The 50,131-nt window shown below is 73.7% G+C and carries 42 protein-coding genes and 1 pseudogene; 9 read left to right on the top strand and 34 right to left on the bottom strand.

Features of this window, described 5'->3' with window-relative positions; translation table 11 throughout:
- Positions 1-310: 310 nt before the first annotated feature.
- Entirely contained in the window at positions 311-508 is a 198-nt protein-coding gene (locus tag AB0R04_RS19940; protein ID WP_363372835.1) for a hypothetical protein, read from the bottom strand.
- A gap of 408 nt (positions 509-916) precedes the next feature.
- Here AB0R04_RS19940 and AB0R04_RS19945 point away from each other — a divergent pair.
- A pseudogene (locus AB0R04_RS19945) lies at positions 917-2,194 on the top strand (serine/threonine-protein kinase); the annotation flags it as partial.
- Positions 2,195-2,965: 771 nt separating this feature from the next.
- Here the strand turns inward: AB0R04_RS19945 and AB0R04_RS19950 are convergent.
- Entirely contained in the window at positions 2,966-3,778 is an 813-nt protein-coding gene (locus AB0R04_RS19950) for an RNA methyltransferase (RefSeq protein ID WP_363372838.1), read from the bottom strand.
- A gap of 100 nt (positions 3,779-3,878) precedes the next feature.
- On the opposite strand from AB0R04_RS19950, the gene AB0R04_RS19955 reads away from it, so the two are divergent.
- Positions 3,879-6,620, top strand: coding sequence for a SpoIIE family protein phosphatase (locus AB0R04_RS19955; RefSeq protein ID WP_363372840.1), 2,742 nt, complete (start codon positions 3,879-3,881; stop codon positions 6,618-6,620).
- Between the two features lie 81 nt (positions 6,621-6,701).
- On the opposite strand, the gene cobA is transcribed toward AB0R04_RS19955, so the two are convergent.
- The 17 genes from cobA to AB0R04_RS20040 all read right to left on the bottom strand — a co-directional run bounded on the left by cobA (position 6,702) and on the right by AB0R04_RS20040 (position 28,620).
- Positions 6,702-7,979: a uroporphyrinogen-III C-methyltransferase gene (gene cobA / locus AB0R04_RS19960; protein WP_363372843.1), complete on the bottom strand. Its 1,278-nt coding sequence runs from the start codon at positions 7,977-7,979 to the stop codon at positions 6,702-6,704.
- Positions 7,980-8,088: 109 nt separating this feature from the next.
- Positions 8,089-11,970 carry a nicotinate-nucleotide--dimethylbenzimidazole phosphoribosyltransferase gene (gene cobT, locus AB0R04_RS19965; RefSeq protein WP_363372845.1) on the bottom strand — a complete coding sequence of 1,294 codons (3,882 nt, stop codon included), beginning with the start codon at positions 11,968-11,970 and terminating at the stop codon, positions 8,089-8,091.
- Between the two features lie 536 nt (positions 11,971-12,506).
- Positions 12,507-13,772, bottom strand: a complete 1,266-nt coding sequence (gene cbiE / locus AB0R04_RS19970; protein WP_063346833.1) for a precorrin-6y C5,15-methyltransferase (decarboxylating) subunit CbiE — start codon at positions 13,770-13,772, stop codon at positions 12,507-12,509.
- Positions 13,773-14,025: 253 nt separating this feature from the next.
- On the bottom strand, positions 14,026-14,676 hold the full coding sequence (locus AB0R04_RS19975) for a GNAT family N-acetyltransferase (RefSeq protein WP_363372849.1): 651 nt from the start codon (positions 14,674-14,676) through the stop codon (positions 14,026-14,028).
- A 198-nt stretch (positions 14,677-14,874) separates the two neighbouring features.
- The gene (locus AB0R04_RS19980) at positions 14,875-15,699 is read right to left on the bottom strand and encodes a MetQ/NlpA family ABC transporter substrate-binding protein (RefSeq protein ID WP_063346836.1); all 825 of its coding nucleotides are present in this window, start codon (positions 15,697-15,699) and stop codon (positions 14,875-14,877) included.
- Positions 15,700-15,757: 58 nt separating this feature from the next.
- The gene (locus tag AB0R04_RS19985) at positions 15,758-16,495 is read right to left on the bottom strand and encodes a methionine ABC transporter permease (protein WP_363372851.1); all 738 of its coding nucleotides are present in this window, start codon (positions 16,493-16,495) and stop codon (positions 15,758-15,760) included.
- Positions 16,492-17,517 carry an ATP-binding cassette domain-containing protein gene (locus tag AB0R04_RS19990; RefSeq protein ID WP_063346838.1) on the bottom strand — a complete coding sequence of 342 codons (1,026 nt, stop codon included), beginning with the start codon at positions 17,515-17,517 and terminating at the stop codon, positions 16,492-16,494. The genes AB0R04_RS19985 and AB0R04_RS19990 overlap by 4 nt, the downstream gene beginning before the upstream one ends.
- A gap of 566 nt (positions 17,518-18,083) precedes the next feature.
- Entirely contained in the window at positions 18,084-18,587 is a 504-nt protein-coding gene (locus AB0R04_RS19995) for a GNAT family N-acetyltransferase (protein WP_063346839.1), read from the bottom strand.
- A gap of 455 nt (positions 18,588-19,042) precedes the next feature.
- On the bottom strand, positions 19,043-19,300 hold the full coding sequence (locus tag AB0R04_RS20000) for a hypothetical protein (RefSeq protein ID WP_159398377.1): 258 nt from the start codon (positions 19,298-19,300) through the stop codon (positions 19,043-19,045).
- A gap of 107 nt (positions 19,301-19,407) precedes the next feature.
- Positions 19,408-20,844 carry an argininosuccinate lyase gene (gene argH, locus AB0R04_RS20005; RefSeq protein ID WP_363372855.1) on the bottom strand — a complete coding sequence of 479 codons (1,437 nt, stop codon included), beginning with the start codon at positions 20,842-20,844 and terminating at the stop codon, positions 19,408-19,410.
- Positions 20,845-20,888: 44 nt separating this feature from the next.
- Positions 20,889-22,082, bottom strand: coding sequence for an argininosuccinate synthase (locus AB0R04_RS20010; RefSeq protein WP_063346842.1), 1,194 nt, complete (start codon positions 22,080-22,082; stop codon positions 20,889-20,891).
- Positions 22,083-22,264: 182 nt separating this feature from the next.
- Positions 22,265-22,813, bottom strand: coding sequence for an arginine repressor (locus tag AB0R04_RS20015; RefSeq protein ID WP_063346843.1), 549 nt, complete (start codon positions 22,811-22,813; stop codon positions 22,265-22,267).
- 23 nt (positions 22,814-22,836) lie between these two features.
- Positions 22,837-24,042 (bottom strand): acetylornithine transaminase, encoded by a 1,206-nt coding sequence (locus AB0R04_RS20020; protein ID WP_063346844.1) that lies wholly within the window; start codon positions 24,040-24,042, stop codon positions 22,837-22,839.
- Positions 24,039-24,914, bottom strand: a complete 876-nt coding sequence (gene argB / locus AB0R04_RS20025; protein WP_063350977.1) for an acetylglutamate kinase — start codon at positions 24,912-24,914, stop codon at positions 24,039-24,041. The genes AB0R04_RS20020 and argB overlap by 4 nt, the downstream gene beginning before the upstream one ends.
- A gap of 143 nt (positions 24,915-25,057) precedes the next feature.
- On the bottom strand, positions 25,058-26,212 hold the full coding sequence (gene argJ, locus AB0R04_RS20030) for a bifunctional glutamate N-acetyltransferase/amino-acid acetyltransferase ArgJ (RefSeq protein ID WP_363372899.1): 1,155 nt from the start codon (positions 26,210-26,212) through the stop codon (positions 25,058-25,060).
- A 14-nt stretch (positions 26,213-26,226) separates the two neighbouring features.
- Entirely contained in the window at positions 26,227-27,255 is a 1,029-nt protein-coding gene (argC, locus tag AB0R04_RS20035; RefSeq protein ID WP_363372860.1) for an N-acetyl-gamma-glutamyl-phosphate reductase, read from the bottom strand.
- A gap of 162 nt (positions 27,256-27,417) precedes the next feature.
- On the bottom strand, positions 27,418-28,620 hold the full coding sequence (locus tag AB0R04_RS20040; protein WP_363372862.1) for a methyltransferase: 1,203 nt from the start codon (positions 28,618-28,620) through the stop codon (positions 27,418-27,420).
- An 82-nt stretch (positions 28,621-28,702) separates the two neighbouring features.
- Between AB0R04_RS20040 and AB0R04_RS20045 the strand changes: the two genes are divergently transcribed.
- Positions 28,703-29,128 (top strand): VOC family protein, encoded by a 426-nt coding sequence (locus AB0R04_RS20045; protein WP_063346847.1) that lies wholly within the window; start codon positions 28,703-28,705, stop codon positions 29,126-29,128.
- A 90-nt stretch (positions 29,129-29,218) separates the two neighbouring features.
- Entirely contained in the window at positions 29,219-29,593 is a 375-nt protein-coding gene (locus AB0R04_RS20050) for a S4 domain-containing protein (RefSeq protein ID WP_063346848.1), read from the top strand.
- Between the two features lie 31 nt (positions 29,594-29,624).
- Here AB0R04_RS20050 and AB0R04_RS20055 read toward each other — a convergent pair whose 3' ends face one another.
- Positions 29,625-30,131 carry an FBP domain-containing protein gene (locus AB0R04_RS20055; protein ID WP_363372866.1) on the bottom strand — a complete coding sequence of 169 codons (507 nt, stop codon included), beginning with the start codon at positions 30,129-30,131 and terminating at the stop codon, positions 29,625-29,627.
- Positions 30,132-30,336: 205 nt separating this feature from the next.
- Entirely contained in the window at positions 30,337-31,221 is an 885-nt protein-coding gene (locus AB0R04_RS20060) for an SAM-dependent methyltransferase (RefSeq protein WP_363372868.1), read from the bottom strand.
- A gap of 275 nt (positions 31,222-31,496) precedes the next feature.
- Here AB0R04_RS20060 and AB0R04_RS20065 point away from each other — a divergent pair, with 275 nt between their 5' ends.
- A complete protein-coding gene (locus AB0R04_RS20065; RefSeq protein WP_079135471.1) occupies positions 31,497-32,456 on the top strand; it encodes a polysaccharide deacetylase family protein in 960 nt (319 codons plus the stop codon).
- 34 nt (positions 32,457-32,490) lie between these two features.
- On the opposite strand, the gene AB0R04_RS20070 is transcribed toward AB0R04_RS20065, so the two are convergent.
- The gene (locus tag AB0R04_RS20070; RefSeq protein ID WP_363372870.1) at positions 32,491-33,309 is read right to left on the bottom strand and encodes an SDR family oxidoreductase; all 819 of its coding nucleotides are present in this window, start codon (positions 33,307-33,309) and stop codon (positions 32,491-32,493) included.
- A gap of 282 nt (positions 33,310-33,591) precedes the next feature.
- Here AB0R04_RS20070 and AB0R04_RS20075 point away from each other — a divergent pair, with 282 nt between their 5' ends.
- Positions 33,592-34,461 carry a 3-hydroxybutyryl-CoA dehydrogenase gene (locus AB0R04_RS20075; RefSeq protein ID WP_063346851.1) on the top strand — a complete coding sequence of 290 codons (870 nt, stop codon included), beginning with the start codon at positions 33,592-33,594 and terminating at the stop codon, positions 34,459-34,461.
- Between the two features lie 69 nt (positions 34,462-34,530).
- On the opposite strand, the gene AB0R04_RS20080 is transcribed toward AB0R04_RS20075, so the two are convergent.
- From AB0R04_RS20080 to infC, 11 genes are all read right to left on the bottom strand, one after another.
- Entirely contained in the window at positions 34,531-35,373 is an 843-nt protein-coding gene (locus AB0R04_RS20080) for a chitosanase (RefSeq protein WP_363372871.1), read from the bottom strand.
- Positions 35,374-35,491: 118 nt separating this feature from the next.
- Entirely contained in the window at positions 35,492-36,466 is a 975-nt protein-coding gene (locus AB0R04_RS20085; RefSeq protein ID WP_063346853.1) for an ABC transporter permease subunit, read from the bottom strand.
- The gene (locus AB0R04_RS20090) at positions 36,463-37,401 is read right to left on the bottom strand and encodes an ABC transporter ATP-binding protein (protein ID WP_363372874.1); all 939 of its coding nucleotides are present in this window, start codon (positions 37,399-37,401) and stop codon (positions 36,463-36,465) included. The genes AB0R04_RS20085 and AB0R04_RS20090 overlap by 4 nt, the downstream gene beginning before the upstream one ends.
- Positions 37,398-37,829 (bottom strand): GntR family transcriptional regulator, encoded by a 432-nt coding sequence (locus AB0R04_RS20095; protein ID WP_363372876.1) that lies wholly within the window; start codon positions 37,827-37,829, stop codon positions 37,398-37,400. The genes AB0R04_RS20090 and AB0R04_RS20095 overlap by 4 nt, the downstream gene beginning before the upstream one ends.
- Before the next feature lie 143 nt (positions 37,830-37,972).
- A complete protein-coding gene (gene pheT, locus AB0R04_RS20100) occupies positions 37,973-40,474 on the bottom strand; it encodes a phenylalanine--tRNA ligase subunit beta (RefSeq protein ID WP_363372878.1) in 2,502 nt (833 codons plus the stop codon).
- Entirely contained in the window at positions 40,474-41,595 is a 1,122-nt protein-coding gene (gene pheS, locus AB0R04_RS20105) for a phenylalanine--tRNA ligase subunit alpha (RefSeq protein ID WP_363372880.1), read from the bottom strand. The genes pheT and pheS overlap by 1 nt, the downstream gene beginning before the upstream one ends.
- Positions 41,596-41,875: 280 nt before the next feature.
- Positions 41,876-42,979: an ATP-binding protein gene (locus tag AB0R04_RS20110; RefSeq protein ID WP_063346858.1), complete on the bottom strand. Its 1,104-nt coding sequence runs from the start codon at positions 42,977-42,979 to the stop codon at positions 41,876-41,878.
- Between the two features lie 110 nt (positions 42,980-43,089).
- A complete protein-coding gene (locus AB0R04_RS20115) occupies positions 43,090-43,956 on the bottom strand; it encodes an RNA methyltransferase (RefSeq protein WP_363372882.1) in 867 nt (288 codons plus the stop codon).
- Between the two features lie 104 nt (positions 43,957-44,060).
- Positions 44,061-44,456 (bottom strand): 50S ribosomal protein L20, encoded by a 396-nt coding sequence (gene rplT / locus AB0R04_RS20120; protein WP_030055649.1) that lies wholly within the window; start codon positions 44,454-44,456, stop codon positions 44,061-44,063.
- A 109-nt stretch (positions 44,457-44,565) separates the two neighbouring features.
- Positions 44,566-44,760 carry a 50S ribosomal protein L35 gene (gene rpmI, locus AB0R04_RS20125; RefSeq protein ID WP_030055648.1) on the bottom strand — a complete coding sequence of 65 codons (195 nt, stop codon included), beginning with the start codon at positions 44,758-44,760 and terminating at the stop codon, positions 44,566-44,568.
- A gap of 141 nt (positions 44,761-44,901) precedes the next feature.
- The gene (gene infC / locus AB0R04_RS20130; protein WP_363372901.1) at positions 44,902-45,687 is read right to left on the bottom strand and encodes a translation initiation factor IF-3; all 786 of its coding nucleotides are present in this window, start codon (positions 45,685-45,687) and stop codon (positions 44,902-44,904) included.
- 482 nt (positions 45,688-46,169) lie between these two features.
- Between infC and AB0R04_RS20135 the strand changes: the two genes are divergently transcribed.
- A complete protein-coding gene (locus AB0R04_RS20135) occupies positions 46,170-46,547 on the top strand; it encodes a DUF1844 domain-containing protein (protein WP_063346861.1) in 378 nt (125 codons plus the stop codon).
- Positions 46,548-46,623: 76 nt separating this feature from the next.
- Here the strand turns inward: AB0R04_RS20135 and AB0R04_RS20140 are convergent, their stop codons facing one another.
- On the bottom strand, positions 46,624-47,397 hold the full coding sequence (locus AB0R04_RS20140) for an SseB family protein (protein ID WP_363372883.1): 774 nt from the start codon (positions 47,395-47,397) through the stop codon (positions 46,624-46,626).
- A 91-nt stretch (positions 47,398-47,488) separates the two neighbouring features.
- Here AB0R04_RS20140 and AB0R04_RS20145 point away from each other — a divergent pair, with 91 nt between their 5' ends.
- On the top strand, positions 47,489-48,712 hold the full coding sequence (locus AB0R04_RS20145) for an alanine racemase (RefSeq protein WP_363372885.1): 1,224 nt from the start codon (positions 47,489-47,491) through the stop codon (positions 48,710-48,712).
- A 292-nt stretch (positions 48,713-49,004) separates the two neighbouring features.
- Positions 49,005-49,928 (top strand): lytic polysaccharide monooxygenase, encoded by a 924-nt coding sequence (locus AB0R04_RS20150; RefSeq protein ID WP_363372888.1) that lies wholly within the window; start codon positions 49,005-49,007, stop codon positions 49,926-49,928.
- Positions 49,929-50,131 lie beyond the last annotated feature (203 nt).

Below are 50,131 nucleotides of genomic sequence, written 5' to 3' on the forward strand. Positions count from 1 at the left end.
GTATCGCGCACAGTAACGGCCGGGGCCGCGATCCGTCAGGATCGCGGCCCCGGCTGTTTGGCGTTGACGACGGCTTCGGGGCAGCCGACGCCTTCGAGACAGACGACGGCTTCGGGAAAAGATGAAGAGCCGCGTACGGTCGCCCTCACCGACGTCCGTACGCGGCGTCTCCGCCTGCCGGGGCGCTCTGCGCACCACACACGCCCGTCCGCGTGTCATCGCGGCCGCGGCCTCCCCGGCGGCACTGCTCCCCGTCCCCAGGGGACCAGTGCCCGTTTCTGTGGCCGACCCCGTCGGGGCCGGCGTGATCTCAGCGGCCGATCAGATCGGCGACGGCCTGGGCCTGGTTCGCCATCTGATCCCAACCGCCGAACAGCAGCACCAGCAGCACCGCGCACGGCAGGGCCATGGCCAGCGCCACGGCCGGGTGCCTGGTGGGCTGCTCGGCCGACCGGGACTGGATGACGGCCGACCGACGGCGGGGGTTTCCCGTGAGCTGCGGTGCCATGCCCTTACTCCTGTGGTCCGGTCGAGTTGGCGCGGTGAACGGCTTACCTCGGGGGACGAGCTCCCCGTCCACCGCTGAACACAACGCTATTGCTCAGGGGGCCGTCCGGGCGTCATGCCGTCGTACTGTTCCTCGGGCATCCCGGAGGATGACGCTCAGACTTCAGGCGTACTACCGCAGGGGGAGGGAGCCTTGGCCGCGACCCCGGGGGAACCCTGAGGGGCAACCCCGAGAAACGCTTCGGCACCCCTATGACCTGCGGGTCAGCGCACGATCCGACAATCACACGGCTGCTTGAGGTGTTGCGTATCAGCACACCGCAGGGGGCAGTCCGTAAGCTGTGCCAGACAGGAACTGACGATGCCCCAACCGACGGGGCCTCACCCACAGGCTGACGGGGAACGGAACATGGCGATGATGCGGCTGAGGCGTGAGGACCCCCGCATCGTCGGGCCGTACCGCCTGCACCGGCGACTGGGCGCCGGCGGCATGGGCGTGGTCTACCTCGGCTCCGACCGCCGCGGACAGCGCGTCGCCCTCAAGCTGATCCGCGCCGAACTCGCCGAGGACCAGGAGTTCCGCACCCGCTTCGCCCGCGAGATCGCCGCCGCCTCCCGCATCCGGGGCGGCTGCACCGCCCGCGTCGTCGGCTCCGACATCGAGGCCGACCGCCCCTGGCTCGCCACCGCCTACGTGCCCGGGCCCTCCCTCTACAAGCAGGTCGGCGACGAAGGGCCGCTGAGCTGGCCCGAGGCCGCCCGGATCGGCGCCGCACTCGCCGACGGGCTGGTCAAGGTGCACGAGGCCGGGGTCGTCCACCGCGACCTCAAGCCCTCCAACATCCTGCTCTCGCCGCGGGGCCCGCGCATCATCGACTTCGGCATCGCCTGGTCGCGCGGCGCCAGCACCCTCACCCACGTCGGCACCGCCGTCGGCTCCCCCGGCTTCCTCGCGCCCGAACAGGTCCGCGGCGCCGCCGTCACCCCCGCCACCGACGTGTTCGCGTTCGGGGCCACCCTCGCCTACGCGCTCACCGGGGACACCCCGTTCGGATCCGGGGCGTCCTCCGAAGTCATGCTCTACCGGGTCGTCCACGAGGAACCCGACCTGTCCGCCGTACCGACGCCGCTGGCACCGCTCATCCGTGCCTGCCTCGCCAAGGAACCCGCCGAGCGGCCCGGCGCGGCCGCACTGCACGAGCGCCTCAGCGAACTCGCGGCGCGCGGGGCGGCAGCCGGAACCGCCACCCGGACCGCGCGGCCCGGCCACGGGCGGGCCACGGCACCCGCCCCGGCGGGCCCGGCGGCCCAGCCCGCCCCCGACGGCGCCCGGCACGGCGTGCCCGCGCCCGGACGCTCCCCCGAACCCGCCGCCCCGGCACGGTCCCGGGCCGCCGCCGCAGCCGCGGCCCGACGCTCGCAGGCGGCCACCGCCCCGCTCCCCCGGCCCGAGGCCACACCGGTGACCCGCCCGCTGCGGGAGCGGCCGCACACCCCGCCCCCCGGCCGGCCCGGCACCCGCGACCGCGGGCACCCCCGGGACCGCCAGCACACCCCCGCCCCCGGCGGGCGGCCCGGCAACGCGCGGCAGCGGCTGCTGCGGCAGCGGCTCGTGGTCTTCGTCACCGTGACGCTCGGCGTCGCACTGGCCATCGCGGCCGCCCAGGGGTGCGAGAACCGCAGCAAGCAGGGCCTGCGGCCGTCCGGCGGGTCCAGCGCCAGTGCGCCCGCCGCGGGCGGCGCGCAGGCCGTGACGGGGACCTCGGTGGACGGGGCCACCGCCGCAGCCCCCGGCACCCAACCCCCCGCCGCCCAGCCTCCGGCCACCCCGCCCGCCGCGGCCGCGGCCGCACACGGCGGCGCGGGCGACAGCCCGTTGGCGCCCCCGTACGGATCGGGGCCGGTGGTGGACTGGCCCAACCGCAGCTACCCCGACGGGACCGGCGGGCCCGGCATCGCGCTCCGGGACGGCCGGTCGGTCGGGGCCGGCCCGCAGGTCGTGCTCAGCTCCGTGCTGCCCGCCCGGTACAAGGGCGCCCCGGCTGCGGTCGTCGTCCTGCGGCGGGCCGAGGGCTCGGTGCCGGTCGACCTCGTCCAGCTCTTCTCCTTCATCGGGGACACCCCGGTCGCCGCCACCTCCCGCACCTCGGCGGCCGACCCGCAGGCGACGGCCACCTGGCGGCTCGACGGCGGGACGGTCGTCCGCGAGGAGCGGGTCGCCGCGACCGGCGCGACCACCTCGACCCGCTACACCGTCCGTACCGACGGCACCCTGGACGAGTCATGGCCCGGCGCCTCCGGCCCCGCCACCCAGCCCCCGGCCGCCGCCCCGGCTCCGCCCACCGCTGCGGCGGGCTGAGCACGGGAGGGCGCGGCGCAGGAAGTCGGCCGGGCCGACTTCCTGCTTCCGCTTCCTGTGTGAGGGCTCCTCCGGCGTGAGAGGAAGCCGACGTCCCCGTCAGACGGTGGGGGCGGTGACGGCGTAGAAGGAGACGGCGGCGGCGGCGCCGACGTTGAGGGAGTCGATGCCGTGGGCCATCGGGATGCGGACGGCGTGGTCGGCGGCGGCGAGGGCGGGTCCGGTCAGGCCGTCGCCTTCGGCCCCGAGCATGAGGGCCGCCTTGGGGAGGCGGTGCGGGGCGAGGCCGGCGAGGTCGACGGCGCCGTCGGCGGGGGTCAGGGCCAGCAGGGTGAACCCTGCGGTGCGGACGGTCTCCAGGGCGGCCGGCCAGGGGTCGAGCCGGGCGTAGGGCACCGCGAAGACGGCACCCATGGAGACCTTCACGGCGCGCCGGTACAGCGGGTCGGCGCAGTCGGGCGAGAGCAGGACGGCGTCCATGCCGAGGGCGGCGGCGCTGCGGAAGATCGCGCCGAGGTTGGTGTGGTCGACCAGGCCTTCCAGGACGGCGACCCGGCGGGCCCCGGCGAGCAGGTCCGCGGCCTGCGGCAGCGGCTTGCGTTCCATCGAGGCGAGCGCGCCGCGGTGGACGTGGTAGCCGGTGACGGCTTCGGCGAGCCCCGGCTCGACGACGTGGACGGGGGCGTCCGCCTCGGTGATGACATCGGCCATCACCTCCAGCCACTTGGAGGTCAGCAGCATCGACCGCATCCGGTAGCCGGCGGCGAGGGCACGGCGGATGACCTTCTCCCCCTCCGCGATGAACAGGCCTTCGGCGGGTTCGCGCCGACGGCGCAGTTCGACGTCGGTGAGGCCGGTGTAGTCGCCGAGGCGGGGGTCGGCGGGGTCGGTGATGGTGCTGGGTTCGGACACCCTGCGATCTTGCCAAGGCGGGGCGGGGAAGGCCAAACGGCCCAAGCCGCGGGGCGGGCTGGCCTTGGCCCTGTGCCAGCCATGGTGCAAACATGGCCGTATGGCCCGTTTTCCGGGCCGATCCTGGGCTCCGTCGGCCTCTGGTGCTACTGGTTCCGCCGGCTCCTCCGGTGGGCGCCCAAACGGTCGGCTACAGCTGCCACGCGCGAAGCGGCCGTGGCCCGTACGGCACCGGTCGGTGGCCGGGCAGGTGTTCGCGCTGCAGGTCCTCGTCGTCCTGCTGCTGGTGGCGGCGGCCGCGGTGGCGCTGGTGGTGCAGTCGCGCACCGACGCCGACCACGAGGCCCGCAACCGGTCGGTGGCGGTCGCGCAGACCTTCGCCAACTCGCCGGGCATCGTCGACGCACTGCGCTCCCCCGACCCGACCGCGGTCCTGCAGCCCAAGGCGGAGGCCGCGCGGATGTCGTCGGGCGTCGGCTTCATCGTCGTGCTGAACGACGACGGCGTCCGCTACACCCACCCCGACCCGGCCCTGATCGGCCACACGTTCGTCGGCACCTACCTGCCCGCGGTGCACGGGCAGGTGGTGACCGAGCGCGTCACCGACTCGCTCGGCCCGCTGGTCCAGGCGGTGGTCCCGGTGTACGCGCCGGACGGCTCGGTGGCCGGGCTGGTCTCGGCGGGCGTCACGGTGCGCAGCGTCAGCAGCGCGAGCGAGCGGCAGCTGCCGGTGGTGCTGGGCGCCGCCGCGGGCGCGGTCGGGCTGGCCACCCTCGGCACGGCGCTGATCAGCCGGCGGCTGCGGCGCCAGACCCACGGGCTGGGCCCCGCGGAGATGACCCGGATGTACGAGCACCACGCGGCCGTGCTGCACGCGGTGCGCGAGGGCGTCATGATCGTCGGCGCGGACGGTCGGCTGCTGCTCTGCAACGACGAGGCGCGGCGGCTGCTGGACCTGCCGCCGGACGCCGAGGGCCGGCCGGTGACCGAGCTGGGCCTGGAGCCCGCGCCCGAGGAGTTGCTGACCGCCCAGCGCCCGGTGACGGACGAGGTGGTACTGGCCGGGGAGCGGCTGCTGGCGGTGAACGTCCGGCTGACCGACCAGGCGGGCGGCCCGCCGGGCTGCGTCGCCACACTGCGTGACTCCACCGAGCTGCTGGCGCTGTCCGGCCGGGCCGAGGGCGCGCAGCGGCGGCTGCGGCTGCTGTACGACGCCGGGGTGACGGTGGGCAGCTCGCTGGACGTGACGCGGACGGCGGAGGAACTGGCGCAGGTCGCGGTGCCCCGGTTCGCGGACTTCGTCACGGTGGACCTGGCGGACCAGGTGCTGACGGGCGAGGAGCCGCCGCCGGGCACCTCGCTGGGGCGGATGCGCCGCGTCGCGCTCGCCGGGATCCGGGACGACGCCCCGTTCTACCCGGTGGACACGGTGCTGGACGTGGTGCCGGCCACCCCGCTGGCCGCGGCGCTGCACAGCGGGGAGTCGGGGCTGGAGCCCTGGCTGGCCCAGGCCCCGGGGTGGCGGGAGCAGGATCCGGAGCGGTCGGCCCGGGTGCTGGCGTACGGGGTGCACTCGATGGTGCGGGTGCCGCTGCGGGCGCGCGGGGTGCTGCTGGGGGTGGCCCGGTTCTGGCGGGCGGACCGCTCGGAGGCGTTCGAGGCGGACGACCTGGTGCTGGCCGAGGAGCTGGTGGCGCACGCGGCGGTGTGCATCGACAACGCGCGCCGCTACACCCGGGAGCACGCGATGGCGGTGACGCTCCAGCACAGCCTGCTGCCGCGCAACCTGCCGCCGCAGAGCGCGCTGGACGTCGCGCACCGCTACCTGCCGGCCCAGGCCGGGGTGGGCGGGGACTGGTTCGACGTGATCCCGCTGCCGGGCGCGCGGGTGGCCCTGGTCGTCGGGGACGTGGTGGGGCACGGCCTGCACGCGGCGGCGACGATGGGCCGGCTGCGGACGGCGATCCACAACTTCTCGACGCTGGACCTGCCGCCGGACGAGCTGCTGGGGCACCTGGACGACCTGGTGAACCGGATCGACCAGGACGAGGCCGGGAGCGGCGAGAGCGCGGCCCTGACCGGGGCGACCTGCCTGTACGCGATCTACGACCCGGTGGCGCGGCGGTGCACGCTGGCCAGCGCCGGTCATCCGCCGCCCGCCGTGGTGGGCCCGGACGGGCGGGTGGTGTTCCCGGAGCTGGCGACCGGGCCGCCGCTGGGGCTGGCGGTGCTGCCGTTCGAGAACGTCGAGCTGGACCTCGCGGAGGGCAGCCGTCTGGTGCTGTACACCGACGGGCTGGTGGAGGACCGCGAGCGCGACATCGGTGAAGGGCTCGAACTGCTGCGGGCGGCGCTGACCGGGCCGCCGCGCACGCCGGAGCAGACCTGCGCGGACGTGCTCGGGGCGATGCTGCCGGAGCGTCCGCTGGACGACATCGCGCTGCTGGTGGCGCGGACCAGGGTGCTGGCGCCGGACCAGGTCGCGGAGTGGGAGGTGCCGCCCGAACCGGCGGCGGTGGGCGCCGTCCGGGCCGAGGTCGCGCAGCGGCTGGCGGCCTGGGGGCTGGACGAGGCGGCGTTCGTCACCGAGCTGATCCTGAGCGAACTGGTGACCAACGCCATCCGGTACGGCACCGGGCCGATCCGGGTGCGGCTGCTGCGGGACCGGGCGCTGATCTGCGAGGTGTCGGACGGCAGCAGCACCTCGCCGCACCTGCGGTACGCGGCGACCACGGACGAGGGCGGGCGCGGGCTGTTCCTGGTCGCGCAGTTCGCGGACCGCTGGGGGACGCGCTACACGGCGACGGGGAAGGTGATCTGGACGGAGCAGCCGCTGGAGTAGCCGCCTGGAGTGGCCGAGTGGCCGGCCAGAGGGGGAAGTCGGAGTGGGAAGTCGACGGGCCCGACTTCCCACTCCGGGCGCTCAGCGCTGGAAGGCGGCCGCCAGGACGTTGACCACGTCGCCGACGACGATCACGGCCGGCGGCTTGATCCGCTCGGCCTCGACGGTCGCGGCGACGGTGGCCAGGGTGGCGTCCACCCGGCGCTGGGCGGCGGTGGTGCCCTCCTGGACGATCGCGACCGGGGTGTCGCCCGGGCGGCCGTGCTCGACGAGCTTCGCGGCGATCGCACCGATCTTGTCCACGGCCATCAGCAGCACCAGGGTGCCGCGCATCTTCGCGGCGGCCTCCCAGTTGGTGAGCGAGCGCTCGTCGTCCGGGCCGACGTGACCGGAGATCACGGTGAACTCGTGCGTCATGCCCCGGTGGGTGACCGGGACGCCGGCCGCCGCCGGGACGCTGATCGAGCTGGAGATGCCCGGGACGACGGTGACCGGCAGTCCGGCCTCGGCGCAGGCGAGCAGCTCCTCGCCGCCGCGCCCGAAGACGTACGGGTCGCCGCCCTTGAGTCGGACCACGAACTTGCCGGCCCTGGCGTGCTCGATCAGCGTCCGGTTGATCGCCTCCTGGGCCATGAACCGGCCGTAAGGGATCTTGGAAGCGTCGATCACCTCGACGTGCTCGGGCAGTTCGGCGAGCAGCTCGCGCGGGGCGAGGCGGTCGGCGACCACCACGTCGGCGTCGGCCAGCAGGCGGCGGCCGCGCACGGTGATCAGGTCCGGGTCGCCCGGGCCGCCGCCGACCAGGGCGACGCTCCCCTGGCCCGGCTGGCCCGAGGCGCCGCCGACGCCGTGCGCGCGGAACTGGCGGACGGCCAGCGAGCCGTCCCGCAGGCCGTCCACGATGGCGTCGCGCAGAGCGGCGGAGTGGCGCGGGTCACCGGTGAGGACCGCGACGGTGGCACCCGCGTCGCGGCCGCTGGCCGGGGTCCACGCGGTGGCGGCGGCGGCGTCGTCGCTGCGGGCGCAGAACACCCGCTCGCGCTCGGCCTCGGCGCTGACGGCACCGTTGACCGCCGGGTCGTCGGTGGCGACCAGGGCGTACCAGGCGCCGGCCAGGTCGCCGTCCCGGTACGGGCGGGCGTGCCAGGTGAGCTCGCCCGCATCGGCCATCGCCTGCACGGCCGGGGTGGTGGCCGGCGATATCAGGTGCAGCTCCGCACCGGTGGCGATCAGCGCGGGGAGCCGGCGCTGCGCGACCTGGCCGCCGCCGACCACAACCACGCGGCGGCCGGCGAGCAGCAGGCCGACCGGGTACGGGGTACGGCCTTCGGTGCTGGGGTGCGGGGTGGGCGCGGTCATCGGCGGTGCTCCTGATCGGGGGTGAGGGTCCGGGGTGCGGGTGCGGCGTGACGCCGCTCCGCGGACCGGCGCGCCCTCGGGCCGGTCCGCGGAGTGGTGACGGAGGACATCAGCCCTTCTCGGTGACCCCGGCGGAGTCGAAGGTGGCTACATCGTGCATCGCCCGGGCCGCGCTCTGCACCAGCGGCAGGGCCAGCAGGGCACCGGTGCCCTCGCCGAGCCGCAGGTCCAGGTCGATCAGCGGACGCAGGCCCAGCTTCGCCAGCGCGGCCTGGTGGCCGGGCTCGGCGGAGCGGTGGCCGGCGATGCAGGCCGCCAGCACCTCGGGGGCGATCGCCTTGGCCGCCAGCGCGGCCGAACCCGCGATGACGCCGTCCAGGACCACCGGGGTGCGCAGCGAGGCCGCGCCCAGCAGGAAACCGGCCAGGGCCGCGTGCTCCAGGCCGCCGACGGCCGCGAGGACGCCGATCGGGTCGGCCGGGTCGGGCCGGTGCAGGGCCAGCGCGGCCCGGATGACCTCGATCTTGCGGGCGTGCGTCTCGTCGTCGATGCCGGTGCCGCGGCCGGTGACCTCGGCCGGGTCGAGGCCGGTGAACACCGAGATCAGGGCGGCCGAGGCGGTGGTGTTGGCGATCCCCATGTCGCCGGTGACCAGCGCCTTGTTGCCCGCCGCGACGAGGTCGCGGGCGGTCTCGATACCGACCTCGATGGCCTTGAGGGCCTCCTCGCGGGTCATCGCCGGACCCTGGGTCATGTCGGCGGTGCCGGGCTTGACCTTGCGCGGCAGCAGGCCGGTGGTGCGGCCCTGCTGGATGGCCTCCGGCAGCTCGGCGGCGACACCGACGTCGACCACGCAGACCTCGGTGCCGATCTGCTTGGCGAAGGAGTTGATCACCGCTCCCCCGGCCAGGAAGTTGCCGACCATCTGGGCAGTCACCTCCTGCGGCCACGGGCTGACGCCCTGCGCGTGCACGCCGTGGTCACCCGCGAAGATCGCCACGCAGGCGGGCTCCGGGATCGGCGGCGGGCACTTGCGGGACAGGCCGCACAGCTGGGCGGAGATGATCTCCAGCATGCCGAGCGAGCCGGCCGGCTTCGTCATCCGCTTCTGCCGGTCCCAAGCCTCGCCGAGCGCCTTGGCGTCCAGCGGGCGGATGCCGCGCAGGGTCTCGGCGAGCAGGCTCTGCGGCTCCTCGCCGGGCAGCGCGCGGTTGCCGTACTGCTCCTCGTGGACCACCCAGGACAGCGGGCGCTTCTTGGCCCAGCCCTGCTGCTCCAGCTCGGGCTCGTCCGGGAAGGAGTCGACGAAGCCGACGCACAGGTAGGCGACGACCTCCAGGTGCTCGGGCAGGCCGAGCTCGCGGACCAGCTCCTCGTCGTCGAAGAAGCTCACCCAGCCGACGCCCAGGCCCTCGGCGCGGGCGGCCAGCCAGAGGTTCTCGACCGCCAGGGCGGCCGAGTACGGGGCCATCTGGGGCTGGGTGTGCCGGCCCAGCGTGTGCCGGCCGCCGCGGGTGCGGTCGGCGGTCACCACGATGTTGACCGGCGTCTCGAGGATGGCCTCGATCTTGATTTCCTTGAACTGCTTGGCCCGGCCCTTGGGCAGCGAGTCCGCGTACACCTCGCGCTGGCGCTCGGCCAGGGCGTGCATCCGCCGGCGGGTCTTGGCCGAGCGGATCACCACGAAGTCCCAGGGCTGGGAGTAGCCGACGCTGGGCGCGGTGTGGGCGGCCTCCAGGACGCGGATCAGCACCTCGTGCGGGATCGGGTCCGGGCGGAAGCCGTTGCGGATGTCGCGGCGCTCGCGGATCACCTGGTGGACGGCCTCGCGTTCGGCCTCGCCGAAACCGGGCGCGGCCGGGCCGCGGGGCTCGGCCGGCTCCTCGGCCTGCTCCTCTGCCTGTGCTTCCTCGGCCGGCTGCTCCGCCTGGTCCTCCGTCGGCGCCTCTGCCGGTTCCTCCGTCGACGCCTCCGTCTGCGGCTCGGCGGCCTGCTCGGCAGGCTCGGCCGGCTGCTGCTCGGCGGCGGGGGCCTCGGCTGCCACGGACGCGTCAGCGGCCTGGTCGGCGGCGGGGGCCTCCGGTGCGGCGGCCTCCTCGGCCACGGGCTCGGCGGCCACGGGCTCGACGGGGGCCGACTCGGCGGCGGGGGCCTGCTCGGCGGACTCTGCGGCCGGCTCGGTGACGGGCTGAGCCTGGTCCTCCGGGGTGGCCGGGGCGGTCTCGGCGACCGGCTCGGCGGCGGTCTCGATGGTCTCCGCGGTTGCGGCAACGGGCTCGGTGGCGTCGGCAGCCTCGGTGACCGGGGTGGCGTCCGCGACCGGCTGCGGCGCGGTCTCCGCTGCGGCGGCCTCGGCCTCAGGCTCGACGACGGGCTCGACCGGGGCCTCGACGGCCTGGTCCACGACCGGCGCGGCCTCCTGCGGCTGCTCGCCCTCGGCGGGCTCGATAACGGGCTCGGCAGCGACCTCGACGGCAGCCTCGACGGGCTCGACGACGGCCTGGCCGGAGGGCATCTCGCCCGTGCCGGCGGCGGTCTCGGCGACCGCCTCGACGACCGTTTCGACGACGGGCTCGACGACCGCCTCCGGCGCGGGCGCCACGGCCTCGGCGGGCTCGCCAGTCTCGACCGCTCCAGCGGCCTCGACGGGCGGGGCGGCCTGGACCGGCTCCTCGGCCGGCTCCTCGGCCGCTATGGGAGCGGGCTGCTGCGGGGCGGCCTCCTCGGCCACCGGGGCCTGCGCGGCCGCCGCGACCGGAGGCAGACCGGTGGGCGCGGCGAGGAATGCGGAGATGCGCCGCGGCGGGCCGGCCGGGGCGGGGGCCTCGGTCTGCTCCGCGGGCGCGGCCTGCGCGGCGGCCTCGACGCCAACCTCGGCGACGGGCTCGACGGCAGCCTCGGCGACGATCTCGACCGGAGCCTCGGCGGGCGCCGTCACCACGGCCCCAGCGACCGGCGTGCCGCTCGGGTCGGCGACCGGCTGGCCGGACTCCGCCGGGACCGGCTCGGCCACGGCGGCCGGCGCCGCGTCCACCACGGCCTCGGCGACGACGACGGCCTCCGGCAGTTCGACGACCTCGATCACCTCGATCGCCCCGACCGTCTCGACGGCCAGCTGGGCCTCGACCGGGTGCGAGGCCAGCGGCACCTGCTGGAACTCCTGGGCCTCCGTCGCGGGAACCGCCGGCGCCACCGAAGGCGCGGGCGCTGCCGGAACGGCCTGCGGCGCGGCGGCCGGCGCCGGGGCGACGGCCTCCGCCATCGGCGGCCGGCCGACCACCGGGATGCCGTGCGCGGGCGTGCCGCCCTGCGACGGGCCGCGGTCGGCGAGCGAGCGCACCGGGACCTGGCCGGTCATCAGCGACGGGTCCGGGATCGGCGGGCCTGCGTGCAGCGGGCGGCGCGGCGGCTGAGCGGCCGTCATCGCCTCCGTGGCCTGCGGGTGCGCCGGGGCGGCGTGGAACGGCTGCTGCGCCTGCTCGGCGCCGAGCGCCGGCGGCTCCAGCGGCGGCCACGAAGGCTCGACCGGCGTGCCGTCCTGCTGCGGGGCGAGCGGCGTCTGCTCGGTCGGGAGGGGCGCCAGCGGCTCGCCCCAGGAGCCCTGCGGACCGGGCATCAGCAGGACGTCGTCCTCGTCGTCCTGGTCGAGGAAGTGGAAGGCCGGACGCGGGGCGCCCGGGTCGATTCCCCAGCCCTCACCGGGCACACCGGGAGCCGGTGCGCCGGGAGCCGACAGGCCGGGGGCCGGTACGGCGAAGCCGGACGCGCCCAGCGGCTGGCCCTGCGGCGGGATGACACCCGCGCCGGGGGGCATCGCACCACCGGCCGGGCCGTGGCCCGGCGCCGTCGGGTTCGGGATCACACCGCCGTCCGTCGCGACGCCCTGGAGGGGTGCAACGCCCGCGACGCCCTCCGGTCCGCCGAGCGTGTCCGGCCCGGCGTTCAGGTGCTCCGGCAATCCCTCGCCCGGGACGTGGCCGCCATCGGTCATTGTCAAACGCTCCTTCCAGGCCGCTGCCGCGCCCTTGGCGACACGATCACCGACCGCAGCGCCCATCCGCACGGGCCGGGCCTGCACCGGCCCGTCCCTCAACCACACGCGGCCGCCGCGCCGAGGCGCTGCGGCCCAAGTCTTTCCGGCGCACTGCGGCACCCCGGCCTGCGCGCCGCCCACACCGGGCGGCGCACCATCTGAAACAACGACAACCCGGAGCAACCGGCACGACCGCACCGGACCCTACGGCATTCTCCAGGTCCGGCACGCGGCCCGTCGAATTGCCCACACTCCGAGCAAAACCGGATTGCACCACGTCAAAAAGGCGACAAACCGACTGAATCGGGTGGGTCGCCGACCGCCGCAGCCGCCCAGGACGCCACACTACCGGCCCAGCACGGTCACCTCTCGAATCGGTGTCCGGATGCGACCTGGATCACCGCCCGGCCCCACCACGACCCCTCAGCAGCACAGCGCGGGACCAGAATGCGCCCGGCGGATCAGGCCGAATCCACAGGACGCACCCCGGTCCTTCACGCGATCTGCTCACCCCAGAGCAGTAGCACGCCGGTTCCACCCGCCCCCAGAACCAGCCCGCCACCGGCGCCACCGGCGGCCGACAGCGGAGTGGACTGCAGCAGCACACCGTCCGCCCGGTAGCCGGCCTCGGCGATCGCCCGGTGGATCTGCTCCCCCTCCGCGAGGGTCCGGGGCACCGCGACGAACCGCTCAGGACGGCGGGCCAGCACCGCGCGCACCACGTCGAGGCCGCCGGACTCCACCACCGCCACGTCCGGCTCGGGCAGGCCGCCCAGCACCTCGGGGCCCTGCCCGTGCACGGTCTCCACCTCGACGCCGTACCGGCGCGCGTTCACCGCCAACCCGGCGCAGGCCGAGCGGGACGCCTCGACCGCGACCACGGCGGCGCCGAAGCGGGCCGCCTCCACCGCGAGGGCGCCGCTGCCCGCGCCGACCGACCAGACCAGGTCCCCCGGACGAGCACCCAGACGGGCCAGCACCAGGGCGCGCACGTGCGCGGGGAGCGCCTCCGATGCGCCGGGCTCGTCCCCCGCGCGCCCGGCGCCCGCGTAGGCGTCACCGGGGAGCGCCCAGCCGCGGTCCGCGCCGGGGAAGCCGACCGGGCGCCCTGCCAGCCAGCCGGCCTCCGTGTCGACCCCGCCGGCCTGGGGACCGCCGTGGCCGCCGATCACCAGCACCACGTTGGGGTCGCGCCACACGTGGTCGGCGATCCGGTCGGAGGTGAGGACGGTGACGTCCTCGTCCGGGGTGCCGAGGGCCTCGCAGACCACGAAGGTCCGGTGCACCCCGCGCAGCATGAGGGCCAGTTCGCTCGGCCCCGCACCGGGCGCGGTCAGCACCGCGACCTTGGGGTGGGCCCGGCAGATGTTGGCCGCGCGGCGCAGCCGTCCGCCGTGGGCGCTGACCACCTGGGCGTCCTCCCAGGGCATGCCGGCCCGGGCGAAGGCGGCAGCGACCGAGGAGACGGCGGGCAGGACCTCCAGTTCGAGGCCGTACTCGGGGCGGCGCAGCGCGCGCACGACGCCGAAGAAGCCCGGGTCGCCCTCGGCGACCACGACGGCGGCGCCGCGGTGCTCGGCGATCCGCCGGGCGGCCTGCCGGACGTTGCCGAGGGTGATCCGCTCGGCGGCGTCCGGCACCGGGAGGGCGTTCAGTTGGTAGGGGGCGCCGGCCACCAGGGTCGCTGCGGCGAGGGCCGCGCCGGCGGCCTCGGTCAGCGGCGTGCCGTCCCACCCGATGACCGTGATCCGGTCAGCCATCTGCGGCCGTTCTCCCTCGACTCGGTGCGCGGACCGGCCTGCGACCCGGGGTGTCCCTGTGGTGTCACCCGGTGTGCGACTCGGTGCGCCGACAAACCGCGCCGGTGTGCGGCGCCGGTGCAGAGGCTACCGGGTGTGATCCCCTCGGCGCCGACATCTCGTACACATGTCCGTGACGAGCCGCCGGCGGATCGGCTGCTCAGGCGGCTCAAACGGCTCGGGCGGTACAGGCGGCTCGCGCGATCGGGGCTGCTCAGTCGCGCAGCACGTAGCGCTGGTCGCCGTGCCAGCCGCCCCGCTGCGGCTCGGGCTCGGGCGCGTCCAGGTCCTCCGGGAGCAGGCTCCACAGGATGAGGTCGCTGCGGCTCTCCACCGCGGCCTCGCCGGACCCGCCGGACTCGCCCCGGACTATCCAGGCGCTGCGCAGCACGCCCTCGCTGATGCCGCCGATCTTCTGGGCGACCTGCTGGGCGGCGGTGTTCCCGGCGGCGGTGCGCAGCTCCAGGCGCAGGAAGTCGCGGTCCTCGAACAGCCACTGGCTGACGCCGAGGACGGCCTCGGGCGCGTAGCCCTCGCCGCGGGCCCAGGAGGCGGTGACGTAGGAGATCTCGGTGCTGCGCAGGCGCCAGTCGGTGTTGCGCAGTTCGACCAGGCCGACCAGGCGCTGGGTGAGGTGCTCGGTGACGGCGAAGACGATGCCGCGGCCGGCGGCCCGGTGGGCGGGGGCGAGGGTGCGGGCGAGTTCGGTCGCGTACGCCTCGGTGAAGGGGTGCGGCAGATCGGTCCAGGCCAGGACGAGTTCGTCCGCCATCATCGTGGCCAGGCCGGGCGCGTCGTCCTCCGCAAGGGGCCGCAGCAGAAGCCGTTCGGTGCTGATGGCGGTCTCGGGGAAGCTCGCTGCCATGCCGTCTCTCCTCGCCGGGTCGTGAACACAACACCGTACGCCCCCGCCGTGCCCCGGGTGTCACGCGGTGCGCCGCCCGCACGACGGTACGTCAGAACGCCGCCGACCAGGGCGCCCCGGGTGCATCCTGCCCGACCGGACCCCCGCCGAGGTGCGGCGGGGGCCCGGTCGGGGTCAGGGCGTGGATCGGACCGCGGCTCAGAAGGCCGGGATGACCGAACCCTGGAAGGTGTCGTCGATGTACTTCTTGACCTCGTCGGAGTGCAGCAGCTCGGCCAGCTTCTTCACGCGCGGGTCGTTCTCCTTGCCCTTCTTCACGGCGAGGATGTTGGCGTACGGGTTGCCCTCGGCCTTCTCCAGCACCAGCGCGTCGGTGGCGGGCTTCAGACCGGAGTCGAGCGCGTAGTTGCCGTTGATGACGGCGGCGTCGAGGTCGGCGATGGAGCGGGGCAGCTGGGCGGCCTCCAGCTCCTTCCACTTGAGGTTCTTCGGGTTGCCCGTCACGTCGGCCGGGGTGGCGGCGGTGGTGACGCCGTCCTTCAGCGTGATGAGCTTGTTGTCGGCGAGCAGCTTGAGCGCGCGGCCCTCGTTGGTGGCGTCGTTGGGCAGGCCCACGGTGGCGCCGTCCGGCAGGTCGGCGATCGACTTGACCTTCTTGGAGTAGACGCCGAGCGGCTCCAGGTGCACGGGCTCGACCGAGACGATGTCGGTTCCGTGCTTCTTGTTGAAGTCCTCCAGGTACGGGACGTGCTGGAAGTAGTTGGCGTCGGCCGAACCGTCCTGCACCGCCGTGTTGGGGGTCACGTAGTCGGTGACCTCCTTGATGTCGAGCTTGAGGCCCGCCTTGGCCGCGAGGTTGTCCTTGACGTACTTGAGGATCTGCCCGTGCGGGGTGGGGCTGGCGATGACCTTGAGCGGCGCGTTCGGGTCCGAGGAGGAGGACCCGGAGCTGCCGCACGCGGCCAGCGAGAGGGCGATGCCGGCGGTGGCGAGGATGCTGGTGAACTTCAGGGCGTTGCGCACGAAAAGTGCCTTTCTGCGTGATACGGGGAGCCGTGGTCCGGTGTCGGACCCGGGAGGTCTAGGGGGCGACGAGGTCCTCGTCGGGGGCGGCCGGTCCGGCGGGGGTGCGGCCCAGCAGGCGGGTCCGGCCGCCGGTGCCGCCGCGGTTGGCGAGGCGCCGGACTGCGAAGTCGCCGATCAGCTGGACGGCGGTGACGAGGATCACCAGCTCGGCCACGATGACCCACATGAAGGCGGTCTCGAAGCGCTGGTAGCCGTAGTTGACGGCGAGCGTGCCGAGGCCGCCGCCGCCGACCGTGCCGGCCATCGCGGAGTAGCTGATCAGCGTGATGATCGTGGTGGTCACCGAGGCGGCGATGCCGGGCAGCGCCTCCGGGAGCAGCGTCTTGCGGACGATCGTCCAGGTGCTGCCGCCCATCGCCTGGACGGCCTCGACCAGGCCGCGGTCGACCTCGCGGACGGAGGTCTCGACCAGGCGGGCGAAGAACGGGATGGCGCCGATGGTGAGCGGCACGGTCGCCGCCTGCCAGCCGATGGAGGTGCCGACCAGCCAGCGGGTGAAGGAGATCAGCGCGATCATCAGGATGATGAACGGCACCGAGCGGGCGATGTTCACCACGAAGGCGATCGACTTGTTGACGGCCCGGTTGGCCAGCAGCCCGCCCTTGTCGGTCAGCACCAGCAGGATGCCCAGCGGCAGGCCGAGCAGCACGGTGACGGCCGTGGAGACGCCGACCATCTGGAAGGTCTCCTGCGTGGCGGGCCCCATCAGGGCCCACATCTGGTCCCAGGTCATGCCACCGCTCCGTCCGCCGCGCCCAGTACGTCCACCTGTAGGCCCTGCTCGCGCAGGTAGCCGATCGGCACCACGTTGTCCTGGTGGCCGCCGGAGAGCTCGACCCGCATCCGGCCGACCATCCGGCCGGCGATGGTCTCCACCGCGGCGCCGAGGATGTTGATGTCGATCTGGTAGGTGCGGGCCAGCTGGGAGACGAAGGGCTGGGCCGAGGAGTCGCCCTGGAAGGTGATCTCCAGCACGGTCGAGCCGGGGTGGCCGGTGCCGAACTCGCTGAGCGGGAACAGCTCGCGGGCCAGCTCGGAGCCGGGCTCGGCCAGCAGGTCGGTCAGCCTGCCGGACTCGACGACCCGGCCGCCGCGCATCAGGGCCGCGGAGTCGCAGACGGACTTGATGACGTCCATCTCGTGGGTGATCAGCAGGACGGTGAGGCCGAGCTGCTGGTTGAGGTCGCGCAGCAGCTTGAGGATCGAACGGGTGGTCTCCGGGTCGAGCGCCGAGGTGGCCTCGTCGGAGAGCAGCACCTTGGGGTCGCCGGCCAGGGCCCGGGCGATGCCGACGCGCTGCTTCTGGCCGCCGGAGAGCTGGTTGGGGTAGCTGCGGGCCTTGTCGCCGAGGCCGACCAGGTCGAGCAGTTCGGCTGCCTTGCGGCGGCGCTGGGTGCGGTCCAGTCCGATGATCTCCAGCGGGAGCTCGACGTTCTGCTGGACGGTCCGCGAGGAGAGCAGGTTGAAGTGCTGGAAGACCATGCCGATCCGGCGCCGCGCCTCCCGCAGTTCCCGGCCGGCCCGGTTCTCGCCGCCGGACAGCGCGGTCAGCTCGACCCCGTCCACCGTGACGGTGCCGGAGGTCGGACGCTCCAGCATGTTCACGCAGCGGATGAGGGTGGACTTGCCGGCACCGCTGGTGCCGACGACTCCGTAGACCTCGCCAGGGCGGACGTGCAGGTCGACGCCGGCGAGGGCGCTCACCTCGCGGCCTCGGGAGCGGTAGACCTTCGTGAGGTCCGTGGTGGTGATCACAGCTGCTTCCGTGGGTCGGGGGCGGGCGGCGGGCGGCCGCCCGACCGGGGTGCGGTCGGCGACGTGCACGGCGCTTCGCCAGGGGGATCCGGACCTGCCACCTCTTGATCGTGGCCGCTGCGCGGCCGGGCCGCGCGACGGCGTGGCCCTTACGAGTCATCGGGCGCGAGTCGTCGTGGACGACCACCCGCCCATGGATGGGCAGGCGGGGAGAAGGGGTGTGGCAGGCTGGGCACGCTCGCACGGACGGGAACGACGCCGGGTCTCGCTTCGGGGCGCGAGGTGGGGGCACCCTCAACCGGGTGCCGGGGGCGGTGGCCCTCAGCGGTGACACATTCGACGGCACATGGCGCGCTCACCTGCCGGCAGGGTGCCGGTGGGGGTCCATTTCGTCGTCGCAGTCATGTGAGCCAGTAAATCAGATGGGTCGATTTGGACCCAATTACTTGGATGTGATGTCCGCAATGCGGACACTCGACGCCGCCACCAGCGACGATATGGCTCGGCGCCGCCACCGGAGTGTCCGGATGGTGGCGGCGCCGTGCGGGCCGGAACGGGCGGAGGGCTCAGGCGGTCGCGGCGAGCGACACCACGGCGGGCTTCTCCAGGTGCACCAGGCTGAGCCGGTCGGTGACCGGCTCGACCGCGGACTGACGGTAGCCCAGGCGGGTGTACAGCCGCAGGTTGCCGAGGCTGCGGTGGCCGGTGAACAGGCGGTAGGAGGTCACCGGACGGCCGTCCTCGGCGAGGCGGCGCTCCAGCGCGTCCAGCAGCCGGCCGCCCAGGCCGTGCCGCTGCATCCTCGGGTGGACGACCAGGCGCCCTATCCGGCCGACGCCCTCGGCGTCGACGTGACCACGGACGGTGCCGACCACCTCGTCGCCCAGCCGGGCGACCAGGACGTACTGCCCGGACAGTTCGGCGCGCAGGCTCTCCAGGCTCTGCGTCAGGGGCTCGATCGCCCAGTCGCCGTACAGCTCCGCCTCGGGCTGGTAGCCGAGGTACTGGAGCTTGAGGATCTGCTCCGCGTCCTCGGCGTCCGCCGCCGAGATGATCACGCTCATGCCCATGTGCTGGGGCCTCCCCATCGTCGTGCCCGGCGCGCAAACGTGAGGGTGCCGCACCGGATGTCCTGCCGGAGATGTCCCGGCCGGGGATCTGCCCTGACCGGGGGTGGCGCACGAACGTACCAGCCGCGCGGCCCGGAAGTGCCCGGGTCGACGGCGACGCGCTCACGCTCAGTATCCGAGCGATCGCGGCACCGTCAAGAGCTACGTTCGCCAGCGCTCTACCCGCGTGTCAGCTGCTCTCAACCTTCCGGGCGTTCGACGTGGCGAGGGTCACGCGGGGGCGGGGCGGGTGGTGGGGCGGGTGGAGGGTGCCGCGCGCGGGGCATGGCCGGGGGCGGCGACGGCTCGACGTGGCGAGGGTCACGCGGCGGCCGGGCGTGCGGAGCGTCACCCGGGCGGAGCCGCCTCCGGGGTGATCTGCGTGCGGAGCGTCACCAGCCGCTCGCGGATACCGCTCACGGGTACCGCTCGGCATGGAGGAGGATCCGCAGGCAGGCGAGGCAGCGGGAGCGGGTCGGCCCGATCGAGCCGCGCGGCATGCCGAGGCGTTCGGAGAGCTCCCGGTAGGTCGGCGGCGGATCCTCGGCAAGGGCGGCGACCAGCTCGGGGCAGCGGCCCGGCAGGCCGGCCACGGTCTCGCGGACCACGCGGCGGCGGCGTTCGGCGAGGAAGACGTCCTCGGCGGAGGGGACGGGCGGAAGGGTAGTGCACACACCGTGCATGACGGGCCGGGGCGGGCCGGGTTACGCCCGACCGGGGGTGCGGACGCCGGAGGGGCGCGACGGTCGGACCGTCACGCCCCTCCCCCGCAGACCGGCGGTCAGCCCTGGATCCACTCCTGCTGCCGCGCCAGGTCCGCCTTCACCTCGGCGAGCTGGACCGCCACCGCCGACGGCGCGGTGCCGCCGCGCCCGTTGCGCGAGGCGATGGCGCCGTGCACGCTGAGCACCGACCGGACCTCGGGCGTCAGGTGCACCGAGATCGCCGCGAACTGCTCGTCCGTCAGGTCGGACAGCTCGATGCCCTCGGCCTCGCAGACCTTGACGCAGGCGCCGGCCACCTCGTGCGCGACCCGGAACGGCACGCCCTGCCTGACCAGCCACTCGGCGATGTCGGTGGCGAGCGAGAAGCCGGCCGGGGCCAGCTCCTCCAGCCGCTCCCGGTGCACGGTGAGGGTGGCCATCATCCCGGTGAACGCGGGCAGCAGCACCTCCAGCGTGTCGCAGGAGTCGAACACCGGCTCCTTGTCCTCCTGGAGGTCCCGGTTGTAGGCGAGCGGCAGGGCCTTGAGGGTGGCCAGCAGGCCGGTCAGGTTGCCGATCAGCCGGCCGGACTTGCCCCGGGCGAGCTCGGCGATGTCCGGGTTCTTCTTCTGCGGCATGATCGAGGAACCGGTGGAGAAGGCGTCGTGCAGCGTGATGAAGCCGAACTCCTTGGTGTTCCAGATGATCACCTCCTCCGCGATCCGGGAGAGGTTGATGCCGATCATCGCGGTCACGAACGCGAACTCGGCGACGAAGTCGCGCGAGGCCGTGCCGTCGATGGAGTTGCCGACCGAGCCGCCCTCGAAGCCGAGGTCGGCGGCGACGGCCTGCGGGTCGAGGCCGAGCGAGGAGCCGGCCAGCGCCCCGGAGCCGTACGGGGAGACGGCGGTGCGGACGTCCCACTGGCGCAGCCGCTCGGCGTCCCGGCCGAGGGCCTGCACGTGCGCGAGGACGTGGTGGGCGAAGAGGACGGGCTGGGCGTGCTGGAGGTGGGTGCGGCCCGGCATCGCGGTGTCCGGGTGCGCCTCGGCGAGGCCGACCAGGGCGTGCTGGAGGTCGAGCACCAGGGCGCCGATGGTCTTGGCGTGGTCCCGCAGGTACATCCGGAACAGGGTGGCGATCTGGTCGTTGCGCGAGCGCCCGGCCCGCAGCTTGCCGCCGAGGTCGGCGCCGAGGCGCTCCAGCAGGCCGCGCTCCAGGGCGGTGTGCACGTCCTCGTCGGCGACGGTCCCGGTGAAGGTGCCCGCCTGGACGTCGGCGAGCAGCTGGTCGAGGCCGGCCAGCATCGCGGCGAGCTCGTCGTCGGAGAGCAGGCCGGCCTTGTGCAGGACCCGGGCGTGGGCCTTGGAGCCGGCGATGTCGTACGGCGCGAGGCGCCAGTCGAAGTGGACCGAGGCGGAGAGCCTGGCCAGCGCCTCGGACGGGCCGTCGGCGAAGCGCGCGCCCCAGAGGCGGACGTCGGCGGTCTGGTCGGCGTGCTGGTCGGCGGACATCGCGTGGGCTCCTGACGGGGAAGGGGGGTGGGGACGGGAGGGGATCAGGCGAGGTCGCGGCGGGCGGCGAGCTTCGAGGACATCCCGAAGATCTCGATGAAGCCCTTGGACATCGACTGGTCGAAGGTGTCGCCGGTGTCGTAGGTGGCGAGGTTGAAGTCGTACAGCGACTGGTCGGACTTGCGGCCGTTGACCACGGCCCGGCCGCCGTGCAGGACCATCCGGATCTCGCCGGTGACGTGCTGGTTGGCCTCGTTCACGAAGCCGTCCAGCGCGCGCTTGAGCGGGGAGAACCAGAGGCCGTCGTAGACGAGTTCGGCCCAGCGCTGCTCCACCTGCCGCTTGTAGCGGGCGAGTTCGCGCTCGACGGTGACGTTCTCCAGGGCCTGGTGGGCGGTGATCAGGGCGATCGCGCCGGGGGCCTCGTAGATCTCCCGGGACTTGATGCCGACCAGCCGGTCCTCGACCATGTCCAGCCGGCCGATGCCCTGGGCCCCGGCCCGCTTGTTCAGCTCCTCGATGGCCTGGAGGACGGTGACCTTGCGGCCGTCGATCGCCACCGGGACGCCGGCGTCGAAGGTGATGACCACCTCGTCGGCCTCGCGCGGGGCGGCCGGGTCCTGGGTGTAGTCGTAGACGTCCTCGATCGGGGCGTTCCAGATGTCCTCCAGGAAGCCGGTCTCGACGGCCCGGCCGAAGACGTTCTGGTCGATCGAGTACGGGGACTTCTTGGTGGTGGCGATCGGCAGGCCCTTGGCCTCGGCGAAGGCGATCGCCTTGTCCCGGGTCATCGCGTAGTCGCGCACCGGGGCGATGCACTTCAGGCCGGGGGCCAGGGAGTTGATGCCGACCTCGAACCGGACCTGGTCGTTGCCCTTGCCGGTGCAGCCGTGCGCGACGGTGGTGGCGCCGTGCTTGCGGGCGGCGGCGGCCAGGTGCTTGACGATGACCGGCCGGGACAGCGCGGAGACCAGCGGGTACTGGCCCTGGTAGAGCGCGTTGGCCTTGATCGCCGGGAGGCAGTACTCGTCGGCGAACTCGTCGCGGGCGTCCGCGACCTCGGCCTCGACGGCGCCGCAGTCCAGCGCGCGCTGACGGATCGCCTCCAGGTCCTCGCCGCCCTGGCCGACGTCGACGGCGACGGCGATGACCTCGGCGCCCGTCTCCTCGGCGATCCAGCCGATGCAGACGGAGGTGTCCAGTCCGCCCGAGTAGGCGAGTACGACGCGCTCGGCCACGGCTTTCTCCTTACAGCTCTACGTACAGGGTTTCCGTACAGGTTTACGGCGACAGGCATAAGTATGCACTACTCCGTATGAAACACAAAACCCCGGCCGGGGAAGTTCTCCACCGGTCGGGGTTTCGTGTCGTGTCGCGTCGTTGTGCGTCGTGACGCGTCGGGGTCTCGCGTCGGGGCGCGCTACTGCGCCTTCGCCTGGGCGAGTTGCATGAGGTGGTCGGCGAGCGCCTGGCCGCCCGCCGGGTCCCGGCTGATCAGCAGGACGGTGTCGTCACCGGCGATGGTGCCGATGATCTCGAACACCTCCGCCTGGTCGATCGCCGAGGCGAGGAACTGCGCGGCCCCCGGAGGGGTGCGCAGCACCACCAGGTTGCCGGAGGCCGTCGCGGAGACCATCAGCTCGCCGGCCAGCCGGGCCATCCGGCCCTCGCTGGCCGACTCCCCCATCGGCGCGCGCGGCGTGCGGTCGCCGCCCTCCGCCGGGACGGCGTAGATCAGCGCGCCGTCCCGGTTGCGGATCTTGACCGCGCCCAGCTCGTCCAGGTCCCGGGAGAGGGTCGCCTGGGTGACCACGAGTCCGTCGTCGGCGAGCAGCTTGGCGAGCTGGCTCTGCGAGCGCACGGGCTGGCGGGTGAGCAGGTCCACGATCCGCCGGTGCCGCGCGGTGCGGGTCTGCGGCACCTGCGGCGACGGGCCTGCGGCGGACGGGCCGGAGTGGGAAACGGTCATGTGGTTATTCTCCCGGACAACGGTCAGCTCGCATCGGCCGGGGCGCCCTCGCGCACCGCCCGCAGGACGCCCGGCAGAGCGGCGAGGAAGGCGTCCGCCTCCTGCTCGGTCAGCACCAGCGGCGGGGCCAGCCGGACGGCGTCCGGGACGGCCGCGTTGACCAGGAAGCCCGCCTCCTGCGCGGCGGCCTGCACCTGTACCGAAACCGGCTCGGTGAGCACGATGCCGAGCAGCAGTCCGGCGCCGCGCACGTGCGAGACCAGCGGGTCGCCGATCGCCTCGACGCCCTGGCGCAGCCGCTCGCCGAGCTTGCGCACGTGCTCCAGCAGGCCCTCGGACTCGATGGTGTCCAGGACCGCGAGCCCGGCCGCCGCGGCCACCGGGTTCCCGCCGAAGGTGGTGCCGTGCTGGCCCGGGGTGAGCAGTTCGGCGGCCTCGCCGAAGGCCAGCACCGCGCCCATCGGCAGCCCGCCGCCGAGCGCCTTGGCCAGGGTGACGACGTCCGGCTCGACGCCCTCGACGGCTTGGTGGGCGTACCAGTACCCGGTGCGGCCGACGCCGGTCTGGATCTCGTCCAGGATCAGCAGGGTGCCCGTCGCCCGGGTGATCTCGCGGGCCGCCCTCAGGTAGCCCTCGGGCAGCGGGATGGCGCCGTTCTCGCCCTGGACCGGCTCCAGGAAGACCGCCGCGGTCTCGGTGGTGACGGCCGCGCGCAGCGCCTCGACGTCGCCGAACGGGACGTGCGTGACGTCGCCGGGCAGCGGGCGGAACGGCTCCTGCTTGGCCGGCTGGCCGGTGAGCGCGAGGGCGCCCATCGTCCGGCCGTGGAAGGCGCCCTGGAGGGCGACCAGGTGGGTGCGGCCGGTCCGACGGCTGATCTTGAACGCGGCCTCGTTGGCCTCGGCGCCGGAGTTGCAGAAGAACACCCGGCCGCCCTCCCGGCCGTCCAGCCGCAGCAGCCGCTCGGCGAGGGCGATGGTCGGCTCGGCCATGAAGAGGTTGGAGACGTGGCCCAGGGTGGCGATCTGCCGGCTGACCGCCTCGACGACCGCCGGGTGGGCGGTGCCGAGGGCGTTGACGGCGATGCCGCCGAGCAGGTCGGTGTACTCCTTGCCGTCGGCGTCCCAGAGCTTGGCGCCCGCACCGCGCACCAGCGCGATCCGCGGGGTGCCGTAGTTGTCGGTGAAGGCGTGCTGCCACCGGCCGGTCAGTTGCTCGTTCGCGGTCATGCCAGTCCCCCGGTCACGGTCTGTTCGTCGTCCGGCACGACCATCGTGCCGATGCCCTCGTCGGTGAAGATCTCCAGCAGCAGGCTGTGCTGCACCCGGCCGTCCAGGACGCGGGCGGTGCCCACCCCGGAGCGGACGGCGCGCAGGCAGCCCTCCATCTTGGGGAGCATGCCGCTGGCCAGGCTCGGCAGCAGCTCCTCCAGCTCGCTCGCGGCGAGTTGGCTGATCACGTCGTCGGAGTTCGGCCAGTCCGCGTAGAGGCCCTCGACGTCGGTCAGGACCACCAGCATCTCGGCGCCCAGCGAGACCGCGAGGGCGGCCGCGGCGGTGTCGGCGTTGATGTTGTAGACGTGGCCGTCGGCGCCGCGCGCGATCGAGGAGATGACCGGGATCCGGCCGTCGGCGATCAGCGCCTTCACGGCGCCGGCCTCGATGTTGACGATGTCGCCGACCAGGCCGATGTCGACCTGCTCGCCGTCCACCACCGCGTACCGCTTGACCGCCGTCATGGTGTGCGCGTCCTCGCCGGTCATGCCGACCGCGAACGGGCCGTGCTCGTTGAGCAGGCCGACCAGTTCGCGCTGCACCTGGCCGGCCAGCACCATCCGGACCACGTCCATGGTCTCGGGGGTGGTGACCCGCAGGCCGTTGGTGAAGCTGGACTCCAGGCCGAGCCGCTCCAGCTGGGCGCTGATCTGCGGGCCGCCGCCGTGCACCACGACGGGGTGCAGGCCTGCGTAGCGCAGGAAGACGACGTCCTGGGCGAAGGCCGATTTGAGGCTCTCGTCCACCATGGCGTTGCCGCCGAACTTGATCACGACGGTCTTGCCGTGGAAGCGCTCCAGCCACGGCAGCGCCTCGATCAGCGTCATCGCCTTGGGCAACGCGGTGTTGTTGCGGGCCTGTTCGCCCTTGGGTGCGATCTTCACGGGTGTCCCTCGTCCGAACGGGTGTCGCGCATCGGGTGTCGCGGATCAGGTGTCGCGCATCGGTGGCGCGCGTCACCTGTCGGGCATCAGGTCGAGTAGGCGCTGTTCTCGTGGACGTAGTCGGCGGTGAGGTCGTTGGTCCACAACGAGGCGCTCGCCGTACCGGCGTTGAGGTTCGCGGTGATGACGACCTCGCGGCCGGCCATGTCCACCAGGGTGCGGTCCTCGCCGACGCTGCCGTCCTTGCAGACCCAGACGCCGTTGATGGCCACGTCCAGCCGGTCCGGCTCGAAGGCGGCGTCGGTGGTGCCGATCGCGGCCAGCACCCGGCCCCAGTTGGGGTCCTCGCCGTGGATGGCGCACTTGAGCAGGTTGTTTCGGCTGATCGTCCGGGCGACGTCGACGGCCTCCTGCTCGGTGGCGGCGCCGGTGACGTCGATCCGGATGTCCTTGCTGGCGCCCTCGGCGTCGGCGATCAGCTGGCGGGCCAGGTCGGCGCTGACGGTGCGGACCGCCTCGGCGAACTCGGCCTCGTCCGGGACGACGCCGGAGGCGGCCGAGGCCAGCAGCAGCACGGTGTCGTTGGTGGACATGCAGCCGTCGGAGTCGATCCGGTCGAAGGTGGTGCGGGTGGCGCCGCGCAGCGCGGCGTCCAGGGCGGCGGCGTCCAGGTCGGCGTCGGTGGTGATCACGACCAGCATGGTGGCCAGGCTCGGGGCGAGCATGCCCGCGCCCTTGGCCATGCCGCCGACCGTCCAGCCCGCCGGGCTGGTGACCTGGGAGGTCTTGTGCACGGTGTCGGTGGTCTTGATGGCGATCGCGGCGGCCTCGCCGCCGGTCGCGCTCAGCTCCCGGGCGGCCAGCGCGACGCCGGGCAGCAGGACGTCCATCGGGAGGCGCTCGCCGATCAGGCCGGTGGAGGCGACGGCGACCTCGCCGGCGTTGAGCTCCAGCTCCTCGGCGACCTTCTCCGCGGTGGTGTGGGTGTCCTGGAAGCCGAGCGGGCCGGTGCAGGCGTTGGCGCCGCCGGAGTTGAGGACCACGGCGGACACCTGGCCGCCCTTGAGGACCTGCTCGGACCAGACGACCGGCGCGGCCTTGACCCGGTTGGCGGTGAAGACGCCGGCGGCGGCGAGCGCGGGGCCGTCGTTGACCACCAGGGCGAGGTCCGGGGTGCCGGAGGCCTTGATGCCGGCGGTCACACCGGCGGCCCGGAAGCCCTTGGCGGCCGTCACGCCCACGTTCGTACTGTTGCTCACGGTGCGACTCCGTTCACGGGAAGGCCCAGCTCCTCGGGCAGGCCCAGGGCGATGTTCATGCTCTGCACCGCGCCGCCCGCGGTGCCCTTCACGAGGTTGTCGATCGCGCTGATCGCGATGATCCGCCCGGCGGTGGCGTCCAGCGCGACCTGGACGAGGGCGGTGTTGGCGCCGTAGACGCTGCTGGTCTGCGGCCACTGCCCCTCGGGCAGCAGGTGGACGAACGGCTCGTCCGCGAACGCCTCGGCGTAGGCGGCGCGCAGGCTCTCGGCGGTCACCCCGGGCCGTGCCTTGGCGGAGCAGGTGGCGAGGATGCCGCGCGGCATCGGGACGAGGGTCGGCGTGAAGGAGACGGTGACGGGCTCGCCCGCGACCGGGGTGAGGTTCTGCACCATCTCCGGGGTGTGCCGGTGCACGCCGCCGACGCCGTACGGGCTGACGTTGCCCATGACCTCGCTGCCCAGCAGGTGGGTCTTGGCGGCCTTGCCCGCACCGGAGGTGCCGGAGGCGGCGACCACGACGGCCTCCGGCTCGGCGAGCCCGGCCGCGTATGCCGGGAACAGCGCCAGGGACACGGCCGTCGGGTAGCAGCCGGGCACGGCGATCCGGTTGCTGCCCTTCAACGCGGCCCGGTGGCCGGGGAGTTCGGGCAGGCCGTAGGGCCAGGTGCCGGCGTGCGCGGAGCCGTAGAACTGCTCCCAGTCGGTGGCGGCGCGGAGCCGGAAGTCGGCGCCGCAGTCGACCACCAGGACGTTGTCGCCGAGCGCCTCGGCGACGGCGGCGGACTGGCCGTGCGGCAGCGCCAGGAAGACCACGTCGTGGCCGGCCAGCACCTCGGGGGTGGTGGGTTCGAGGACGCGGTCGGCGAGCGGGATCAGGTGCGGCTGGAGCGCGCCCAGCCGGGTGCCCGCGTTCGAGCCGCCGGTCAGCGCCCCGATCTCCACCTCCGGGTGGCTGAGCAGCAGACGCAGCACCTCGCCGCCCGCGTATCCGCTCGCGCCGGCGACGGCGACTCGCAATGCCATGGCGTTCCTCCTTTGTTGTGGCATGAATATACGCAGCACGGAACATTCATGCAAGGAGCTGCGGTCAGGACCCCGAAGAACGCCCGAAAACCGCCCTGCGTCCGCCCGGCCGGGCCGCCACCGACCCGCGACCGACCCGCGACCGACCGGACGGACGCCGGACTACCGCTTGACCGCGCGCAGCACCACGAACTTGGGGTTGCCCGCCACCAGCTGGCAGTTCCCGAAGAGACGCCGCAGCTTGACGTGGTAACCGAGATGGCGGTTGCCGACCACCCACAGCTCCCCGCCCGGCCGCAGCGCCCGCCGGGCACCGGTGAACATCCGCCAGGCGGTGGCGTCCGTGGTGGCCTGGTGCGAGTGGAACGGCGGATTGTTCAGGACGAGGTCCACCGAGCCCGCGGGCGCCACCTCCGGCGCCAGCGCGTCGGCCGTCAGGAACTCCGCCCGGGCGTCCGGGCCCAGATTGGCGCGGAAGGTCTCCTCCGCCGAGGCCACCGCCTGATGGGACTCGTCGACGAACACCAGCTCCGCACCCGGCCCGGCCAGCGCGGCGGCCGTGCCGACCACGCCGTTGCCGCAGCCCAGGTCGACCACCCGGGCCCCGGGCGCCGGGGTCGGCAGGTGGCCGAGGAAGAAGCGGGTGCCGATGTCGAGGCGCTCGGCGCAGAACGTGCCGGCGTGGTTGACCACCGTGCGCCCGGACACCGCTCCGACGTCCGGCGGCAGCGCGTAGCGGTGCGGCCACGGGCTGGGGCCGGGATCCAGCGCCGGATCCGGGGTGCAGAAGATCAGCCGGGCCTTGCGGGCGGCGAGCGAGGTGCGGGTCGGGCCGAGGATCCGCTCGAAGAGCTGGAGCGTGGAGGTGTGGATCTCGGCGACCATGCCGGCGCCGACCACCACCGTGCCCGGGTGGACGGCGGGGGCCAGCCGGTGCAGCTGGTCCTCCAGCAGGGCCAGGCTCTTGGGCACGCGCACCAGCAGGACGTCGATCCGCTCCGGCGGGGCGTCCCGGGTGGTCAGCAGCCGGGCCGGGTCGACGGCGGCGCCGGCCCGCGCCAGGTTGGCCAGGGTGGCCTGCCGGCCGAGGTGGGAGTCGACGATCTGCACCGGCTCGTGGGCGGCCAGCGCGGTGGTCAACGCGCCCCAGCGGTCGCCCAGGACGACGATCCGGCGGCCGGCCAGATCGGTCGCGGTGCCGGCGGCGCTGTCCGCCTCGCCCGCGAGGTGGCGCAGCAGGTACTCGTCGGCCGCGTCCCAGGCCCGCAGGCGCTCACGCGGGTCCTCGGGGAAGCGGGTGAGGTCGAAGGCGCCCCACGGCGTGCTGAACAGGGTCGCCGCGGCGGGCGTGATCTCGGGATTCATCGTGTTCTCAGGCTATCCGACGGCCCGACGGGGAACCGTTTCGACGGATACTGGAAGAGCCCGGCCGAGAGGGGTGAGGGCGATGGACTGGAAGCTCGAAGTCGTGGTGGTCCCGGTGTCGGACGTGGACCGCGCGAAGCTGTTCTACGAGGAGCTGGTCGGCTTCACGGTCGACCACGACACCCGGTTGCGCGACGGGGTCCGGGTCGTCCAGCTGACTCCCCCGGGCTCCACGTGCTCCATCGTGGTGGGCACCGGGGTCATCGGGGCGCCGCCCGGATCCGTGAAGGGACTGCAGCTGGTGGTACCGAACATCGACAAGGCGCACGCCGAACTCGCGGCCCGGGGCGTCGAGGTCAGCCCGGTCCAGCACTTCGAGGCGGGCAGCCGGGTGGACGGGCACGGCGAGGCGTGGAACTCCTTCGTGTTCTTCAACGACCCGGACGGCAACGGCTGGGCGGTCCAGGAGGCTCCGCAGGCGGCCCGGATGGTGCCGGAGGCGGCGTAGCAGGCGCCGCGGGCTCGGGGGCCGGTTCGGGCTCGGGCTCGGGCCGGTTCGGGCTCGGGCCAGTTCGGGCGGCTTGGGTAGGCTCCAGGGATGGCTGAACACGAGGGAAGCGTGCGGGTGGACAGCTGGATCTGGTCGGTCCGGCTCACCAAGACGCGGGCGCTGGCCGCCGCCGCCTGCCGGGCCGGGCACGTGCGGGTGAACGGCGAGCGGGTCAAGCCGGCCCAGGCACTGCGCCCCGGGGACGAGGTGCGGGTCCGCGAGGAGGGCTACGAGCGGGTCGTCGTGGTGCAGAAGCTCATCCGCAAGCGGGTCGGCGCGACGGTGGCGGCGGACTGCCTGATCGACAACAGCCCGCCGCGGCCGCCGCGCGAACTCGTCGCGACGGCCGGCGAGCGGGACCGGGGCGCCGGGCGCCCGACCAAGCGGGAGCGGCGCGACCTCGACCAGCTGCGCGGGCACTGATCCCGTCAGCGCGCCGGGTCGGCGAGTCCCGTCAGCGCGCGGTGTCGGCGAGCACCCTGGCGAGGAACGCGTCCAGGTTGCCCACCGTCCGGTCGATCTGCCGCTCCAGCGGCAGCGACTCGTCGGGCCTGGTCACCAGGGCGGATTTCTTCAGCCCGCGCACGTACAGCGAGCAGGCGAGGTCGGCGCAGATGTACGTGCCGACGGTGTTACCCTCCCGCCCGGCCGCTCCGGCCCGGCGGGCGGCGAGCAGCGCGACGCCGGAGCCGGCGTGCGCGGTGATGCACAGCGAGCAGACGTTGGTCTTGGTGAGGCTGCGGCGGATCGTCGGCACCCGCAGCGTCACGCCGACCGGTTCGCCGCCGTACGACGCCACCAGGTAGGCCCGGTCGGGCGCGCCCTGGTCCCGCCAGCCGAGGAAGTCCAGGTTCTCCCAGGGCAGTTCCGCCAGGCCCCGGGGGAGGTTGAGCCGACTGGCCTCGCCCTTGGAGCAGTTGACGAAGGACGCGCGGATCTCGTTCTCGTTCAGGGGTTCCATGCCGCGGAAGCTAACACCGGCCCGCCCGCGCTGTCGTGCCAATTTCTCCCGGTACGCGCCGGGTTGGGCCGCTGACGGTCCGTCGCCCGCCCGGGTGCGCACCAGGGCGGGAGACGGAATGTCAGTGGCCGAGCCTAGGCTCCGTGGTGTGCGAGGCCGGTCCCGGCGTAGGAGGGAGGCGCCGGGGCCGCCTCGTGAACCGGGGCTACTGCTTGAACGCGACGCCCGCATAGGCGGAGACGTCCTGCCAGCCTTCGGGGAGTTCGGTGGTGGGGACGTGGCCGGGGGTGGGGCGCCAGAGCGGGAGTTGGACCAGGCCGGGGCCGGCGAACTCGAAGTCGCCGAAGAAGGGTTCGACGCCGGCGCGCGGGCGCAGCACCAGGGGGGCGCTGGCGCTGCGGTAGATGCGGGTGCCTTCGGCGGCGCTCTCCCGGGAGGTGAAGTCGGGGCTGCCGTGGGAGAGGATCAGCGCGCTGCCGGGGGCGAGCGCGTCGCGCAGGGTGCGGACGATCTGCTGGGCGCCGTCCTCGTCGCGGATGAAGTGCAGCACGGCGACGAGCATCAGCGCGACCGGCCGGGACAGGTCGACGGCGGCGAGCAGGCCCGGGTGGTCGAGGATGGCGGCCGGGTCGCGCAGGTCGGCCTCGATGACCGAGGTGTGTCCGGCGGGGTGGCCGGCCAGCAGGGCGCGGGCGTGGGTGGCGACGATCGGGTCGTTGTCGACGTACACCACCCGGGCGTCCGGGGCGACCCGCTGGGCGACCTCGCTGGTGGAGCCGACGGCCGGGATGCCGGTGCCGATGTCGACGAACTGGCGGATGCCCCGGCCGGCGGCGAACTCCACCGCGTCGCCGAGGAACTGCCGGTTGGTGCGGGCCAGCAGCGGCAGCGCGGGGTAGGCGGCTATGGCGGCCTGGGCGGCCTTGCGGTCGGCCTCGAAGTTGTCCTTGCCGCCGAGGTAGTAGTCGTACATCCGGGCGGTGTGCGGGATGCCGGTGTCGAGCTCGCTCGGCGGCTGCCAGTCGTCCGCTCTGGCCCAGTCCCAGTCGGTGCCGGTGGCCTCGCCGATGGCTGCGCTGTCCTCGTGCATCCTGTTCCGCCCCCCTCTGCCGTGCTCACTGCCGGAAATGGCACCGCCGCGGCGGTCGGCGGGCCCGCCCGGTACCACGGGGGTGACCCGCGTCCGGCCCGGCCACCTTCCCGTGGCGTGCGGTGCGCCGTGATCGTATCCGACGACACGCCGGTGAAACAGCGGGAGTTCAGGTTTACGCAACACCCGGGCAGTGGAGTGTGTGCACGTCAATGGCGGTACCGGGACGCTCCTCGGATCGCCGTGGGTGGCCACCGTCCCTATGCTGACTGCCGATGACTGCCGACCGCCGCACCGTACTGCGCACCGCCGTCCAGCTGGCCGCCCTGACCGCCGCCAGCGGGTTCCTCAGCGCGTGTGCCTCCGGCACCCCGCGCCGGGCCGATGCCGGGGGGCTCGCCGTGCACCCGGGCACCCTCGACCCGCAGCACACCACCGACCCGGCCTGGAACGGCGGCGAGGGCCCGGCCTCCCCCGTGCCGTCCGCCCCGCCGGAGCCGCAGCCCACCGGGGCCGACCCGACCGCCGGTACCGACCCGGCCACCGGCGCGGAGCCGGCCGCCGGGGCTGCGACGCCGCCGACGCCCCCGCCCACGCCTCCGACGCCGCCGGTGCTGCCGCCGCTCGCCGCCGGCACCCCGGTCGAGGTGGTGAACGGGCCGCGCACCAGCAAGTTCGTGGCGCTGACCTGCCACGGCAGCGGCGATCCGAAGCAGGCCACCGCGCTGCTGGAGGCCGCCGAGCAGCGCGGCATCAAGCTGACCGTGATGGTCGTCGGCAGCTGGCTCGACCAGCAGCCGCAGATGGCCCGCCGGATCCTGGACGCCGGCCACGAGCTGGGCAACCACACCCAGAACCACCTCGACCTGTCGACGATGACGGCCGCCCAGGTGCACGACGAGATCGCCCAGTGCGCCGAACGGCTCCAGCGGCTCACCGGCTCGATCGGCCGCTGGTTCCGCCCGTCCGCCGCGCAGTACGCCACCCGGACGGTGCGCGAGCAGGCGAAGGCGGTCGGCTACGAGCACGTGCTGTCCTTCGACGTCGACCCGCGCGACTACAACGACCCGTCGGCCGCCGAGTTGCAGCGCCGGGTGCTGAAGTCGGTGCGCGGCGGGTCGGTGGTCGCCCTGCACATGGGCCACCAGTGCACGGTGGACGCGCTGCCGGGCATCCTGGACGGCCTCGCCAAGGCGGGTCTGAAGCCGGTGACCGCCAGTCAGCTGTGCGCCTGACCGCTCTTCGCAGCGCGCCGGCCGAGGGGCCCGTTCAGCCCATCGGGTCGTCCGCCTTGTACGGGCGCATCCGCAGCGTCCGGGCGTCCGCCGCGCGGATCTCCGCGGCCCGGTTGACCAGCTCCTCCAGGTCGTCCCGCCCGGCGTGGATGAACCGGCCGTGCAGGCCGTCGAAGCGGCCGCGGGCGGCGTCCACGGTGACCGCGACCATGTACGGGATGGAGCCCCAGGTCTGCGTGTCCTTGAACATCGGCATTCCCGCGGTCATGTCGGTTTCGACCGCGCCGGGGCTGATGTCGAGGATGACGATGCCGTGGCGGGCCAGCGAGTCCGCCATGTTGTCGGAGAGCTGGAGCAGCGCGCCCTTGGAGGTGGCGTACGCGGTGTAGTGGCCGTCCGGGCGCAGGGCGAAGCCGGAGTTGAGGTTGACCACCCGGCCGCGCCGCCGGGACACCATGCCGGGCAGGACGCAGCGCAGCAGGTTGTAGGGGCCGCGCAGGTTGGTCTCGATCACCTGCCACCACTGGTTGGCGTCGGTCTCCCAGAGCGGCACCTCGGCGCGGTCGACCAGGCCGGCGTTGTTGATCAGCAGGTCGATCGGGCCGAGGTCGCGTTCGACGACCCGGACGGCCTCGCGGACGGCGCCGGCGCGGGTGACGTCGGCGGTGACGGCGACGCCGCGGGAGCCGTGCCGGGCGCACTCCTTGAGGGTGTCGGTCAGCGTCCCGTGGGTGCGGCCGACCAGGCCGACGGCCATGCCCTCGGCGGCCAGGCCGATGGCGATCTCCCGGCCGATTCCCCGGCCCGCGCCGGTGATCAGGGCGACCTGTCCTGTGAGCGATCCCGTCGGCACCGTGTGCTCCCTTCCCGTCCCCGGCCCCCGTCTGCGGCATTCTTCCGGCCGCCGCACGGGCCCGGCCCCGGGCGCACGGGCGGCGGGCCCGGCCTCACCCGTTCGGACGACGGCTCGCACTGGCACCCGGCCGGGGAGGGGGTGACCTACTGGCCGGTACGGAGTAGTAACGTCGTCGGGACGGTGACCGGTGCACCCATTCCGGCACACCGGCCCGTTGACCAGCAGCTCGCTGGGTCACCAGTCGCTGGGCGATCCCCAGCACCACCGAAGGGCAACTGAGTGAGTGACATCGCGCGCGTCGGAGTGATCGGCTGCGGCCTGATGGGGTCGGGCATCGCGGAGGTCTTCGCCCGGGCCGGGCTGGACGTCCTGGTGGCGGAGGCCAGCGGCGAGGCGCTGGAGTTCGGCCGTACCCGGCTGACCAACTCCCTGGACACGGCGGTCAAGCGCGGCAAGCTGAGCCCGGAGGAGCGGGACGCGGCGCTGGCCCGGCTGGCCTTCACCGTGGACCTGGCCGACTTCGCCGACCGCGACCTGGTGGTCGAGGCGGTCGCCGAGCGCGAGGACATCAAGGTCAAGATCTTCCAGACCCTGGACCAGGTGGTCGAGCGCCGGGACGCGATCCTGGCCTCCAACACCTCGTCGATCCCGATCGTGAAGCTGGCCGCCGCCACCTCCCGCCCCGAGCAGGTGATCGGCCTGCACTTCTTCAACCCGGCGCCGGTGCAGAAGCTGGTCGAGGTCATCCCGACGCTGACCACCTCGGCGGTGACCACCGAGCGGGTCGAGGCCTTCGCCTCCCAGGAGCTCGGCAAGGAGCCGATCCGCGCCCGCGACCGGGCCGGCTTCGTGGTCAACGCGCTGCTGGTGCCCTACCTGCTGTCCGCGGTGCGGATGTTCGAGTCGGGCGTGGCCACGGCCTCCGACATCGACAAGGGCATGGAGGCCGGCTGCGCCCACCCGATGGGCCCGCTGCGGCTGTGCGACCTGATCGGCCTGGACACCATCGTCTCGATCGCCGAGTCGATGTACGACGAGTACAAGGAGCCGCTGTACGCGGCTCCCCCGCTGCTGTCCCGGATGGTCGACGCGGGCCTGCTGGGCCGTAAGTCCGGCCGCGGCTTCTACGACTACACCGCGAGCGCCTGAGCACCGGCCGGTGGATGGCGGCGGGGCCCGGGAGCGAGGTGCTGCTCCCGGGCCCCGCTCGGCGTTGCGTCAGCTGTTGATGGCGTAACTGTCGCCGTAGACCTTCCACTTGAGCGGCGGGTTGAGGTCGAAGTTCTTGGCGTTGAGGAAGACCGACTGCTCGGTGTCGACCCGGCTGGTGTCGGAGTGGGCCTGCTCCTTCTTCATGACCACCTTGCGGGCGTCCAGGAAGGCCTTGAGGTAGGTGGCCTCGTCGCCGCCCTGGGCGGGGGTCTTGGCCTTCTTCAGGGCGGCGGCGCGGATGCCGCCGAAGCTGTCCGAGCTGTTGCCGGGGCCGTGCATGACGATGGCGTCGTAGTAGGCGAACTGGCCGAGCGCGCGCAGGCCGTCGGACTTGGCCTGGTTGACGGCGGGGTTGAAGTACACCCGGTCGCGCTCGTCGTTCTGGGCCTGCAGGAAGACCGCGTCCTTGGCGGCGGCGGCCCAGTCGTTGACGAAGGGGGTGCCGAGGCCGGCGTGCGAGGCGCTGCCGTTGACCTTCTTCAGGGCCGGCAGGTACTTGGCGAGGACGTTGCCCGGCTTGAGGTCGGTGTAGTGCTGGACGAGGTCCAGCATGTCGCCGGTGCCGGAGCAGAAGCCGATGATGCCGGCGGTGTAGCCGCGCCCGTCGCCGATGTCCTCGATGTACTTGTACTGGGCCTTCCAGTCCAGCGAGGAGTTCTCCGCGCTGGACACCAGCTGCATCGCGATGTCCTTCTTGTGCGGGTCGTCCAGCCCGACTCCCTTGAGCTGGACGGACGTCGCGGACTTCGGCGCGGCGGTGGCGGCGCCGGCGGCCGCGACCGTGAGGGGCGCGGCCACCAGGGCGGCGGCGAGGGCGATGCGGAGGGCACGGTGGTGCTGGGGACGCATACGATGCTCCGTTTCCTCGGGGGGTTAGGAAACTTTCCTAACGAGAATTAAGGGCCCTCCTTCCCCGTCCCCGCAAGGGTTTTGACAAAGTCTCTTCAAGGCTCTTCAAAGACGCAGGTCAGACCGCCCGCCTGCGCACCCACCAGACCGCCGCCGCGCACAGCAGCACCGCCAGGGCCGCCATCCAGCCGAGCTCGATGAACTGGAACGACCAGTAGCGACTGCCCGGTTGGTAGATCTCGTGCGCCGAGTAGCCGCCCTCGCTCACCAGCTTCTGGGCGCCGTAGTAGTCGTTCCCCGCGTCGTAGAGCCGCCCGATGCTCATCCGGTTCCCGGCCGGGTCGGTGATCCACGTGCTCCCCTCCCAGCGGTGGTCGACCGAGGCCTGCGCCAGCGTGTGCAAGGTGTCCTGGAGCGGGGCGCGGTAGTCGAACCGCAGGGACTGGGCGACCAGCGTGGACACGACCGAGGCCGCCACCCCGATCCCCACCGCCACCACCGTCCGCCGCAGCACCGCGCCCGCGAGCGCGGACAGCGCGAAGACCAGCAGGACCCGGCCGACCAGGGCGGGCGCGGCGGCCGTGAACAGCAGCGGCGTGAAGCGGCCCGACTGCCTCGCCATCGGCTCCAGCCACCAGTTGGTCACCACGCCCGCCAGCGCCGTCGCGACGGCCAGCACGCCGCCCGCGACGGCCAGGACGCCCACCGTCCACCTGGTCCGTCCGGCCCCCTGGGTCCAGGCGAAGCGGACCGTGCCGTGCTCGAACTCCCGTGCCAGCAAAGGGCCGCCGGCGAAGGCGCCGAGGGCGCCGCCGAGGAAGTAGACGATGTTCGCGCCGACCATCAGCTCGGTGCCGTACTCGCGCAGGAACCCCTTCCAGTGCTCGTTGCAGGCTCGCGTCGCCATGTCGCAGTCACCCGCGCCGGACCGGTCGAACCCGGCGTGCAGGAAGTACCCGGTGACGGCCAGCAGCAGGACGAGCCCGGCCAGGACGCCCAGCAGCACCCGCAGCGCGGGCCGGTGCCGCAGCCACGCCGCCCGCACCACCCCGGCCCGGGGCAGCGCGGCGGGAACGGCGGTGACGGCACTCATGACAGCATCGCTTTCTCGGACGTACGGACGGACGCGCGGATGGCCCCGCGCGGGCCGGGCAGGGCGGAGGCGGTCGGCTCACGCAGGTAGGCGAGCACCAACTCCTCCAGGCCGACGCGCTGTTGGCGCCAGCCGGCGGAGACCGGGGCGTCCACGCCGCCGGTCCGCACCAGCAGGTGCGACTGCGCCCCGGCCCTGCGGTCGCGGACCACCGGCAGCCGGGCGGCGACCTCGTCCGCCCCGGCGGTCGGGCCGGTCAGCATCCGGTGGCCGGCCACCAGATCGTCCGCCTCGCCCGCCACCTGGACCCGGCCGCCGCCGAGCACCACCAGGTGGTCGCAACTCTGCTCCAGCTCGTTGACGGCGTGCGAGGAGAACACCACGGACAGGCCGTCCTCGGCCACGGCGGTCAGCAGCACCGCCATGAAGTCGTGCCGGGCCAGCGGGTCCAGGGCGGCCAACGGCTCGTCCAGCAGCAGTAGTTCGGGGCGCTTGGCGAGCGCCAGGGCGAGCGAGACCTGGGCCTGCTGGCCGCCGGAGAGGCGGCCGTACCTGCGGTCCAGCGGGATGCCGAGGCCCTCCAGGTGGGCGTGCGCCCGGGCGTCGTCCCAGCGGCGGTTCAGGTACCGGCCCATCCGGAGCAGGTCGCGCACGGGCACTCCGGGGTAGAGCGCGGCGTTCTGGGCGACGAACCCGATCCGGTCCAACGCCGCCGGAGAGCCCGGGAGTTGGTCGCCGAGAACGGTCATGGCGCCCTCGCTCGGCCGGGTCAGCCCGGCGGCCAGGCCCAGCAGCGTGGTCTTGCCGGCGCCGTTCGGCCCGACCAGCGCCACCACGCGCCCGGCGGGGACGGCCAGATGGCAGTCCCGCAGCGCCCAGGAGCGGCGGTAGCGCTTGCCGATCCCGCCGCAGTCGATCACGGTGTCCGCCGTCATGACGCCACCTCTCCGTTCCGCAGGTCGCGCAGCGTGTCCTCGAACACCGCGACCATCCCGTCCTCGTCCAGCCCGGTGGCCCGCGCCGCGCACATCCAGTCCAGCAATCCCCGCCGCAGCGCGGCCCGTTCGCGCAACGGCACCACCCCGGCGGGCAGTCCGCGCACGAAGGTGCCCTGGCCGCGCCGGCCGACGGCCAGGCTGCGGTGCTCCAGCTCGCGGTACGCCTTGAGCACGGTGTTGGGGTTGATCGCCAGCCCCGCCACCACCTCGCGCACCCGGGGAAGCCGGTCCCCCTCCGTCAACCAGCCCATCCGCAGCGCCTGTTCGACCTGCTGCACGAGCTGCAGATAGGTCGGGACACCGGAGGCCGGGTCCAGGCGGAACTCGATCGGAGGGGGCGGGTCGGCGCCTTTATCTAGTTCCATAGTTAATGAGTTAAGTGGACATGGTGACGTTCCGTCAAGCCAAGGAAAGGCGAGGAAAGGCGAGGGATGGCAGGAAAAGTCGAGGAAAGGCAAAGGGCCCCGCCCGGACCGAGGTCCGAACGGGGCCCTGAGGCCTGACGGGATCAGGCGCCGCGCAGCACCGCGCCGGTGCGGGCGACGGCCTCGGCGACGGCCGCCTCGCGGGCGGCGGTCGCCTCGTCGGCGGTCAGCGTGCGGTCCGCGGCGCGGAAGCGCAGCGCGTACGCCAGCGACTTGCGGCCCTCGCCGACCTGCTCGCCGGTGAAGACGTCGAACAGCCGGATGGCCTCCAGCAGTTCGCCCGCGCCGGAGCGCAGCGCGGCCTCCACGTCGGCGGCCGGAACGGCGGCGTCGACGATCAGCGCGACGTCCTGGGTGGCCACCGGGAAGCCGGAGACCGCAGGGCCGTTGACCTTCTCGGCGCCGTCCGCGGTGAGCAGGTCGACGTCGATCTCCATCGCGCTGGTGCGGGCCGGCAGGCCGAGCGCCTTGACGACGCGCGGGTGCAGCTCACCGGCGTGGCCGACCACCCGGTCGGTGCCGGTGACGACCAGCTCGGCGCAGCGGCCCGGGTGCCACGGCGCCCGCTGCCCCTGCCGCACGGTCAGCTCGACGCCGGCCGCGCGGGCCACCGTACGGGCCGCCTGGACGGCGTCCGCCCAGGACGCCCCGGCGCCCTGGCCCCACCAGCCGGACGGCAGCCGCTCGCCCGCGAGGGCGACGGCGACCCGGCGCGGCTGGTCCGGCAGCGCGGCGTCCAGCGCGGCCAGCTCCTCGGCGCTGGGCCGGCGGTCGACGGCCGGGCGCGGGGCCACGGACAGCTCGTCCTTGGGCAGGAAGACGGTGCCGGTCTCGTAGATCGCCAGGTCGGTGTTGCCGCGGCCGACGTTGCGGCGCAGCGAGCCGAGCAGGCCCGGCAGCAGCGTGGTGCGCAGCGCCGGCTCCTCGTCGTTGAGCGGGTTGACCAGCTTGACGGTGCGCCGACGCCGGTCGTCCGGCTCCAGGCCGAGCGCCTCGAAGGCGCTCTCGCCGAGGAACGGGTAGTTGTTGACCTCGACGTAGCCGGCCCCGGCCAGCGCGACGCCGATCCGGCGGTGGACGCGCTGGGCCTCGGTCAGGCCCTTGCCCGGGGGCACGTTGGGCATCCGGGCGGGGACGTTGTCGTAGCCCTCCAGCCGGATGACCTCCTCCGCGAGGTCGTACGGGTCGGTGAGGTCGGGGCGCCAGGTCGGCGGGGTGACCTCCAGGACGTCGGCGCCGGCGACCGAGCAGCCGATCTCCTGCAGGCGCCGGGTCACGGTCTCGCGGCCGTACGCGGTGCCGGCGACCCGGTCGGGCAGGTCGGCGGAGATGGTGATGGTGCGCACCGGGTGCGGGGCGGCGATGTCGGTGACCCCGGCCTCGGCGGTGCCGCCGGCGATCAGGACCAGCAGGTCGACGGCGCGCTGGGCGGCGGCGCGGGCGGCCTCCGGGTCGACGCCGCGCTCGAAGCGCTTGGACGCCTCGGAGGGCAGCTTGTGCCGCTTGGCGGCGCGGGCGATGGCGACCGGCTCGAAGTGCGCCGCCTCGATGATCACCTCGGTGGTGCCCGGTCCGGCAGCCGGGTCGAGGATCTCGGTGGAGGCACCGCCCATGACACCGGCCAGGCCGATCGGGCCGCTGTTGTCGCAGATCAGCAGGTCCTCGGCGGAGAGCTTGCGCTGCACGCCGTCCAGGGTGGTCAGGCTCTCGCCCTGCTCCGCCCGGCGGACCGTGATCGGGCCGCTCACGCGCTGCTTGTCGTAGGCGTGCAGCGGCTGGCCGACCTCCAGCATCACGTAGTTGGTGATGTCGACGGTCAGCGAGATCGGGCGGATGCCGGCCTTCTGGAGGCGGCGCTGCAGCCAGATCGGGGACTTGGCGGTCGGGTCGATGCCGACGACCGTGCGGGCCACGAAGCGGTCGCAGCCGGCCGGGTCGTTGACCTTGACCAGGTAGCCGAAGGAGTTGGCCGGCGGCACGTCGAGCAGCGCCGGGTCGGCCAGCGGCAGCCCGTACGCGGCGGCGGCCTCGCGGGCGACGCCGCGCAGCGACAGGCAGTAGCCGCGGTCCGGGGTGACGGCGATGTCCAGCACCTCGTCGACCAGCTGGAGCAGCTCGATCGCGTCGGTGCCGGGCTCGAACTCCGGCGGGAGCACGATGATGCCGTCGTGGTCGTCGCCCATGCCGAGCTCGCGGGCCGAGCAGATCATGCCGGCCGAGGTGCGGCCGTAGGTCTGGCGGGCCGCGATCGGGAAGGGGCCGGGCAGCACGGCGCCCGGGAGCACCACGACGACCTTGTCGCCGACGGCGAAGTTGGTGGCGCCGCAGACGATCTCCTGCGGCTCGCCGGTGCCGTTGGCGTCGCCGACGTTGACGAGGCAGTGCCGGATCGGCTTCTTGAAGCCGGTCAGCTGCTCGATGGAGAGCACCTCGCCGACCACCAGCGGGCCCTTGAGGTCGCCGCCGAGCTGCTCGACGGTCTCGACCTCCAGGCCGGCCCGGACCAGGCGCTCCGCCACGTCACGGCCGGTCTCGCCGGCCGGCAGGTCGACGTACTCACGCAGCCAGGAAAGCGGGACGCGCATCAGATCTCCATCCCGAACGGGAGGGTGAAGCGCACGTCACCCTCGACCATGTCGCGCATGTCGGCGACGTTGTGACGATTCATCAGGATCCGCTCCAGGCCCAGGCCGAAGGCGAACCCGCTGTAGCGGTTGGGGTCGACGCCGCAGGCGACCAGCACGCGCGGGTTGACCACGCCGCAGCCGCCGAGCTCGATCCAGCCCTCGGAGGAGCAGGTCCGGCAGGGGCGGTCCGGGTTGCCGACGCTCTCGCCGCGGCACACGAAGCACTGCAGGTCGATCTCGGCGCTCGGCTCGGTGAACGGGAAGTACGAGGGGCGCCAGCGCAGCTCCAGGCCGCCGCCGATCAGCTTCTCGACCAGCACCTCGATGGTGCCCTTGAGGTCGGCGAAGGTGATGCCCTCGTCCACCGCGAGGCCCTCGACCTGGCGGAACACCGGGGTGTGCGTGGCGTCCAGCTCGTCGGTGCGGTAGACGCGGCCGGGGCAGACCACGTAGACCGGGGGCTCGCGGTCGAGCAGGGTGCGGGCCTGAACCGGGGAGGTCTGGGTGCGCATCACCACGCCGGAGTCGGCGGAGCCGTCCGGGGCCTGCACGAAGAAGGTGTCCTGCATCGAGCGGGCCGGGTGGTCCGGGCCCAGGTTGAGGGCGTCGAAGTTCAGCCACTCGGCCTCGGCCTCGGGGCCCTCGGCGACCTGGTAGCCCATCGCGACGAAGGTGTCCTCGATGCGCTCGGCCAGGGTGGTCAGCGGGTGCCGGGCGCCGCGCGGAGCGCGGTCGTACGGCAGCGTGACGTCCACCGCCTCCTCGACCAGCACGCGGGCGTCGCGCTCCGCCTCCAGCTCGGCCTGCCGCTTGGCGAGGGCCTTGTTGACGGCGCCGCGGGCCTGGCCGATCAGCTTGCCGGCGGCGGCCTTGGCGTGCGGGGGCAGGGCGCCGATCTCGCGGTTGGCGAGGGAGAGCGCGGAACGGTCGCCGGTGTGGGCGACCTTGGCCTCCTTCAGCTCGTCGAGCGTGCTGGCGGCGGCGAAGGCGGCGACGGCCTCGTCCCGCGCCTGCTCCACCACCTCGGGCTTGAGGGCCTCGACCTCGACCGGGTCGTACGACTTGTTGGGTGCCGACATCTCTATCTTCCCGTGCTCCTGCTCGTCCGTGCTCAGGTAAGGGTGGCTGCCTCTGCGGTACGCCCGGTGTGGCCGGGGCACGGGCAGCCGTTCTCCGCACGACGGGGAAGAGGGGTGTCCGCGGCTCAGCCGCACAGGGCGTACCACAACGCCAAAGGTCGAGTGTAGTCGCAGCGCGTAGCGCGGCTGCCTGGAAGCCCGTCCAGCGGAACCCCGGAGCATGCGTTCATGCTCCTTCAGAGCTCCTTCAGAGCATGCTCTGCTTGTCGTTCATGCTCCTTCAGAGCATGAAGTCCGGAACGCTGGCGGGCAGGATAAATCGGAACCGGGCGCCGCCGCAGGGGGCCCGGTCGACCCGGATCGAGCCGCCGTGGGCCTCCACGATGCCCTTGACGATGTACAGGCCCAGGCCGGTGCCGCCGCGCTTGGAACCGCGCCAGAAGCGGGTGAAGACGCGCGGCATCGACTCCTCGGGGATGCCGCTTCCTTCGTCGCTCACGGTGACCGCGGTTCCTTCCACGATGCGGGGAGGGGTGCCCGAGCGCTCCCAGAGGGGCGCCTCGACGACCTCCTTGGCCGGTGCCACCTCGATCGTGACAGTTCCCTCGCCGTGGCGCACCGCGTTTTCCAGCAGGTTGGCCAGCACCTGGTCGACCTTGTCCGGGTCGGCCCACAGGACGGTCAGCGACTCGCTGATCCGGACGTCGAAGCGCTCCTCGGGGATGCCGGTGGCGACCTTGCGCTCGACGTGCCGGCGCACCGCGGCGGCGAGGTCGACCACCTGCTTGCGCAGCTCCAGCCGGCCGGCGTCGATCCGGGAGATGTCCAGCAGCTCGGCGATCAGCCGGGTGACCCGGTCGGCGTCGGCGTCCACCGTCTCCAGCATCAGCCGCTTCTGCCCGTCGGTGAACCGCTCCCACTTGGCCAGCAGCGTCGCCGTGAAGCCCTTGACGCTGGTGAGCGGCGAGCGCAGCTCGTGGGCGACGGTGGCGATCAGCTCGGCGTGGCTGCGCTCGGTGCGGCGCCGGGCCTCGGTGCCGCGCAGCGCGACCACCACCCGCTGCGGCGGCCCCAGCGGCACGTCCCGGACGTACCGGGCGGAGACCAGCACCTCGCGGCCGCCGGGCAGCAGCAGGTTGCGCTCCGGCTGGCCGGTGCGGGTGGCCAGGCCGCCGTACGGGTCGGTCAGCTGCCACCAGCGGCGGCCGTCCAGGTCCTCCAGCGGGAGGACGTCCTCCAGCCCGCTACCGAGCGCGGCCTCCGGGGGCAGGCCGGTGAGCCGGGCCGCGGCCCGGTTGAAGCAGACCACCCGGCCCAGCGCATCGGCGACCACCAGGCCGTCCGGTAGGTCGTCCGGGTCGAGCTCTGGCCCGCTGCCGACCATGGGTGTCCTCCCCGATTACCCACCGTGCCGTTCCCCCCACAGAGGCAGACCCTAGCGCCTCGCAGCCCCCTGTAGTAGGCCCTCGGCCGGTGGCGGCTGGAGCGTGCGGGTCAGGCGTTCGAGCGGCAGCCGCCGGGCGAGCGCTGCGCCCGGGCCGAGGCGTACAGGCAGACGGCCGCGGCGGTGGCCAGGTTGAGGCTCTCGGCGTGCCCGTGGATCGGGACGCGCACGACCTCGTCGGCCAGCGCGCGGGTCTCCTCCGGGAGCCCCCAGGCCTCGTTGCCGAACACCCACGCGCCGGGCGCGCCCAGGGTGCCCTCGTCGAGCTCCTGGTCCAGGTCGCGCTCCCCCGCGCCGTCCGCGGCGAGCACCCGGACCCCGGCCGCGCGCAGCTGCGCGACGGCCTCCTCGACCGGCACACCGACCGCCACCGGCAGGTGGAACAGGCTGCCGACGGAGGCCCGGACGGCCTTCGGGTTGTACAGGTCCACCGAGGCGTCGGTGAGCACCACGGCGTCCGCGCCGGCCGCGTCGGCGGTGCGCAGCACGGTGCCGGCGTTGCCGGGGTCACGGACGTGGGCGAGGACCGCGACGAGCCTGGGGCGGGCCTTGAGCACCTCGGCGAACGGCGTGTCGATGAAGCGGCAGAGCGCCACGATGCCCTGCGGGGTCACCGTGTCGCAGATGTCGGCGATCACCTCGTCGGTGGCGGTCAGCACCGGCAGCCCCTCGGCCAGCGTCGCCTCGACGAGGGCGGCGTGCCGCTCGGCGGCCTCCGGGGTCACGTACACCTCGACCACGGCGTGCTCGGCCGAGCCCGGCAGCTGGCCGAAGGCGACGGCCTCCCGGACGGCCTGCGGGCCCTCGACCAGGAAGCGGCGTTCCTTGGTGCGCTGGTTCCGCTTGGCGAGCCGGCGGGCGGCGACGACGCGCGGCGAGCGCAGGGAGGTGAGCAGGGGGGTGTCGGTGCTCGGCATGGTCTCGTTCTCTGTGGCGGGCGGCGCTGAAGATCCGGGGAAACGCAGAACCGGACCCGCAGGGAGCCTGCGGGTCCGGTCAGAGCTCAACTGATCTCGGAAGATCAGGCGGCGTCGGCGGCAGCCTTGGGGGCGTTCACGTCGGCCGGCAGCGCCTTCTGGGCGACCTCGACCAGCGACGCGAACGCGCCCGGGTCGTTGACGGCCAGGTCGGCCAGCATCTTGCGGTCGATCTCGACGCTGGCGGCCTTCAGGCCCTGCACGAAGCGGTTGTAGGTGATGCCGTTGGCACGGGCCGCAGCGTTGATGCGCTGGATCCACAGCTGACGGAAGTCGCCCTTGCGCTTCTTGCGGTCGTTGAAGTTGTAGACCAGCGAGTGGGTGACCTGCTCCTTGGCCTTGCGGTACAGCCGCGAGCGCTGGCCACGGTAGCCGCTGGCGCGCTCCAGGATGACCCGGCGCTTCTTGTGGGCGTTGACTGCCCGCTTGACGCGTGCCACTTGATTACTCCTTGGGTTGGACCACGGACTACTTCACGTGGTCCGTCATTCGAATGGGTCGGGAAGGATCAGCTGACCCGCTCACGGCTCGCGCCGAGCGGGAGGGCGATCACTTGCCGAGAAGCTTCTTGATCTTCTTGGCGTCAGCGGGGGCCAGCTCGACGGTCCCGGCCAGCTTGCGGGTCAGCGTCGAGGGCTTGTGCTCCAGGAGGTGGCGGCGGCCGGCGCGCTCGCGGAGCACCTTGCCGGAGCCACTGATCTTGAAGCGCTTGCTGGCGCCACTGTGCGTCTTCTGCTTCGGCATTTCGCCGTATCTCCTCGTCGGTCCCGTCCGCGCCCGCGCGGCCTGCGCCACGCGGGCGTGAACTGGATGGATCTGTGTGACCGGGCGGGGCGCCCCGTCACCTTGGGGCCGGTCTCCCGGGCCGCCCTGGCCGGTGAAGGCTCAGGCGCCCTGGGAGGCGGCCGGCTGCTCGACCGGAGCGTCGGCCTCGACGGCCGGCGCCTCGGCCGGGGCGTCCTGTGCCTCGGCCGCCTCGGTCGCCTCGTCGTCGGCGACCTCGTCATCGGCGACCTCGTCGTCGACCAGCAGGTCGTCGTCCAGCAGGTCGTCGTCCACCAGGTCGTCGTCCGCAGCGGCGTCGGCGCCGGGGGTACGGCCCTGACGCTCGGCCTTGCGGGCGTCGGCGAGGGCGCGGGCCTCGGCCATCGCCTCGGTCTTCTTCTTGTGCGGGCCAAGAACCATGATCATGTTTCGGCCGTCCTGCTTCGGCGACGACTCGATGAAGCCCAGGTCCTGGACGTCGTCGGCGAGCCGCTGCAGCAGGCGGAAGCCCAGCTCGGGGCGGGACTGCTCACGACCACGGAACATGATCGTGATCTTGACCTTGTCGCCCTGCTTGAGGAACCGGACGACGTGACCCTTCTTGGTGTCATAGTCGTGCGGGTCGATCTTCGGCCGGAGCTTCATCTCCTTGATGACCGTGTGCGCCTGGTTCTTGCGCGCCTCACGGGCCTTCATGGCCGACTCGTACTTGAACTTGCCGTAGTCCATGAGCTTGCACACCGGCGGCCGGGCGGTCGCCGCGACCTCGACCAGGTCAAGGTCGTACTCCTGCGCGAGCTCCAGCGCCTTGGCAAGCGGCACGATGCCGACCTGCTCGCCGCTGGGACCGACGAGTCGCACCTCCGGGACGCGAATCCGGTCGTTGATGCGGGGCTCGGTGCTGATGGGGCCTCCTCGGTTGCACCTTCTGCGATGCGGCCGTCGGACGGCGGACGCACGTAGTGGACTCGACCACTGGGCGGGGCTTCATTCGTGCTGCGCTGCCCGGCACCTGTTCGGCACCGTGTGCACCGCGACACGAAAAAAGCCCCGCTCGGTACAAGCGGGGCTCCACACAATCCGGGGGCAACACCCTGGTGAGGAGCGCTGCTGCGACTCGGCGCCGTGGCGCCCGTCGCGGACCGGGACCCGTCGACCCTGAGGTCGACCAGGTGGGAGACTTTCGCGGTTGCCCTCTCGGGCCTCCTGGGTGGAGCCTCCTCTTGCTGGCCAGGTGCCCATACGGGATCCCGGCCGGTCAGTCTCGAAGCATACAGCGCTGCGGAGTCGAACGCCATTCCGCCCCACCTCACCACCTTTGTCCGCCTCCGGAAGGGCCCTTGTACGCTCCAGGGGTACGGACACCGGCACGACGGAACGAGCCCCCCTTGAGCAGCGAGCCCACCAAGACCCCCGGCGCGGACGACGACGCGATCGGCTTCGACGACCTCACCCGGGACATCGCCGAGGTCCCGGCCGTCGAGGTGATCACCACCGTCGCGGTGCACCTGATGAGCGCCGCCGCGGTCAAGTGCGGCCTGGCCGAGGGCGGGGAGAAGGACAAGGACCTCGACGAGGCCCGCAAGCTGATCACCGCGCTGGCCGGGCTCGTCACCGCCGGCGCCCCGGAGATCAGCAACTTCCACGCGGCGCCGCTGCGGGACGGCCTGCGCTCGCTGCAGCTGGCCTTCCGCGAGGCCTCCATCGTCCCGGACGCGCCGGGCACGGGCCCGGGCGAGAAGTTCACCGGGCCGGTCTACTCCTGACCCGGACGCGACTCGGGGGCGGTGCGTCACGCGACGCACCGCCCCCGACGCACTTCCTACGGCTCCCTACCGCTTCCTACCGCCGGTAGAGCGGCTCCCCCGGCAGCTCCGCGCTCGCCGGCAGCACCGCGAGGTCCAGCCCGCGGTCCAGCCGCACCCGCAGCACCGGGTCGGCGGCCACCGCCCGCCCGACCCGCTGCACGGCCGCCTGCAGCCCGTCCTGGTCCAGTGCCGGGTCGAACACCACCGCGAGCACCCCGTCCGAGCCCTCCGAGGCCGCCAGCAGCCCGGTGAGCACCTGCGGCTCGGCCGCCAGCAGCCCGCGGACCGCCTCGCGCACCTCCGGGTCCCGGGCCGGCGGCAGGAACGGGCGGTTCTCCGCGAGCGCCCGCAGCCGGGCTCCGCTCAGCTGGAACGGCACCGGCCCGGCCGGGTCGACCAGCAGGGTGTCGGCGCGCTCGGAGAAGGCGACCATCGCGGCCTGCGGGGCCGCCGTCGGCGCCGGGCGGGCGTCGGCACGCCAGCGGGCGAGCGAGTCGAGCGAGGTGAAGGCCGGCAGCGCGCGGCGCCCGTCCGGGGCCTCCAGCACCGGGACGGCCATGTCGCTGGTCTTCTCGTGCTTGTGCCCGTGCGCGTCCACCTCGACCTCGCCGAGGATCGCGACGATCGGGACCATCAGCCGGGTGGGGGTCAGCGCCGCCAGCACCTCCGGCTCGGCCGCGCGGTCCTGCGACCAGCGGGCGAGGGCCTCGGCGAGCGCCGGGTCGGCGGTGCCGTCGTCGTCGGAGAAGCCGGGGTTCGGGATGCCCTTGCCGACGAACGCCGGGTTGGAGAAGTCTTTGCGGTCCACCCGCCCGACCCTATGCCACCGCGCGCGAGCCGCCCCATTTCCCTGCACGCGGGGCCTACCCACCGGTAGTGCGGTGTGGCACCCTGCGCCCATGGTGATCCTCGACGCACCCGCGACCGCCCCCACCCCGGTCTCCGACCGCCTCCGGTACGACCGGGCCACCGCGCACCTGGACGGGCCGGTGGCCGTCGTCGACCTCGCCGCCTTCGACGCCAACGCCGCCGACCTGGTGCGCCGGGCCGCCGGCAAGCCGATCCGGGTGGCCAGCAAGTCGGTGCGCTGCCGGGCGCTGCTGGAACGCGCGCTGGCCGTGGACGGCTTCGCCGGAGTGATGAGCTACACCCTCGACGAGTCGCTCTGGCTGGCCCGCACCGGCGTGCGCGACGTCCTGCTCGCCTACCCCTCCGCCGACCGGGCCGGGTACACCGAGCTGACCGCCGATCCGGCGCTCGCCCGCGAGGTCACCGTCGTCCTCGACGACCCCGCCCAGCTGGACCTGATCGACAAGGCCCGCGGCGGCGACGCCGAGGTGCGGGTCTGCCTGGAGCTGGACACCGCGCTGCACCTGCTCGGCGGGCGGGTCCGGGTGGGCGCCCGGCGCTCCCCGCTGCGCACCCCCGAGGACCTCGGCGCCTTCGCCGAACTCGTCCAGCACCGCCGGGGCTTCCGGGTGGTCGGCCTGATGGCCTACGAGGGGCACGTCGCCGGGGTGGGCGACCAGGTGCCCGGCCGGCCGCTGCGCTCGCAGCTGATCCGGCTGATGCAAGCCAGGGCCAGGACCGAACTGGCCGAGCGGCGGGCGGCCGTGGTCCGGCGGCTGCGGCGGGTGGCCGAGCTGGAGTTCGTCAACGGCGGCGGCACCGGCAGCGTGGAGTCCACCGTGGCCGAGCGCGCGGTCACCGAGGTCGCGGCCGGCTCCGGGCTCTACCTGCCCCGACTGTTCGACAACTACCGCTCGTTCCAAGGCCGTCCGGCCGCGCTGTTCGGCCAGCCGGTGGTGCGCCGCCCCGGCGTCGGCGTGGTGACGGTGCTCGGCGGCGGCTACCCCGCCTCCGGCCCGGCCGGCCCGGACCGCTCGCCGGTGCCGTACCTGCCGCAGGGGCTGCGCTACGACCCGATGGAGGGCGCCGGGGAGGTGCAGACCCCGCTGCTCGGCGCGGCCGCGGACGACCTGCTGATCGGCGACCGGGTCTGGTTCCGGCACGCCAAGGCGGGCGAACTGTGCGAGCGCTTCGCCGAACTGCACCTGATCGAGGGCGACCGGATCGTCCGGACCGTCCCGACGTACCGGGGCGAGGGGAAGGCGTTCCTCTGAGCGGTCGGCGGCCGGCGGCGGCCTGACCGCCCGAACGGCCGTCCGACGACCTTTCCGGAGCCTTAAGCGGGCCCGATGGAACGCCTAACCCGGCCGTTCCGTCGGGCCTTTGCCCTGTTCGGAGGCCTACAGTCCGTCAGGAAGCGTGGCACGCACGACTATTGCCAGCTGGTCCAGACCAATCATACGCTCTGGCCAGGGGTCCGCGGTCCGGGCCGGCGGCCCCCGAACGGGCAGGCGTGTCCGCTCCCCCCACACCCGCCCGGAACGACGGTCAAGGAGTCCCCACCCCATGTCCATCAAGCGAAGTGCCCTGTCCGTCGGCGCGGTCGGCGCCGCGGCCCTCGCGGTGGCCGTTTCCACCGCAGGCACCGCCAGCGCCCACGGCACCATGACCAACCCGGTCAGCCGGGTCGCCGCCTGCTACGCCGAGGGCCCCGAGCACCCGGTGTCCCAGATCTGCAAGGACCTCGTCGCCGCGAGCGGCACCCAGCCGCTGTACGACTGGAACGAGGTCAACATCGCCAACGCGGCCGGCAACCACCAGGCGCTGATCCCGGACGGCAAGCTCTGCTCGGCCAACCGCGACAAGTACCAGGCCCTGGACTGGCCCCGCACCGACTGGCCAGCCACCGCGGTCAAGGCGGGCGCCTTCACCTTCCAGTTCCGCACCACCGCGCCGCACGTGGGCACCCAGACCGTCTACATCACCAAGCCGGGCTACGACCCCACCAAGCCGCTGAAGTGGTCGGACCTCGACCCGACGCCGGTCGCCCAGGTGCAGGTCGACCGCAGCGCCACCAACGGCTTCTACACCTACGCCGGCACCCTGCCGCAGCGCACCGGCCGCCAGCTGCTGTACACGGTCTGGCAGCGCAGCGACAGCCCGGAGGCCTTCTACAGCTGCTCCGACGTCGACTTCGGCGCGGCCACCGCGACCGGCGCCCCGGCCATTTCGGCGCTCGCCGCGCAGGCCCCGGCCGCGCCCAGCGACGCGCAGATCGCGGCCGACGCTCCCAAGTCCACGGTCGCCCACCACGGCCACGGCGGCGACCCCAACTCCCCGGCCGGCGCCGTGATCCCGACCGCCGCCGCGGCCGTCGGCACGTCGGCCACCGGCCCGCTGCTGCTGGCCGGCGCCGCCGCGATCAGCGTGGGCTGGGCCGGCATGGTGCTCCGGCGCCGTCGCGTCGAGGCTGTTCGACGCGACTCCTGACGCCGGACGCGGGGCCGGGGCGGCCAAACCCCCGTCCGGCCCGGTTCCGCGGCTCCACCCCGTCCGGAACGAACGGCGGCGGCCCACCCGGAGAGTGCTTCTCCGGGTCCACCCCCCGCCCACACCTCGGCGACCAGCCCCTGCCAGGCGTCCACCACGGCGCCGAGCTCGAAGTGCTCCAACGCGTGCGCCCGGGCGGCCGC

This window comes from Kitasatospora sp. NPDC056731 (genome assembly GCF_040687675.1).
GTDB lineage: Bacteria > Actinomycetota > Actinomycetes > Streptomycetales > Streptomycetaceae > Kitasatospora.

Bases quoted from the DNA above. Each gene is read 5' to 3' on its own strand.
- AB0R04_RS20150 (WP_363372888.1), top strand. From the start codon at position 49,005: ATGTCCATCAAGCGAAGTGCCCTGTCCGTCGGCGCGGTCGGCGCCGCG.
- AB0R04_RS20040 (WP_363372862.1), bottom strand. From the start codon at position 28,620: ATGAATCCCGAGATCACGCCCGCCGCGGCGACCCTGTTCAGCACGCCG.
- AB0R04_RS20065 (WP_079135471.1), top strand. From the start codon at position 31,497: ATGACTGCCGACCGCCGCACCGTACTGCGCACCGCCGTCCAGCTGGCC.
- AB0R04_RS20020 (WP_063346844.1), bottom strand. From the start codon at position 24,042: ATGACCGCGAACGAGCAACTGACCGGCCGGTGGCAGCACGCCTTCACC.
- AB0R04_RS19985 (WP_363372851.1), bottom strand. From the start codon at position 16,495: ATGACCTGGGACCAGATGTGGGCCCTGATGGGGCCCGCCACGCAGGAG.
- AB0R04_RS20115 (WP_363372882.1), bottom strand. From the start codon at position 43,956: ATGCCGAGCACCGACACCCCCCTGCTCACCTCCCTGCGCTCGCCGCGC.
- AB0R04_RS19940 (WP_363372835.1), bottom strand. From the start codon at position 508: ATGGCACCGCAGCTCACGGGAAACCCCCGCCGTCGGTCGGCCGTCATC.
- AB0R04_RS20085 (WP_063346853.1), bottom strand. From the start codon at position 36,466: ATGAGTGCCGTCACCGCCGTTCCCGCCGCGCTGCCCCGGGCCGGGGTG.
- AB0R04_RS19995 (WP_063346839.1), bottom strand. From the start codon at position 18,587: ATGGGCATGAGCGTGATCATCTCGGCGGCGGACGCCGAGGACGCGGAG.
- pheS (WP_363372880.1), bottom strand. From the start codon at position 41,595: ATGTCGGCACCCAACAAGTCGTACGACCCGGTCGAGGTCGAGGCCCTC.
- AB0R04_RS19955 (WP_363372840.1), top strand. From the start codon at position 3,879: ATGGCCCGTTTTCCGGGCCGATCCTGGGCTCCGTCGGCCTCTGGTGCT.
- cobT (WP_363372845.1), bottom strand. From the start codon at position 11,970: ATGACCGATGGCGGCCACGTCCCGGGCGAGGGATTGCCGGAGCACCTG.
- argC (WP_363372860.1), bottom strand. From the start codon at position 27,255: ATGGCATTGCGAGTCGCCGTCGCCGGCGCGAGCGGATACGCGGGCGGC.
- argH (WP_363372855.1), bottom strand. From the start codon at position 20,844: ATGTCCGCCGACCAGCACGCCGACCAGACCGCCGACGTCCGCCTCTGG.
- AB0R04_RS19975 (WP_363372849.1), bottom strand. From the start codon at position 14,676: ATGGCAGCGAGCTTCCCCGAGACCGCCATCAGCACCGAACGGCTTCTG.
- rpmI (WP_030055648.1), bottom strand. From the start codon at position 44,760: ATGCCGAAGCAGAAGACGCACAGTGGCGCCAGCAAGCGCTTCAAGATC.
- AB0R04_RS20090 (WP_363372874.1), bottom strand. From the start codon at position 37,401: ATGACGGCGGACACCGTGATCGACTGCGGCGGGATCGGCAAGCGCTAC.
- pheT (WP_363372878.1), bottom strand. From the start codon at position 40,474: ATGCGCGTCCCGCTTTCCTGGCTGCGTGAGTACGTCGACCTGCCGGCC.
- argB (WP_063350977.1), bottom strand. From the start codon at position 24,914: ATGACGCTGATCGAGGCGCTGCCGTGGCTGGAGCGCTTCCACGGCAAG.
- AB0R04_RS20015 (WP_063346843.1), bottom strand. From the start codon at position 22,813: ATGACCGTTTCCCACTCCGGCCCGTCCGCCGCAGGCCCGTCGCCGCAG.
- AB0R04_RS20095 (WP_363372876.1), bottom strand. From the start codon at position 37,829: ATGGAACTAGATAAAGGCGCCGACCCGCCCCCTCCGATCGAGTTCCGC.
- AB0R04_RS20145 (WP_363372885.1), top strand. From the start codon at position 47,489: ATGGTGATCCTCGACGCACCCGCGACCGCCCCCACCCCGGTCTCCGAC.
- cobA (WP_363372843.1), bottom strand. From the start codon at position 7,979: ATGACCGCGCCCACCCCGCACCCCAGCACCGAAGGCCGTACCCCGTAC.
- AB0R04_RS20045 (WP_063346847.1), top strand. From the start codon at position 28,703: ATGGACTGGAAGCTCGAAGTCGTGGTGGTCCCGGTGTCGGACGTGGAC.
- AB0R04_RS20060 (WP_363372868.1), bottom strand. From the start codon at position 31,221: ATGCACGAGGACAGCGCAGCCATCGGCGAGGCCACCGGCACCGACTGG.
- cbiE (WP_063346833.1), bottom strand. From the start codon at position 13,772: ATGGCTGACCGGATCACGGTCATCGGGTGGGACGGCACGCCGCTGACC.
- AB0R04_RS20055 (WP_363372866.1), bottom strand. From the start codon at position 30,131: ATGGAACCCCTGAACGAGAACGAGATCCGCGCGTCCTTCGTCAACTGC.
- AB0R04_RS20050 (WP_063346848.1), top strand. From the start codon at position 29,219: ATGGCTGAACACGAGGGAAGCGTGCGGGTGGACAGCTGGATCTGGTCG.
- AB0R04_RS20080 (WP_363372871.1), bottom strand. From the start codon at position 35,373: ATGCGTCCCCAGCACCACCGTGCCCTCCGCATCGCCCTCGCCGCCGCC.
- AB0R04_RS20110 (WP_063346858.1), bottom strand. From the start codon at position 42,979: ATGGTCGGCAGCGGGCCAGAGCTCGACCCGGACGACCTACCGGACGGC.